52 protein-coding genes and 1 tRNA gene (2 of these 53 cut by a window edge) are annotated in these 57671 nt (G+C 40.7%); 20 read left to right on the top strand and 33 right to left on the bottom strand.

Annotated features, from left to right (window positions below; all coding sequences use genetic code 11):
* Nucleotides 1-507: the end of an MBL fold metallo-hydrolase gene (locus A9P82_RS13495; protein WP_066208663.1), read on the top strand. Its footprint begins 906 nt before the window's first position; the window shows 507 of its 1413 coding nt (coding positions 907-1413); its start codon lies beyond the left edge, outside the window; its stop codon occupies nucleotides 505-507.
* A gap of 35 nt (nucleotides 508-542) precedes the next feature.
* Here A9P82_RS13495 and A9P82_RS13490 read toward each other — a convergent pair whose 3' ends face one another.
* A complete protein-coding gene (locus tag A9P82_RS13490; RefSeq protein ID WP_066208661.1) occupies nucleotides 543-2168 on the bottom strand; it encodes an ArnT family glycosyltransferase in 1626 nt (541 codons plus the stop codon).
* 76 nt (nucleotides 2169-2244) lie between these two features.
* On the opposite strand from A9P82_RS13490, the gene A9P82_RS13485 reads away from it, so the two are divergent.
* Nucleotides 2245-2625, top strand: coding sequence for a GtrA family protein (locus A9P82_RS13485; protein WP_066208659.1), 381 nt, complete (start codon nucleotides 2245-2247; stop codon nucleotides 2623-2625).
* Between the two features lie 187 nt (nucleotides 2626-2812).
* Here A9P82_RS13485 and A9P82_RS13480 read toward each other — a convergent pair whose 3' ends face one another.
* From A9P82_RS13480 to A9P82_RS13470, 3 genes are all read right to left on the bottom strand, one after another.
* Nucleotides 2813-3583, bottom strand: coding sequence for a DUF3050 domain-containing protein (locus A9P82_RS13480; protein ID WP_066208657.1), 771 nt, complete (start codon nucleotides 3581-3583; stop codon nucleotides 2813-2815).
* Between the two features lie 92 nt (nucleotides 3584-3675).
* The gene (locus A9P82_RS13475) at nucleotides 3676-4869 is read right to left on the bottom strand and encodes a phosphoglycerate kinase (protein WP_066208656.1); all 1194 of its coding nucleotides are present in this window, start codon (nucleotides 4867-4869) and stop codon (nucleotides 3676-3678) included.
* 121 nt (nucleotides 4870-4990) lie between these two features.
* Entirely contained in the window at nucleotides 4991-5605 is a 615-nt protein-coding gene (locus tag A9P82_RS13470) for a porin family protein (RefSeq protein WP_066208654.1), read from the bottom strand.
* 120 nt (nucleotides 5606-5725) lie between these two features.
* On the opposite strand from A9P82_RS13470, the gene prfA reads away from it, so the two are divergent.
* From prfA to A9P82_RS13440, 6 genes are all read left to right on the top strand, one after another.
* Entirely contained in the window at nucleotides 5726-6787 is a 1062-nt protein-coding gene (gene prfA, locus A9P82_RS13465; RefSeq protein ID WP_066208653.1) for a peptide chain release factor 1, read from the top strand.
* 78 nt (nucleotides 6788-6865) lie between these two features.
* On the top strand, nucleotides 6866-7867 hold the full coding sequence (gene obgE, locus A9P82_RS13460; RefSeq protein ID WP_066208652.1) for a GTPase ObgE: 1002 nt from the start codon (nucleotides 6866-6868) through the stop codon (nucleotides 7865-7867).
* 119 nt (nucleotides 7868-7986) lie between these two features.
* Nucleotides 7987-8940, top strand: coding sequence for an oxygen-dependent coproporphyrinogen oxidase (hemF, locus tag A9P82_RS13455; RefSeq protein WP_066208651.1), 954 nt, complete (start codon nucleotides 7987-7989; stop codon nucleotides 8938-8940).
* 137 nt (nucleotides 8941-9077) lie between these two features.
* A complete protein-coding gene (locus A9P82_RS13450) occupies nucleotides 9078-9488 on the top strand; it encodes a VOC family protein (protein WP_066208649.1) in 411 nt (136 codons plus the stop codon).
* Between the two features lie 91 nt (nucleotides 9489-9579).
* Nucleotides 9580-10563 (top strand): porphobilinogen synthase, encoded by a 984-nt coding sequence (gene hemB / locus A9P82_RS13445; RefSeq protein ID WP_066208647.1) that lies wholly within the window; start codon nucleotides 9580-9582, stop codon nucleotides 10561-10563.
* Between the two features lie 52 nt (nucleotides 10564-10615).
* Nucleotides 10616-10699 (top strand) — tRNA-Leu (locus A9P82_RS13440).
* Between the two features lie 331 nt (nucleotides 10700-11030).
* Here A9P82_RS13440 and hemE read toward each other — a convergent pair.
* The 24 genes from hemE to A9P82_RS13320 all read right to left on the bottom strand — a co-directional run bounded on the left by hemE (nucleotide 11031) and on the right by A9P82_RS13320 (nucleotide 30257).
* On the bottom strand, nucleotides 11031-12062 hold the full coding sequence (hemE, locus tag A9P82_RS13435) for a uroporphyrinogen decarboxylase (RefSeq protein ID WP_066208645.1): 1032 nt from the start codon (nucleotides 12060-12062) through the stop codon (nucleotides 11031-11033).
* 58 nt (nucleotides 12063-12120) lie between these two features.
* Nucleotides 12121-13068 (bottom strand): lipoyl synthase, encoded by a 948-nt coding sequence (lipA, locus tag A9P82_RS13430; protein ID WP_066208644.1) that lies wholly within the window; start codon nucleotides 13066-13068, stop codon nucleotides 12121-12123.
* Nucleotides 13069-13212: 144 nt separating this feature from the next.
* Nucleotides 13213-14631, bottom strand: coding sequence for an NADH-quinone oxidoreductase subunit N (locus A9P82_RS13425; RefSeq protein WP_066208642.1), 1419 nt, complete (start codon nucleotides 14629-14631; stop codon nucleotides 13213-13215).
* Nucleotides 14632-14813: 182 nt separating this feature from the next.
* Nucleotides 14814-16226, bottom strand: a complete 1413-nt coding sequence (locus A9P82_RS13420; protein WP_066208640.1) for a complex I subunit 4 family protein — start codon at nucleotides 16224-16226, stop codon at nucleotides 14814-14816.
* Between the two features lie 73 nt (nucleotides 16227-16299).
* Entirely contained in the window at nucleotides 16300-18225 is a 1926-nt protein-coding gene (nuoL, locus tag A9P82_RS13415) for an NADH-quinone oxidoreductase subunit L (RefSeq protein ID WP_066208638.1), read from the bottom strand.
* A gap of 87 nt (nucleotides 18226-18312) precedes the next feature.
* Nucleotides 18313-18636 carry an NADH-quinone oxidoreductase subunit NuoK gene (gene nuoK, locus A9P82_RS13410; protein WP_066208636.1) on the bottom strand — a complete coding sequence of 108 codons (324 nt, stop codon included), beginning with the start codon at nucleotides 18634-18636 and terminating at the stop codon, nucleotides 18313-18315.
* A 96-nt stretch (nucleotides 18637-18732) separates the two neighbouring features.
* Entirely contained in the window at nucleotides 18733-19245 is a 513-nt protein-coding gene (locus A9P82_RS13405) for an NADH-quinone oxidoreductase subunit J family protein (protein ID WP_066208634.1), read from the bottom strand.
* Nucleotides 19246-19278: 33 nt separating this feature from the next.
* Nucleotides 19279-19842 carry an NADH-quinone oxidoreductase subunit NuoI gene (gene nuoI, locus A9P82_RS13400; protein WP_066208632.1) on the bottom strand — a complete coding sequence of 188 codons (564 nt, stop codon included), beginning with the start codon at nucleotides 19840-19842 and terminating at the stop codon, nucleotides 19279-19281.
* Nucleotide 19843: 1 nt separating this feature from the next.
* The gene (locus A9P82_RS13395) at nucleotides 19844-20182 is read right to left on the bottom strand and encodes a HepT-like ribonuclease domain-containing protein (RefSeq protein WP_066208631.1); all 339 of its coding nucleotides are present in this window, start codon (nucleotides 20180-20182) and stop codon (nucleotides 19844-19846) included.
* Entirely contained in the window at nucleotides 20169-20522 is a 354-nt protein-coding gene (locus A9P82_RS13390; protein WP_082915355.1) for a nucleotidyltransferase family protein, read from the bottom strand. The genes A9P82_RS13395 and A9P82_RS13390 overlap by 14 nt, the downstream gene beginning before the upstream one ends.
* Before the next feature lie 9 nt (nucleotides 20523-20531).
* Nucleotides 20532-21575 (bottom strand): NADH-quinone oxidoreductase subunit NuoH, encoded by a 1044-nt coding sequence (nuoH, locus tag A9P82_RS13385; protein ID WP_066208627.1) that lies wholly within the window; start codon nucleotides 21573-21575, stop codon nucleotides 20532-20534.
* Between the two features lie 27 nt (nucleotides 21576-21602).
* Nucleotides 21603-22679: a 2Fe-2S iron-sulfur cluster-binding protein gene (locus A9P82_RS13380; protein ID WP_066208625.1), complete on the bottom strand. Its 1077-nt coding sequence runs from the start codon at nucleotides 22677-22679 to the stop codon at nucleotides 21603-21605.
* A gap of 46 nt (nucleotides 22680-22725) precedes the next feature.
* The gene (locus tag A9P82_RS13375; RefSeq protein ID WP_066208623.1) at nucleotides 22726-23103 is read right to left on the bottom strand and encodes a GxxExxY protein; all 378 of its coding nucleotides are present in this window, start codon (nucleotides 23101-23103) and stop codon (nucleotides 22726-22728) included.
* A gap of 56 nt (nucleotides 23104-23159) precedes the next feature.
* Nucleotides 23160-24503 carry an NADH-quinone oxidoreductase subunit NuoF gene (gene nuoF / locus A9P82_RS13370; protein ID WP_066208622.1) on the bottom strand — a complete coding sequence of 448 codons (1344 nt, stop codon included), beginning with the start codon at nucleotides 24501-24503 and terminating at the stop codon, nucleotides 23160-23162.
* A 38-nt stretch (nucleotides 24504-24541) separates the two neighbouring features.
* Nucleotides 24542-24769, bottom strand: a complete 228-nt coding sequence (locus A9P82_RS13365; protein ID WP_066208621.1) for a hypothetical protein — start codon at nucleotides 24767-24769, stop codon at nucleotides 24542-24544.
* Nucleotides 24770-24780: 11 nt separating this feature from the next.
* Nucleotides 24781-25047 (bottom strand): DUF4160 domain-containing protein, encoded by a 267-nt coding sequence (locus A9P82_RS13360; RefSeq protein WP_066208620.1) that lies wholly within the window; start codon nucleotides 25045-25047, stop codon nucleotides 24781-24783.
* A complete protein-coding gene (locus A9P82_RS13355; protein ID WP_066208617.1) occupies nucleotides 25010-25306 on the bottom strand; it encodes a DUF2442 domain-containing protein in 297 nt (98 codons plus the stop codon). The genes A9P82_RS13360 and A9P82_RS13355 overlap by 38 nt, the downstream gene beginning before the upstream one ends.
* A gap of 12 nt (nucleotides 25307-25318) precedes the next feature.
* The gene (locus tag A9P82_RS13350) at nucleotides 25319-25825 is read right to left on the bottom strand and encodes an NADH-quinone oxidoreductase subunit NuoE family protein (RefSeq protein ID WP_066208616.1); all 507 of its coding nucleotides are present in this window, start codon (nucleotides 25823-25825) and stop codon (nucleotides 25319-25321) included.
* On the bottom strand, nucleotides 25822-26292 hold the full coding sequence (locus A9P82_RS13345; RefSeq protein ID WP_066208615.1) for a hypothetical protein: 471 nt from the start codon (nucleotides 26290-26292) through the stop codon (nucleotides 25822-25824). Before A9P82_RS13345 ends, A9P82_RS13350 begins: the two co-directional genes overlap by 4 nt.
* Nucleotides 26279-26485 carry a hypothetical protein gene (locus tag A9P82_RS13340; protein ID WP_066208613.1) on the bottom strand — a complete coding sequence of 69 codons (207 nt, stop codon included), beginning with the start codon at nucleotides 26483-26485 and terminating at the stop codon, nucleotides 26279-26281. Before A9P82_RS13340 ends, A9P82_RS13345 begins: the two co-directional genes overlap by 14 nt.
* A gap of 79 nt (nucleotides 26486-26564) precedes the next feature.
* Nucleotides 26565-27800 (bottom strand): NADH-quinone oxidoreductase subunit D, encoded by a 1236-nt coding sequence (locus A9P82_RS13335; RefSeq protein WP_066208612.1) that lies wholly within the window; start codon nucleotides 27798-27800, stop codon nucleotides 26565-26567.
* 48 nt (nucleotides 27801-27848) lie between these two features.
* Nucleotides 27849-28361: an NADH-quinone oxidoreductase subunit C gene (locus A9P82_RS13330; RefSeq protein WP_066208610.1), complete on the bottom strand. Its 513-nt coding sequence runs from the start codon at nucleotides 28359-28361 to the stop codon at nucleotides 27849-27851.
* Nucleotides 28362-28367: 6 nt separating this feature from the next.
* Nucleotides 28368-28958 (bottom strand): NADH-quinone oxidoreductase subunit B, encoded by a 591-nt coding sequence (locus tag A9P82_RS13325; protein ID WP_066208609.1) that lies wholly within the window; start codon nucleotides 28956-28958, stop codon nucleotides 28368-28370.
* Between the two features lie 237 nt (nucleotides 28959-29195).
* Nucleotides 29196-30257, bottom strand: coding sequence for an NADH:flavin oxidoreductase/NADH oxidase (locus A9P82_RS13320; RefSeq protein ID WP_066208607.1), 1062 nt, complete (start codon nucleotides 30255-30257; stop codon nucleotides 29196-29198).
* A gap of 344 nt (nucleotides 30258-30601) precedes the next feature.
* Between A9P82_RS13320 and A9P82_RS13315 the strand changes: the two genes are divergently transcribed.
* From A9P82_RS13315 to sov, 3 genes are all read left to right on the top strand, one after another.
* On the top strand, nucleotides 30602-31627 hold the full coding sequence (locus tag A9P82_RS13315) for a LacI family DNA-binding transcriptional regulator (RefSeq protein WP_066208605.1): 1026 nt from the start codon (nucleotides 30602-30604) through the stop codon (nucleotides 31625-31627).
* Nucleotides 31628-31880: 253 nt separating this feature from the next.
* The gene (gene ruvA, locus A9P82_RS13310) at nucleotides 31881-32468 is read left to right on the top strand and encodes a Holliday junction branch migration protein RuvA (protein WP_066208603.1); all 588 of its coding nucleotides are present in this window, start codon (nucleotides 31881-31883) and stop codon (nucleotides 32466-32468) included.
* Between the two features lie 154 nt (nucleotides 32469-32622).
* A complete protein-coding gene (gene sov, locus A9P82_RS13305; RefSeq protein ID WP_066208601.1) occupies nucleotides 32623-39834 on the top strand; it encodes a T9SS outer membrane translocon Sov/SprA in 7212 nt (2403 codons plus the stop codon).
* A gap of 7 nt (nucleotides 39835-39841) precedes the next feature.
* Here the strand turns inward: sov and A9P82_RS13300 are convergent, their stop codons facing one another.
* Nucleotides 39842-40396, bottom strand: coding sequence for a DNA-3-methyladenine glycosylase I (locus A9P82_RS13300; RefSeq protein ID WP_066208599.1), 555 nt, complete (start codon nucleotides 40394-40396; stop codon nucleotides 39842-39844).
* A gap of 315 nt (nucleotides 40397-40711) precedes the next feature.
* Here A9P82_RS13300 and A9P82_RS13295 point away from each other — a divergent pair, with 315 nt between their 5' ends.
* The 6 genes from A9P82_RS13295 to A9P82_RS13270 all read left to right on the top strand — a co-directional run bounded on the left by A9P82_RS13295 (nucleotide 40712) and on the right by A9P82_RS13270 (nucleotide 48572).
* Nucleotides 40712-43420, top strand: a complete 2709-nt coding sequence (locus A9P82_RS13295) for a putative LPS assembly protein LptD (RefSeq protein ID WP_066208597.1) — start codon at nucleotides 40712-40714, stop codon at nucleotides 43418-43420.
* A gap of 103 nt (nucleotides 43421-43523) precedes the next feature.
* Nucleotides 43524-44969: a circularly permuted type 2 ATP-grasp protein gene (locus tag A9P82_RS13290; RefSeq protein WP_066208596.1), complete on the top strand. Its 1446-nt coding sequence runs from the start codon at nucleotides 43524-43526 to the stop codon at nucleotides 44967-44969.
* A 117-nt stretch (nucleotides 44970-45086) separates the two neighbouring features.
* On the top strand, nucleotides 45087-46019 hold the full coding sequence (locus tag A9P82_RS13285; protein WP_082915353.1) for an alpha-E domain-containing protein: 933 nt from the start codon (nucleotides 45087-45089) through the stop codon (nucleotides 46017-46019).
* Between the two features lie 12 nt (nucleotides 46020-46031).
* Nucleotides 46032-47015 carry a transglutaminase family protein gene (locus tag A9P82_RS13280; RefSeq protein WP_066208593.1) on the top strand — a complete coding sequence of 328 codons (984 nt, stop codon included), beginning with the start codon at nucleotides 46032-46034 and terminating at the stop codon, nucleotides 47013-47015.
* 32 nt (nucleotides 47016-47047) lie between these two features.
* On the top strand, nucleotides 47048-47899 hold the full coding sequence (locus A9P82_RS13275) for a hypothetical protein (protein ID WP_066208590.1): 852 nt from the start codon (nucleotides 47048-47050) through the stop codon (nucleotides 47897-47899).
* Nucleotides 47900-47957: 58 nt separating this feature from the next.
* Nucleotides 47958-48572, top strand: a complete 615-nt coding sequence (locus A9P82_RS13270) for an L-threonylcarbamoyladenylate synthase (protein ID WP_066208588.1) — start codon at nucleotides 47958-47960, stop codon at nucleotides 48570-48572.
* Between the two features lie 30 nt (nucleotides 48573-48602).
* Here the strand turns inward: A9P82_RS13270 and A9P82_RS13265 are convergent, their stop codons facing one another.
* On the bottom strand, nucleotides 48603-49307 hold the full coding sequence (locus A9P82_RS13265; protein WP_066208586.1) for a YggS family pyridoxal phosphate-dependent enzyme: 705 nt from the start codon (nucleotides 49305-49307) through the stop codon (nucleotides 48603-48605).
* Between the two features lie 119 nt (nucleotides 49308-49426).
* Nucleotides 49427-51226, bottom strand: a complete 1800-nt coding sequence (typA, locus tag A9P82_RS13260; RefSeq protein ID WP_066208584.1) for a translational GTPase TypA — start codon at nucleotides 51224-51226, stop codon at nucleotides 49427-49429.
* A gap of 315 nt (nucleotides 51227-51541) precedes the next feature.
* Here typA and A9P82_RS13255 point away from each other — a divergent pair, with 315 nt between their 5' ends.
* Both A9P82_RS13255 and A9P82_RS13250 read left to right on the top strand, forming a co-directional pair.
* Entirely contained in the window at nucleotides 51542-52831 is a 1290-nt protein-coding gene (locus tag A9P82_RS13255) for an MBOAT family O-acyltransferase (RefSeq protein WP_197492177.1), read from the top strand.
* A 2-nt stretch (nucleotides 52832-52833) separates the two neighbouring features.
* Nucleotides 52834-53790 (top strand): hypothetical protein, encoded by a 957-nt coding sequence (locus A9P82_RS13250; protein WP_066208581.1) that lies wholly within the window; start codon nucleotides 52834-52836, stop codon nucleotides 53788-53790.
* Between the two features lie 143 nt (nucleotides 53791-53933).
* Here the strand turns inward: A9P82_RS13250 and A9P82_RS13245 are convergent, their stop codons facing one another.
* Together A9P82_RS13245 and A9P82_RS13240 are read right to left on the bottom strand one after the other, a co-directional pair.
* On the bottom strand, nucleotides 53934-56219 hold the full coding sequence (locus A9P82_RS13245) for a GH92 family glycosyl hydrolase (RefSeq protein ID WP_066208579.1): 2286 nt from the start codon (nucleotides 56217-56219) through the stop codon (nucleotides 53934-53936).
* 146 nt (nucleotides 56220-56365) lie between these two features.
* Nucleotides 56366-57034, bottom strand: a complete 669-nt coding sequence (locus A9P82_RS13240) for a metal-dependent transcriptional regulator (RefSeq protein WP_066208577.1) — start codon at nucleotides 57032-57034, stop codon at nucleotides 56366-56368.
* Nucleotides 57035-57318: 284 nt separating this feature from the next.
* Between A9P82_RS13240 and A9P82_RS13235 the strand changes: the two genes are divergently transcribed.
* Nucleotides 57319-57671 carry the 5' portion of a POTRA domain-containing protein gene (locus tag A9P82_RS13235; protein WP_066208576.1) on the top strand. 1423 nt of this gene lie beyond the right edge of the window, so only the first 353 of its 1776 coding nucleotides appear in the window; its start codon is at nucleotides 57319-57321; its stop codon lies off the right edge, out of view.

The following is a 57671-nucleotide window of genomic DNA, read 5'->3' as shown; positions in this document are numbered from 1 at the left end:
TGGGCGGGAAGCATTATTCCGTTCGATAAAAAATTATTGATTGTTGCCGAACAAGGCATGGAACGCGAAGCGATGATTCGCCTGGCGCGCGTGGGTTTCGACAAAATGCAAGGTTTTCTCAACGGCGGCTTTGAGGCATGGAAAAATGCCGACAAACCGATTGACATGATTATCAATGTAGATGCCGACGAGCTTGCAATGGACATTCCTTTTGACGAAAATATTGTGGTGCTGGATGTGCGCAAAGAAACCGAATTTGCGGACGGACATGTGAAAGATGCCGTGAATATTCCTGTAACTAATCTTACCGACCCTGTGAGCATCGCAGCCTTTGAGGATAACGATAATATTTACGTGCATTGCCAAAGCGGCTATCGCAGTACAATCGCTGCATCTCTACTAAAAAAGCAAGACATTCATAATCTGCGAAATGTTACAGGCGGCTGGGAAGCGATTAAACAACAGGAAAATATTGAAACGGAAAAATCTGTTGAAGCGTTGAATTGATTTCCATAGCCCACGATTTAAATCGTGGGCTTTTTTTATTGTAACGAAATCAAATATGTTTTCTTCAACACCTGTGCTCTTGTCTTTGCATTCAAAAATTTCAATGTCAGTTGCGTTACATGAAAATCGTTATAAGTCTTTAAAATCTTCACATTATCGTTTCGCATTTTCAAAGAATCTAATTCCGGTTGTCTTATAAATGCAACCGTTGAAGGTCGGTGTAAAAATGTTTCTGCGCTATCAAATGTTTCCAGATACGCCACAGGTTTCTTCGAACTAAAACGAAAATCGTTGGAATAATAATGCACCATACCAATTGTTGTATTTTGCATACTGTCCACATCTTTCGCAGCCTTTTCGCCGGATTGATAAGTAAGTAAAAAAGGATAGAAAAGCAAGTTCATAAACAAATACAAAATACCGGCAAAAGCATAACTGTAATAAAAAATATTACAGTTTTTGTTTTTCTTTCGCAAAACAAAAAACACAATAACTAAAAATACCGTTACAAGCAAAATATTCAACCAGGTTTTTATATCAATCAAGTATGCAAGTAAAGCAATCAACACAACCGCAATATAGAAAATAACTTGCTGAACAATGGATAAAATCTTGATTGTTTTTTCTTTTTTCAACTCCAACAAATACACCGCGCAAATCATCGAAAACTGCGGAAACAAAATGATAATGTAATGCGGCAACTGGAATTTTGATAAAGAGAAAACAATAAAAGTTACCAGCGCGCTACCAATGATTATCCAACGTTTATTACCCGAACTACTTTTCTTAAATAAAGAAAAAACCAATACAATCGACCAGGGCAAAAAAGCCCAAAGCGTTGTGTGCAGAAAAAAAGAAATATCGCCTTTACCTTTAATAGGACCTGTGTTGAAAAACCGTCCGAACTGGCTGTCCCAGAAGAAAAATTTAATGCCCGAAACGTGCGTTCTTCCAAAAACAATTTTCTCGGAATGCAAGTCAAATTGTGTGTACAGCGCATACATTTCCGGCGTGATTGCAATCAAAACCAATAACAATAATAAATACCATTTCGGGCGAATAAATTGTTTCCAATCTTTCTCAATTATCCAATACAATATAAAACCTGCAAGAATTGTAATCAATACAAATAATCCTTTCGTCATCACGGCGCAACCGGCAAACAGTGCCGCACCGAGATAATATTCCCAACTGTTGCTGTCCAGTAATCTGTAAATAAAATAAATCGCGGCAATAATCAATGCGGCTAAATACGCTTCGGCACGCACGTCGAAGTTGGCGATTACGCCGTGCAAGGCAATCGCATCAATCAAAACAGTTGCTTGTGCAATGGCTTTTCCGTAAATATTCGTTGCTAAACGAAAAGAATAGTACAAACCAATTAACCAAAAAATAAACGCAGGCAATTTATACGCAAAAGCATTGATGCCGAAAACCTTAAAACTCAATGCAGTCATCCAAAAAGGGAAATGCGGTTTGTCCAGCCAATCGTGTCCGTAAGCAAATAAATTCAACCAGTCATTTTTCTGCGCCATTGATTTTGCGACATCGGCATACAACGCGCTGTCGCCTGTGAAAACACCTGTAAACAACGCAGTTGCGTTGAGCACGATGGCAATTGCCAATAATGTTTTGAAATTTTTTGAGAGGAAATTTTGCATTGCGAAAAGTCTTTAAAGCAAAGATAACCTGCGCATAATATCGGAATAATATCTTTGTATGAATTACAGAACTCTTATGAACATATTTTTCAAATTCATCCGCTTTGGCATTGTCGGTTTTTCGGGAATGATTGTTGATTTTTCCGTTACCTGGCTGCTGAAAGAAAAACTGAAAATCAACAAATATATCGCCAACAGCTTTGGATTTGTGTGTGCCGCGTCAAGTAATTATTTGCTCAACAGAATTTGGACTTTTCAAAGCCGGCAACAAAATATCGAGAAGGAATATCTCTCGTTTTTCATTGTTTCGCTCATCGGTTTAGGCATTAACAACGGCATTATTTTTTTGCTGACGCGAAAAGGAAAAATGAATTTTTATATAGCAAAATTGATTGCTGTTGCAATTGTGATATTGTGGAATTTCACGGCGAACGATTTGATTACTTTCCGCACCTGAAACTATACAAAATATAAACCACATAGACACATAGAATGATTCTTTAGAAATAAGAATTAGAGTTTGTTTAGTATTTGGATACGCAGAAAATCATAGCATTTTCATCGAAGATGAAAATCTACTATGTCTTTAAAATCTTGTTTTGGTCGCCAATATCAAAACTATGTTACTATCTGGTTTATATTGCTTAATGCTTTGCAGTTATAAACTCGTACGCGCCGTTCCAAAGATTAATTCTTTGTTGCAATGCTTCAACTACGGCGGCTTCCGCTTCTTTCCAATATTGCTCGTTATCGCCGCAAAGATTAGCTGTCATTTGCAAAGCCAAATGGCTATGATGGTCGCCGTCCACTTCGATATGACGCTCAAGATAATATTTGAAAACAGAAATACTGCCGGGCAAATTTTGATAAATATCATTCACGATGGAATGAAACATATTCGGAATTAAATCTTCGCGCCCAAACGTAAATACCGCAGCTTGTAAATAAGTCTTTCCACTGTTGATTACCTCAAACGTTGATTGTACAAATTGCCTTGCTTCCGAAGGAACATTTGCAAATGCTTTATCAAAATCTTTTGTTGATTGTAAGATATTTGTAAACTGTTCTATTTGCAAAACAGTTGCACCGCTTTGCTGCATCGCTTCGAGATATAATTCATAATGGCTTTTTCTTTTACCCCATTCATCTACATCCGACTCCTCGCCTACTACAATTTCGTTGATTAAAAACCGCGTTTCCGCATCGCCCGTCGGAAACCAGGGAACGGATGTGCAAGTGAGATTATTCTGCAACGCTTTCAGCAGCGACATAAAATCCCAAACCGCAAAAACATGATACTGCATAAAGCCGCGTAAATCCTCAATAGTTTGAATCGCTTTATAAACTTTATGATTGATAATTTCTTCCCGCAAAGGCTCGATAGCCTTTTGGATTCTTAAGATATGTTCGTTCATTAATTTTCTTTAATTGCCACTAAGACACAAAGACTCCAAGATGCACCAAGCTTTCGTGAAACTTTGTGCCTTAGAGCCTTTGTGGCAAAAAACTATTTTATCGCCGCAATGCCCGGTAATACTTTTCCTTCAAAATATTCGAGCAACGCGCCGCCGCCTGTGGATACATAACTGATTTTATCGGCGAGGTTAAATTTGTTTACTGCAGCTACGCTGTCGCCGCCGCCCACTAAAGAAAACGCGCCGTTTTCCGTAGCTTTTGCAACCGCTTCCGCAATAGCTTTTGTACCACCTTGAAATTTTTCCATTTCAAAAACGCCCATCGGTCCGTTCCACAAAATGGTTTTGGAATTATGAATCACATTAGCAAATTCTTCCTGCGCATCTTCCGCAATATCCAAGCCAAGCCAGCCGGCAGGAATATTATTGCTCGGCGCAGCAGAAACTTCCGCATCGACAGCAAATTTATCTGCGATAATGGAATCACTCGGCAAATGAATACACACACCTTTTTCTTCTGCTTTTTTCAACAGTTCTTTTGCAGTTTCCAACCGGTCGTCTTCGCAAAGCGAATTGCCAATATTTCCGCCCAACGCTTTGAAAAAAGTATAAGCCATGCCGCCGCCGATGATGATGTCCGTTGCTTTTCCCAACAAGTTTTCGATAATCAATATTTTGTCTGAAACCTTTGCTCCACCAATGATTGCGACAAATGGCTTTTCAGATTTATGCAACACTTTTTCCGCGCTCGACACTTCAGCTTCCATTAATAAACCAAAGAATTTTTTGTCTGCAGGAAAGAAATCCGCAACAATTGCCGTAGATGCGTGCGCACGATGCGCCGTACCAAAAGCATCATTCACATACACATCGCCGTACTTGCTGAGTTTTTCTGCAAATGCTTTATCGCCTTTTTCTTCTTCGGGATAAAAACGCAGATTCTCCAGTAATAATACTTCGCCGGGCTGCAAGTCCCGCGCTTTATTTTGCGCATCTTCGCCCAAACAATCGCTTGCAAACTGAACAGGAATACCCAATAATTCGCTTATGTGTGCAACAATGTGTTTCAAAGAATATTTATCCTCAGGTCCATTTTTCGGACGACCGAGATGGCTCATCAAGATAACGCTGCCGCCGTCGGATAATATTTTTTTAATAGTAGGAATTGCTGCGCGAATGCGCGTGTCATCGGTAATTGCCAAAGTTGTTTTATCCAAAGGCACATTGAAATCCACACGGATTAATGCTTTTTCATTTGCGAATGAATGCTCGTTGAACTTGCTCATATTTTTCTTTTAAAAAATTAGATGATTAATAGAAAGGGCGGTAAAGTTAGGAGTTTTTATAAACAAAAAACCTGTAAGAACTGATTGCCCCACAGGTTTATGTTTCAAATACTTTCTCGTATCAAAAATTAATTCCAATATTAAAACCACCTCTTGAATTATGCAGAGAAGAGCCGTCCGTAGTTTTTACAGCGTTTGCCATTCCACCTTGCCCATCCAATTCAATAAAAAATTTCAATTGCTGCGACAAAGGAATTTTCACACCGATTCCGAACGCGATTCCTCCATCAACATTATAAAATAAAGGTTTCACATCCGTTTTATCGGGCGATGTTTTTGCCGATAATAAAAAACCGATATATGGACCAAAATTCAGATACCAGTTTCGCGTTCTTCCGAAATGCCAGTTCGCCATCACAGGAACGGTCACATAATCAATGTGAAAATCTTCGGGATACACATTGTCGCTCTCATCACTTAAAAAACCATTGTTCCAACCTTTTTGGTCGTACAACAATTTGCCTTTCAGGCTCCATCTGTCAGAAAAATAATAATCCGCAGAAATGCCTGCATTAAAAACCGTTCTGTCGGAATTGTTTGTGTTGCCATTTCCATCAGAAACCGTTGCTCCCCCAATGCCAATAGCAACACCGTATTCGACTTTGCCCTTGATTTGTCCAAAACTTTTACCGCAAACAAAAATGATGATTGCAAAAGCGAGTAGTTTTCTTGTCATAAATAATTAATTTTTTAGTTTCAGCAAATATAGCATTAGTTAACATCCAATTATTCATTAAATTTTTCTCGTTTTTATAATACGTGTCAATGCCGTAATTTTGCACGCTTATAAAAATTTATGTTAGACCAGTTAGAAAGCATACAGGCGAGATTTGACCAGTTGGGCATAGCACTAACCAATCCTGAAATCATCGGTAATCAAAAAGAGTTTTCCAAGCTCAGTAAAGAGTACCGCGATTTGGAAAAAATTGTGCAACCATACAAAGAATACCGGCGCGTGCTGGACGATTACGAGTTCAGCAAAGAAGGTATCAACAGCAACGATGCAGACTTACGCGAATTGGCAAAAATGGAATTACCCGAGCTGGAAGCGAAGAAAGAAGAATTGGAAAAATTGCTCACACAATTACTCATTCCCAAAGACCCGCAGGATGATAAAAACGCCATCCTCGAAATACGCGCAGGAACAGGCGGCGACGAAGCTTCTTTATTCGCAGGGAATTTGCTCGATATGTATATTCGGTATTGTGCAAAGCGCGGTTGGAAAACGGCGATTGTGAGTGAAAGCGAAGGAACCGTGGGCGGTTATAAAGAAGTGATGCTTGAGGTGCAGGGCGACGACGTTTACGGCACATTAAAATTTGAAAGTGGTGTGCATCGTGTGCAACGCGTGCCGGAAACCGAAACGCAAGGTCGTGTGCATACTTCCGCGGCAACTGTTGCCGTAATGCCCGAAGCCGAAGAAATAGATTTTGAACTGAAAGAAAGTGAAGTTAAAATGGAAACCGCACGAAGCGGCGGCGCCGGTGGGCAAAACGTGAACAAAGTAGAAACGAAGGTGTTGCTTACGCATATTCCCACAGGAACGGTTGTGATGTGCCAGACAGAAAGAACACAGCTTGGCAACCGATTAAAAGCAATGGATATGCTGCGTACGAAACTTTACGAAGAACAAGTACGCAAGCAGGAAGAAGAAATTTCGCGCCAGCGTAAAACATTGGTAAGCACCGGCGACAGAAGCGCGAAAATACGCACGTACAATTATCCGCAAGGACGTGTAACCGACCATAGAATCGGATTGACTTCGTATAATTTAAATGCAGTAATGAACGGCGATTTGGACGAATTTATCGAAGCATTACAGGTAGCGGAAAACGCCGAGAAAATGGCTAAAAGTTAATGGCATATAGTTCATGGTTCATAGTGGGCAAACCGTGAACTATGAACTATTATCTATGAACAAAAAATTTAAAAAATCTTGTCCGACAAAAACTTCATAGACTACATTCGCATCTTTTGCCACAGCGGCAAAGGCGGGCGTGGCGCTACACATTTCATGCGCACGAAATTCAATCCGAAAGCGGGACCGGACGGCGGCGACGGCGGGCGCGGTGGGCATATTATCCTGCGCGGCAATAAACAGCTTTGGACATTGCTGCATCTTCGTTATTTCAAAAACGTAGTTGCCGAAGACGGCGAAAACGGCATGAAGAATAATTGTACCGGTCGCAATGGAAAAGACATCATTATCGAAGTGCCGCTCGGAACAATTGCGCGTGATGAAGAAACCGATGAAATTGAAGCCGAAATTTTGGAAGACGGACAAGAAATCGTCTGGCTGAAAGGCGGTCGCGGCGGCTGGGGAAACCAACACTTTGCAACGCCCACCAACCAAGTTCCCGAACATTCGCAGCCCGGCGAAGAAGGGGTTGAAGGTTACAAGTTTCTTGAGCTGAAAGTATTGGCAGACGTGGGTTTGGTAGGATTTCCCAACGCAGGAAAATCGACTTTACTCTCCACAATTTCTGCAGCAAAACCCAAGATTGCAGATTATGCTTTTACCACTTTAGTTCCCAATTTAGGAATAGTCGAATACCGCGACGGACGCTCGTTTTGCATGGCAGATTTACCGGGAATTATCGAAGGCGCTGCGGAAGGCAAAGGTCTTGGTCATCGTTTTTTACGACATATCGAACGCAACTCCGCTTTGCTGTTTTTGATTCCTGCGGATAGTGCAAATCATCGGAAAGAATTTGAAATTTTATACAACGAGTTAGAACAATATAACCCAGAATTGTTACAAAAAGATATGTTGATTGCGATTTCAAAATCGGATATGCTGGACGATGAACTGAAACAGGAAATTGCAAATGAATTACCTACAAACGTTCCTCATCTTTTTATCTCATCAGTTACACAACAAGGCTTGACGGAGCTGAAAGATAAACTGTGGGCAATACTGAGCAGAAAAGTGGATTAAAAGAAATAATCAGCCTTCCGGAGCCAAGCATTGTCATCTTTCTGTAAGAAATTAAAAAACTGATGAAAATCATCATTCCAAAAATCATGTCGGAATAGCTTTGCAAAAAATCAATTGTTATGCAAACGGAAACATTATACAAAACAGCAACAAAAGAATTTCGCGGAGAATGGATTGAATTTGTTCATTCTTTGCAAAACCACATCTGTACTGCATTAGAAGCTGTTGACGGCAAAGCGAAATTTGTTGAAGATGAATGGCAGCGCAACCCCGACGGCAAAGGCGGGGGTGGAAAAACACGCGTAATTGCCAATGGAAATGTATTTGAAAAAGGCGGCGTAAATACATCGGTTGTTTATGGAAAAGTTACCGAACCGATGCGCAAGCAATTGGGTATTGACGGCGCGAAATGGTTTGCCTGCGGGTTGAGTTTGGTCATTCATCCGCTCAACCCTTTTGTACCTACAACGCATGCCAACTGGCGCTATTTTGAATTGTATGATGAGGACGATAATGTCGCCGACCGCTGGTTTGGCGGCGGTGCGGACTTAACGCCTTATTATTTGTTTGAAGAAGATGCAAAGCACTTTCATCAAACGTTGAAGAATGCAATAGAACCTTTTGGCAAAGATTTATATCCGAAATATAAAAAGCAATGCGACGAATATTTTAATAATTCGCACCGCGGATTTGAGATGCGCGGTATTGGCGGCGTGTTTTATGATTATCTGAAACCCACGCCCGATATGGATTTGGAAAGATTGTTTGCGTTCCAACAAGCGAATGGAAATTGTTTTATCGATGCGTATATTCCTATTGTTGAAAAAAGAAAAAATACGGAATGGAACACGCAGCATAAATACTGGCAGGAAATCCGCCGCGGGCGTTATGTAGAGTTCAACCTCATTCACGACAGAGGAACCATTTTCGGACTTAAAACCAATGGCAGAACAGAAAGCATTTTAATGAGCCTGCCACCAACGGTTAGATTTGATTATAATTATCAGCCTGCGCCAAATTCAGAAGAAAATAAATTGTTGGAGGCATGTAAAAACCCTGTTGATTGGGCATAAAAATAGGCTGTAAAGCAAAAGACAAAAGCCGTTTACAGCTTGGCTATGTAAGCAACTTAGAAATAATTTTTCTTAATTAAGATTGCAGGCTGCCAAGAATTAATTTTAACGATAGACTATTACAAATGATACACAAAATGAGTAATCGATTAGAAATAGAATACCGTTATCATCACTTAGGTATTCCAACTGATATTATCAGACCGCATGAAAGGTATAGCGACAATTTCAAAATGTACACATCTGACAATAACGGTGATTTTAGGGTGCAATTTCACAGATTTGAAAAAGACAGTCCTTTACACCCAATTATAAAAAACAATCCGCATATTGCGTTGCAAGTGGATAATTTGGAAGAAGCAATCAAAGGACGGGAAATTTTATTAGGACCTTACGAACCGATAGAAGGATATAAAGTAGCAATTATAAATGACGGCGGCTTGCCTGTAGAACTTATAGAAACAGACCTTAGTATAGAAGAATTGTGGGGCAAAGCCAAGTTACAAGAAGACTTGAATACTGACGGGTTAAAACACTCCGAACAATAAACGATTTATTTGAAAATCGGGATTAAATAGATTTGGATTATTGATAGACTTTAATGTAGTCTCATTATCAGACTAATAAACACAACAAATTATGTTCTTACAACATCGAAATAGAATTCTAAGAAGAAATCAATCCATCAGGGATTTAGTTACAGAAACGGTACTCACACCCAACGATTTTATGCTTCCGATTTTTATTACGGAAGGGAAAAACATCGTAGAAGAAATTCCATCCATGCCTGGCAATTTTCGCCGCTCACTGGACGAAACCGTGAAAGAGACAAAAGAGCTCTGGAAGCTTGGTATCAAAGCCGTGAACACTTATGTAAAAGTGGATGATAAGCTGAAAGACAATACCGGCAAAGAAGCGTGGAATCCTAACGGCCTGATGCAGCAAACCATCAAAGCCATTAAAGACGCCGTTCCCGAAATGATTGTGATGACAGACGTTGCCCTCGACCCTTATTCCGAATACGGACACGACGGGATTGTTGATATTAAGTCAGGTTACATTCTCAACGATGAAACCGTAGAAGCCTTAACATTGATGAGCCTTTCGCACGCCGAAGCGGGCGTTGACTTTCTCGCGCCCAGCGATATGATGGACGGACGTGTAGGTGCCTTCCGCAAGGCTTTGGAAGAAAACGGTTATACTAATGTCGGCATTATGAGTTATGCCGCGAAATATGCAAGTTGCTTTTATGGTCCTTTCCGCGATGCGCTCGACAGTGCGCCGGGCTTCGGCGATAAGAAAACATACCAGATGAATTACGCCAACCGCCGCGAAGCCATTAACGAAGCCTTGAAAGATGAAAAAGAAGGTGCAGATATGCTTATGGTAAAACCCGCAATGGCTTATCTCGACATTATCCGTGAAGTAAAAAATGCTGTTACTATTCCCGTAAGCGCGTATCAGGTAAGCGGCGAATACGCCATGATAAAAGCCGCCGCTGCAAACGGCTGGATTGACGGAGAAAAGGCAATGATAGAAAGCCTTACTTCCATTAAACGCGCGGGCGCAGATTTAATTTCTACTTATTTTGCAAAAGAGGCGGCGAAGCTGTTGAATAAATAATTTGACAAATAAAGATTTAAAATTCATTTGATGACCTTATTTTTGCAGCCGCGCGGAGGTGGCGAAATTGGTAGACGCGCTACTTTGAGGTGGTAGTGCCTGCAAGGGCTTGGGAGTTCGAATCTCCTCTTCCGCACGAGAGAGGAAACTCTCTAAATTTGACGATGGCTGCTCGATACGGAGCAGCCCTTTTTGTTTCATTTTTAATAAGTTGTGTTCAAATGCCGGATTGATTTCGGGTGTTCTTAACGAGTCTTTGAGGAAAACAATCCCTTGTTTGAACACCTGATGAATAATGGCATTTTTCTGCCGAAGTGTAGCTTTTTGATAAACAGTTTTAAAATTTACTAAGTGCGGGAGCAATCTTATCTGCTCCTTAATTTTATCGTCAGCGTCTTTTCCAAGCTGTAAATCCCACTGAAAGTATCCCCCGGAATATGGGAGTTAAGATCGGCGGATTTTCCAATTTACACCATCGAAAATTCTTTTACCGTATCTACAAATGCCCGTGCATTATCCACAGGAACATTCGGCAAAATGCCATGCCCAAGATTAGCAATATATCGTTCTTTGCCAAAATCGCGCAGCATTTGTTGTACATCTTTTTTCAGTTGCGGAATAGGCGACAATAATTTCGCAGGGTCAAAATTTCCTTGCAGCGTTACGTTATTGCCTGCAAATTCGCGCGCTTCTTTTGCAGCAATGCACCAGTCAATCCCCAAGCCATTTGCACCTGTTTGCGCCATTTCTTCCAGTGAATGCCACGCTCCCTTCGCAAAGATGATGACAGGTGCATCATCTTTTACTGCCGCCACAATCTGACGAATATATTTCAACGAAAACTCCTCAAAATCCTGCGGACTCAGTAAACCGCCCCAACTGTCGAAAATCTGCACCAAATCAGCGCCAGCTGAAATTTGCGCTTTCAAGTAAGCGATGGTCGTATCCGTAATCATTTGCAACAGGCGATGCGCAAGTTCGGGCTGCGTGTAGCAAAACACCTTAGCTTCATCGAATGTTTTAGAACCTTTTCCCTGCACCATATAGCACAGCAAAGTCCATGGTGCACCTGCAAAACCAATCAATGGAACACGATTGTTCAGCTCTTGTTTAATCAGTTTTATCGCATTAAAAACATAACCCAACTTTTCCTGCACATCAGGCACTATAAGCCTTTGCAAATCTTTTTCGGTATGAATCGGCTCTGGCAAAACAGGACCTTTGCTTTCAATCAACTGCACTTCCATACCCATTGCCTGCGGCACCACGAGAATATCGGAAAACAAAATAGCTGCGTCCACGCCGACAATATCAACAGGTTGCAATGTAATTTCGCACGTTAATTCCGGAGTTTGACATCGTTCGAAAAATGAATATTTTTCGCGCAGTTTCATATATTCTGGTAAGTAACGTCCTGCCTGCCGCATCATCCATACAGGTATGCGCTCCACGTTTTCGCCGCGAAGCGCTTTGAGAATTAAGTCGTTTTTTAAAGACATTATTATTTTAAGCTTCTCCCATGAAGAGCAGGAGAAAAGTATTTAGAGATTCAAAAAATTAAACTGCCAATGCTTTTTCTTCCAGCCATTTATTTCTGCCGAAACCTTGCAGCACGTGACGCTCGCTGTGATAGGAAGAACGTACCAACGGACCACTCTCCACATAATCAAAACCAAGTTCGTAACCGATTTCCCGTAGTTCTGCAAATTCATCAGGATGTACGAAACGGGCAACTGGCAAATGCTTTTGCGTTGGTTGCAGATATTGACCAAGCGTAACAACATCCACACCTACTCCTGCCAAATCTTTTAGAGATTCGATTACTTCGTCTTTGGTTTCGCCAAGTCCAAGCATAATGCCCGTTTTGGTGCGCACACCGCCTTCTTTCAAAATACGCAATGTATCCAGACTGCGACGATATTTTGCCTGAATACGCACTTGTTTAGTTAAACGTTCAACCGTTTCCATATTGTGGGAAACCACTTCGGGTGCGGCATCAATTACACGCTGAATATTTTCTTTCTGCGCTTTAAAATCAGGGATTAATGTTTCCAAAGTTGTATCGGGATTCAAGGCTTTTACTGCTTTAATCGTATTGTGCCAAATGATAGAACCGCCGTCTTGTAACTCATCTCTGTCCACGCTGGTAATTACAGCGTGTTTTACTTTCATCAGATAAATAGCTTCTGCTACACGCTGCGGCTCGTCCCAGTCCACAGCTTCCGGGCGACCTGTTGCGACTGCACAAAACCCGCAACTACGTGTACAAATATTTCCCAAAATCATAAAAGTAGCCGTGCCCGCGCCCCAGCATTCACCCATATTCGGGCAATTACCGCTTTCACAAATCGTATGCAGTTTATGCGTATCCACAAGATTGCGTACGTGCTTATATTCCTCGCCAATCGGCAGTTTTACACGAAGCCAATCGGGCTTCTTAACACGGGGAACTTCAACAGTATTTGTAGAGCAAGGAGTGGATTTTATATTGAGTAAATCTTCCATTTTTATAAAAATTATCTCGCAAAAATAAGACAATTTAAGGAAGCGAAAGTTAGTGGAATGTCAAGAGTTTGGCATAATAAGAAAGCTGTAAGATTTTTGAAACCCAACAGCTTTCCTATAAATCTCTAAATCCTTTTAATCAAATCAGAAATACAAATAATTCAGCACTATCTGCGGGAAAATACCAATCAGTATAATTACGATAGCAAGTGCAACCACGAGTATTTTGAACGTTTTACTTACTTCAAACTTAAACGCAGGTGTGCCGTCTTTGAAATACATCGCCTGTATTACGCGGAAATAATAATATACGCTGATTGCTGCGAATATCATTCCTACAATTGCCAGCCACATAAATCCCGCCGTTTGCATTACAGATGAAATCATGTAATACTTTGCAAAGAAACCGGCAGTTAATGGAATACCAGCCAATGACAATAAGAAAATGGTATTTGCAAATGCAAGCGCCGGCTGCGTTTTAGCCAAGCCGTTGTACCCGTCAAAAGTATAATCCTGCAATTTTGCAAGAATAGAAAATATGCCGATTGTCGCAAAGCTATAAGCAATAGCATACAACAAAATACCCTCCTGCGAAGTGGTGTTCTGCGTAAGCAAAGCAAACAACATAAAACCTGCTTGCGCAATAGAAGAATAAGCCAACATTCGTTTTACACTTTGCTGGAATACCGCTGTAATATTACCAAAAACCAATGTTGCAATAATAATAATCGCAAACACCAATTTCCAATCAACGCCAAATATTTTGTTCGCATCAACTACCGTTTGCGGTTCAAGTTCGACAAACAACCGGATAAATGCAATAAATGCTGCGGATTTTACAACCGTTGCCATGAAGGAAGTAAACACGCTTGGCGAACCATCATAAACATCCGGTGTCCAGAAATGAAACGGTGCAGCCGAAACTTTAAAACACATGGAAACCAGCAACAGCAACGCTCCCGCAACCGTTAAAAAAGACATGGAATGCGCAGCTCCGCTAAATTCGGCTTTCTCCGCCATAGCATGAATTGCAAAACTTCCTGTGCCGCCATAAATAAGCGCAATGCCCATCAGCATTAAGCCCGTGGAGAACGAACCCATTAAAAAATACTTCAGCGCGGCTTCATTGCTTTTTAAATTCAGCTTGCGCGAACCTGTGAGAATGTATAAAGGAATAGACAAAATTTCTATACCGATAAACAACATCAGCAAGTTGTTGAACGAAGTGAGAACGAATACGCCACACAATACAAAGAATATTAATGCAAAATATTCCGCCACGTAATTTCCTACGTGTTCAATTTCTTTCCCCGAAAGCAATACATAAACGAATGTACAAATAATCGCAAGCGAATTAAAATATAATCCAAACTTGTCGAACTTCAGCATATCATGCAAAGGAATCTGAAACGCAGGCTGTCCATAGGTTTCACAGATATTTGCGAGTAATAAAACAACCAATCCTACGAGCGCAACAAATTTATACGACTTTGTATTTTTTACAAATGCGCTGCAAAACATCATTACTACACCCAGAATTGCCGACAATATAATTGCGTTCATAATCTTATATCAGTTCAATTTTTTTATTCTAATTCAAAATCATATTTGAGATTGCCACGCTCGTTCCTCGCTCGCAATGACGTGCGGCGTGTTCCTCTTTCTTCTTTGTGTTTCCTTTGTGTCTTCGTATCTTTGTGGTTCAAACAAATTTTCTTAATCACTCAAATCCCACAAATCACAGTTCAGACAATTGCCTTTATATCTTTTACCAACTCCAAAATCGGATGCGGATAAACACCTAAAACAATAATGATGATTGCAATCACGATTAAAGTAAAGTTTGTATTTACCGATGCTTCCGTTGTATTTTGTGTGTGCGAAGAAACCTCGCCGTAAAATATTTTTGCCATTGCGCCGAGCGAATAAACCGCCACCAGAATAATGCTGATGCCCGCAATCACAGCCGCCCAAATATTGTAACGGAACAATCCGTTGAACATCAAAAACTCGCCGATGAACGCATTGGTCAAAGGCAATGCCACATTTGCCAAAGTCATTACCATAAACAAAATTGCCAATACAGGCGCTTTTGTTGCAAGTCCGCCAAGCTCGCTGAATTTGCGCGTTCCTGTTTGTTGTTCAATTGCATTTGCTACAATCCACAAACCAATCACGTTGATACCATGATTGAACATTTGCAACAGCACGCCTTGTAAACCTATTTCCTGCAAAGAAAAAATTGCCGCGCACATCAAACCGATATGTGCAATGGATGAATAAGCAATTAATCTTTTTATATCGTCTTGTTTAATGGCAATCAGCGAAGCATATAAAATTCCGATGATAGAAAAAATAATAATGATATGGTTGAAATGTTTTACTGCATCTGGAAATAAAGGCAATACAAAACGAATCACAGCATACAATCCCATTTTTACCATCACGCCGCTGAGTATCGCGGTTACAGGCGTTGGCGATTGTTCATACGCATCGGGCTGCCATGTGTGTAAAGGAAATATTGGCATCTTAATCGCAAACGCAATGAAGAATAACCAGAACGCCACATTTTGTTCTGCAGCAGATAATTTTATATGGTAGAAAGAACTTAACGCAAAACTGTGTTCGGGATTTTTGAAATACAAATACAAAATGCCAACAAGCATGATAACCGAACCGAGAAATGTATAAACGAAAAATTTAAACGTAGACTGAATTCTTTTGTTGCCGCCGTATTGCGATGAAAGAAAATAGGCAGGAATCAAAGCGAGTTCCCAAAAGAAATAAAACAACAAAACATCCGAAGATAAAAATACGCCCATCAAACCCGCTTGCATCAACAACATTAATCCATAAAAATTATTAGGCTTTGCATAATGATTGTCGAGTGAAGATGAAAAAACAAAAGGAAACGCAAGCGCAGTCAATAACACAAGCATCTTTGCCATGCCATCCAATGATAAAGAAAAACTGCTGCCTAATTGCGGCAACCATTGCGCTTCAAAGCCGTGCGTTTTGCTGCAAGAGATCGCGCCAAGCGTTATGAAAAAAGTAACCGCCGAAGCAAGCAATGAAAAAACTTTTACCGCTTTATCATTTGAAATAAAGAAAGAAATTAATCCCGCAATTACGGGAATAAGGATAAGTAAAACTATCATATCAAATTTTAAAATCTCTTTACAAAACTATTATTGTCTCTGTGTACCCCTGTGTTTTCTGTGATAAAAATTCCTACTTAAAAATCAATCCAAGAAAATGCAGCACATACGCCTGATTCCAGAATATCACAAACAGCACCACAAGCGAACCCACCATCATCAAAATATATCCGCCCACTTGCCCGCTTTGCACCAGACGCAGTTTGCGCGATGAATACTGAATGAATTTTCCGACACCGTTTACAATGCCATCAATAAATGATTTATCAAAATTTTTAAAGAACGATGCCAAAGCCAGCAACGGCGAAACGATGATTGCATTATACAATTCATCCACATACCATTTGTTTTCCAAAACCTTTGCAAGCCCTGTTGTTTCCGTGTTTTTGTTTTCGTATTTAGAAAATTTCGTCCATGCCCAAATGATAGAGCCGAGAATCAAAACAGTGGAAATAACCATTAATAAAATTTCAGTCGAATGTTCAACTTCGTTCAAATGCTGCAATGGTTTCGACGCCGTAAAAATCGGCGCTAAGAATTTGCCGAGCAAATGTGCATCGGGAGCAAACACATCTGGAATACCGAAAAAACCTGCAACCACAGCGAGTATTGCCAAAACAATCAAAGGAATAGTCATTGCGCTTGGGCTTTCATGCAAATGATGTTCCTGTTCGTGTGTACCTCTGAACTTTCCAAGAAAAGTCATCGCATAAATACGGAACATATAAAATGCTGTGAGCAACGCGCCGAACAATCCGAAATAATATAACACGGGATTGCTTGCATAAGCCGCGCTCAATATTTCATCTTTGGAAAAGAAGCCCGAAAACGGCGGCACGCCTGCAATTGCGAAGCAAGCCAGCAAAAATGTAATGTGCGTAATCGGCATAAATTTTTTCAGTCCGCCCATTTTTCTTGAGTCTTGTTCGCCGCCCATCGCGTGAATTACAGAACCTGCGCCCAAGAATAACAATGCTTTAAAGAAAGCGTGAGTCATCACATGGAAAATCGCGCCTGTGTATGCGCCAACACCAAGCCCCAAAAACATATAGCCCAATTGGCTCACGGTTGAATAAGCCAATACTTTTTTAATATCATTTTGCTGAACCGCAATCGTCGCTGCAAACACAGCCGTTGCTACACCGATGATAGCAATTATTTGATTTGTGCAAGGAGCTAAAACATATAACAAGTTGCTGCGAACAATCATGTAGATACCAGCCGTAACCATTGTTGCCGCGTGTATCAATGCGGAAACAGGCGTGGGACCTGCCATTGCATCGGGCAACCAAGTGTATAAAGGAATTTGCGCACTCTTTCCTGTTGCACCTACAAACAATAATAATGTAATCGCCGTAATTTCTTTAGGCGTGAATTTTGCAAGTGATGCTTGTGTAAAAACTTCGCTGTAAGTCAATGTTCCGAGCTTGGATAAAATCCAGAACAAAGCAATCAAAAATCCTAAATCGCCGATGCGGTTCATCACAAAGGCTTTCTTTGCCGCATAAGTATAATTGGTATTTTTAAACCAATAACCAATCAGTAAATAAGAACACAGACCAACGCCTTCCCAACCGATGAACATGATTAAATAATTCGCGCCCATTACGAGCAACAACATGGAAAACACGAACAAGTTGAGATAAGAAAAATATCTTGCGAAATGCGGCGCAGTTTCATCGTGCATATACGACGTTGAATACAAATGAATGAGAAAACCGACACCTGTAATAATCAATAAAAACAAAGAAGATAATTGGTCAATCTGAAACGCAAAAGGAATTTTGAAACCCGCAACATTGATAAAATCGAAATAAGCTGCAACGCCCGAATTGCCTGCCTTCACATCGAAAAACAACACAAGGCTTACAATAAATGATAACAACAACGCGCCGCAACCAACAAATCCTACGGCAGCTTTGCTCAGTTGTTTGCGCAACAATCCGTTAATCAAAAATCCTACAAGCGGAAATAAAGGTACTAAGTATGCTAAGTTCATAAGCCCCTGTCCCCTAAAGGGGAATTTTTTAATTACGATTTATAAATATTTTCTGCCCAACTCTAACTCCCCTTTAGGGGACGAGGGCTAATTCTTCAGTCTGTTCAAAAAATTAATATCCACCGAATGCGTATTTCTGTACATCATCACAATAATAGCCAAGCCCACGCTTACTTCCGCCGCCGCAACTACCATTACGAAAAACACAAAAAGCTGTCCGTCAATGCCCGCTAAAGGATTATTCGGCAAAGCCGCGTGTGTTTTGGAAAACGCTACAAGTAACAAATTTGCCGCATTCAGCATCAGCTCAATGCACATAAAAATAATGATTGCATTGCGGCGAATCAATACACCCAATACGCCGATACAAAACAGCGTTACAGCTAAAGCGATATAATATTGAATAGGCATCTTCTCAATGAATAATTAATAATGAACAATTAATAATTTAATCCCATTTGTAAATCCTGCTAATCTTTCAAATCCTATAAATCATGGTTCGGAAGACTAATCTTTCTTTCCAATCACAACCGCGCCGACCATTGCGCTTAAAAATAATACACTGCAAATTTCAAACGGCAACGCATACTGCGTAAACAACACGCTTCCCAGATTTTTAATCAACCCGATATTTCCTGTATTATAGGTTGCCGTTACTTTTTGTTTTCCTAATTGTTCCGTGTAAGTTCTCACAACAGAAATCAAAATCCACAACAACATTCCTGCGGAAACAACGCCTGCCAATTTCATCCATAAATTCCCTCTCGGTTCTGTATTTGAGTTCAGATTCATTAGCATAAGAACGAATAAGAACAACACCATAATCGCGCCTGCATATACAATGATATTTACAATCGCGAGGAACTGTGCGTTCAACAAAATATAATGTCCCGAAATAGTAAAGAAAGTTGCCACCAGCCACAATACGCTGTGGACAGGATTTTTGCTCACGATGACCATGATGGCGCAGAAAATCGTCAGCACACTAAGAATCGCAAAAAGTATCGTATTAATTCCCATTATTTAGTTTTCAAATTTTCTTAAACGAAATATTTAGTCGTGAAATGAATTTGCTGTTGTAGGTTTGTTTTTGCCCAACGCCTTTTCGTAATCTTCTTTTTCCGTATTCGGGTTCGGTATCAGCAAATCATCTTTTGCATACACGAATTTCTTGCGCGCATAATCCGCAGGCGTAAAGGTTTCACTTAAATAAATCGCATCTTTCGGACAAGCCTCTTCACACAATCCGCAGAAGATGCAACGCAGCATATTGATTTCATATTTTGCCGCATATTTTTCTTCACGATACAGATTTTCTTCGCCGTCCAGTCTTTCAGCAGCTTCCATCGTAATCGCTTCCGCAGGGCAAGCCAATGCACACAATCCGCAAGCCGTGCATCTTTCACGTCCTTCTTCGTCGCGGTTCAGCACGTGCAACCCCCTGAACACAGGACTGAACGGGCGTTCCACTTCAGGAAAAGAATACGTCGCTTTTTTCTTGACAAAATGTTTTGCGGTAATTGCCATGCCTTTCAAAATCGCAGGCAAGTAAAGGCTTTCCGCAAAAGTCATCGGGCTTCTGTTTACATTTTCCGCTCTGTTCGTTAAACTCTGCATATCAAATTTCTTTTAAAATATTTTCTATAGCCGGCTCAAGAGTTGGAATATTTTGCTGAACAATTTTCCAAACAACCGTCCAATCAATTCCATTATAATGATGGATATACAAATGTCTTGTATCAATCATTTTTCGCCATTCTATTTTGTCATATTTTTCTATTATTGTATTGCTCAAATTGTTCGCAGCTTCTCCAATTATTTCAATATGCTTTTGTATTGCATACTTCAATAAGTCATCTCTGTAAAAATCATCCTCGGTTTTATGCTGCGTATATTTCAAGATAAAATTTACCGAATCCAGAATATGTTCTAACCTTTCTTTATCATTGTTTTTCATAAAGCAAAAATTTTTCTTTATTAATCCGCTTTATAAAATTCCAATTACTGGTATGTTCAGGTTTTTCAACGTTGGTAATTACATCCACGTTGTTTTGAAATTTTTTTTGTAAATCTCCCGACCAACCTAAAATACTCCAATCTATTTTTTGGGTTTTGTCTAAATCTATCAATAAATCTACATCACTCTCATTTGCCGCTTCATTGCGCGCATAACTGCCGAACAAAAATACCTTTTTCACAGGCTTATCTTTAAAATAATCCTGCACGGTTTCTTTTATTTGTTCAATAGTTAATACCATTTTATTTACAATTTGGGCGTGCTTCCATAATTCAGTCATTATCAAATTTTATTTATGCAACCACAAAATTACCACAGCCGTAATCAACATATTTGCCAAAGCCAAAGGCAATAATTTTTTCCAACCCAAATTCATCAATTGGTCGTAACGGAAACGCGGAATTGTCCAACGCACCCACATAAACAAAAAGATGAAGAATACCACTTTTGCCATCAACACAATAATACCAATCAACGCTGAAAAATTCGCAGAATGATTGGCAGGATTAAAGAATGGTAAATCATATCCGCCGAAATACATCGTTGCCATTACAGCGCTTGAGATGAACATATTCACATATTCCGCGAACAAATAAAATCCCATTTTCATGGAAGAATATTCCTGATGATAACCCATGTTCAATTCGTTTTCCGCTTCCGACAAATCGAACGGCGTGCGGTTACATTCCGCAAACGCGCATACAAGAAATATTATAAATCCCAACGGCTGATACACCACATTCCACACATGACCAACCTGTTGTTCAACAATAGTTTTCAAACTCAAAGAACCTGTAAGCATCAGCAACGCAATCAACGACATTCCCATTGCCAATTCGTAACTGATTGCCTGCGACGCGCCGCGCAAAGCAGCCATCAAAGAAAATTTATTGTTCGATGCCCAGCCGCCAATCATAATACCGTAAACACCCAAACTTACTACACCAAACACATATAAAATTCCAATGTTTACGTCGGCAATTTGCAGAGGCACAATTCTTTTTCCAATTTCCAAATGATTGCCCCAAGGAATTACGGCACTTGTAATCAACGCAGCAGTCATTGCCATTGCAGGACCTAAAATGAAAAGCCATTTGTTCGCAGAGTTCGGCGTAATTTCTTCTTTAAAAATTAATTTCGCGCCGTCTGCTAAAGGTTGCAGCAAACCGAAAGGACCCGCGCGATTCGGACCAAGCCTGTCCTGAAAAAACGCCGCCACCTTGCGTTCCGCCCAAGTGGAATACAAAGCGATTCCTAAACTCGCAAGTACAACGACTACGACTAAAATTAATTTTTCAATAATCAACGCCCAATCAATAGCTAATAAAGTCATCTGAATATCTTAAAAATTATTGCTTCTTTATTGTTTAAAATCCGTCGAATGTGCAGGACCTTCAATCAAACTCAAATCCCTGTTTTTCTCATTAACCTTGCTCACATCATGAATATCGAGGAACAAACGTGGCTTCTTACCAATCACTTCGTCAATCGTTTCTTTCGGTATTACTTCATCAAAATATTTATTCTGATTAATGACTGAATGGCGACTGATTTCTGCAACGCCTTCAATTGTCCAATCGCTCGTCTTCTTTTTATCAAAACGGCATTCATTGCAAATCCAGTCTTCCACTTCGCCCCATTGGTCTTTGCGTGCCGTTACGCGGAAAACCTCATCGCCACGATTCCAAATCGTAACTTTTCCGCTGCAAGTAGGACAATCACGATGCGCATACAAAGGCTTCAAAAACCACACACGATTTTTGAAACGGAATGTTCTATCCGTGAGCGCGCCTACGGGACAAACATCAATAATATTTCCGATAAATTCATTGTCCAGCGCTTCGTCTAAATAAGATGCAATTTGCGCATGGTCGCCTCTGTCCACAACACCGTGTTCGCGTTTCTTCGTCAGTTGGTCGGCGGTCATCACGCAGCGATAGCAAAGAATACAACGCGTCATGTGCAACTGGATTTTATCGCCGAGATTATGCTTCGGAAAAGTACGGCGCTGAAACTCGTAACGGGTTTGTTGCTTCCCGTTATCATAACCCAAGTCCTGCAATTTACATTCGCCTGCTTGGTCACAAATCGGGCAATCCAAAGGATGATTGAGTAACAAAAATTCCACTACGCCGGCACGAGCATCTTTCACTCTGTCGGAAGTAATGTTTTTTACTTCCATGCCATCCATCACGGTTGTACGGCAGCTTGCCACGAGCTTCGGCATCGGGCGCGGGTCTTTTTCAGAACCTTTGCTTACTTCCACCAAACAGGTGCGGCACTTACCGCCGCTGCCTTTCAGCTTGCTGTAATAGCACATCGTAGGCGGTGCAACATCGCCGCCAATCTTGCGCGCCGCTTCCAATATCGTAGTTCCCGCAGGAACTTCTACGGTAATATTGTCTATTGTTACTTTAAATTGTGGTACGTCAGCCATGTTTATAAATTTTCACGCCAAGATACAAAGAAGCAAAGGCGCAATTTTATAATCCGTTTACTATTCTATGAAATCCGTCTTTCAATAAATCCACATTAAAATTAATAAGTAATCCTAATTTATAATTCGTCAATTTCAAATAAGTAATCACTTGTTTATAGTGAACTTTAGCCAATTCTTCAACGGACTTTAATTCAACAATTACCTTATTTTCTACTATCAAATCTGCCCGAAATCCAACTTCCATTTTTATTTCTTCATGAATAACAGGAATTGGTTTTTGTCTTTCAATATACAAACTTTTCTTCGCTAATTCATAACTCAAAATTTCTTCATACACACTCTCAAACATTCCGGGACCATAGTTGCGATGCAATTCCAAAGAAGTTTCAAAAACAATTTTTGCTATTTCATTTTCTGTCATAACTACAATTATTTTTTTATTGCGTCTTTGCTCCCCTGCGTCCTTGTGTGAAAAACCTACGCTACGACTTCCAACGGGTCTGCGTAATGCGCTATTCCATAATTACGTACTTGCGATTCTTCGGGATTCAGCACGTGCCATTCAAACTCATCCCTGAAATGACGAATCGCCGCCGCAACGGGCCAAGCCGCCGCATCGCCGAGCGGACAAATCGTATTGCCTTCAATTCTGCGCTGAATATCCCACAACAAATCTATATCGCTTAACTTGCCTTGTCCCTTTTCTATCTTGTATAAAATTTTCTCCATCCAGCCCGTTCCTTCGCGGCAAGGCGAACATTGCCCGCAACTTTCGTGGCGGTAAAAACGAGCTAATGTGTAAGTATGTTTTACTACGCATTGGTCTTCGTCCAACACAATGAAACCGCCCGAACCCAACATCGTTCCTGTCTGAAAACCGCCGTCGGAAAGGCTCTCGTAATTCATCAATCTCGTTTCGCCTTTTGCTGTTTTCAACAATAAATTTGCCGGCAAGATAGGCACTGATGAACCGCCGGGAATGCAGGCTTTTAATTTCTTTCCTTTCGGAATACCGCCACACCATTCATCGCCGTAAATAAAATCTTCGACAGATAAATCGAAAGGTATTTCATAAACGCCCGGCTTATTAATATTACCGCAAGCGGAAATTAATTTTGTGCCCGTTGATTTTCCCACGCCGATTTTTCCGTATTCTTCGCCGCCTAACATTATGATAGGAGAAACCGTCGCAATAGTTTCCACGTTGTTTACCACCGTCGGACGCATCCATGCGCCTTGCACCGCAGGAAACGGCGGCTTGATGCGCGGATTGCCGCGTTTGCCTTCGAGGCTTTCAATCAACGCAGTCTCTTCTCCACAGATATAAGCGCCCGCACCGCGATGAACATATATCTCACAATCAAAACCGCTGCCTAAAATATTTTTACCGAGATAACCCGCCGCTTTTGCCTCGGCAATGGCTTGTTCGAGAATATCGGGAATCCATGAATATTCGCCGCGAATGTAGATATAGCTTGTGTTTGAGCCGAGCGCATAAGACGAAATAATCATTCCTTCAATAAACAGATGCGGCAAAAATTCCATCAAATATCTGTCCTTGAAAGTGCCGGGTTCAGATTCATCTGCATTGCACACCAAATGGCGCGGAACGCCTTCGGGCTTTGCAATGAAACTCCATTTTAATCCCGTTGGGAAACCTGCACCGCCGCGACCGCGCAAGCCGCTTTTCTTTACTTCTTCCACAATTTCCTCGGGCGACATTTTCAATGCTTTTTCCACGCTTTGATAGCCGCCGTTTTTCTTCCAAACATCGTAATAGCGAATGCCTTCTATATGTGCTTTATCTAAAAGTAATTTCATGTTTCAAAGTCAAAAGTAAAAATTCAAAAAAGATGATTTTATGCTTCCTGCTTATTTTTATATTTCTTCCACCCAACATAATAATTAACTGCACTTGTAATTATTATTGCAAAAACAGATAATGAAACAAAACGAGATTTTTCATTCCACAACAAATATGTGCCGCCTCCCCAAAGAATAAGAGCAACAATAAACCAAATCGTTTGTATTTTGGTATTGCGTTTTGAGTATTTCGCTTCAACCGGTATGTTGTTTTTGAAATTCATCGTTTTCAATTTTATTTCAATGGTTCTATTTTTATAAAATTCCCATTGCCTTTTTCGCTCAGGTTTTTCCAATTTTGCATTAATTCATTTTGATGCACGCTTGCCCACTCAACAACAAGCGACAGCGCTTTTGGCGGCAAATTTCCGACTTCAATTCCTAAATCTTCAATCCTGATTTGCGCAGAAAATTCGCCATATTCAGCATGAAAATGCGGCGGCACATGGTCGCCAAAATACATCTTAATCAGAATACCGTAAAAGCTGCTTATTACCGGCATATTCTTCAAAAGTTTTACCGATTAATTTTAAATAGAATGCATCCGGGTCCATATCAATATCCTCATTCCATTCAATTTTTTTATCGCTTGTTATCGTAAAATGTTTAAAATTATTTTCATCGTTCCAATATTGAAAAACACCTTTGCCTTTCCATGCGCTTAAATCAATCATTCCTTTTATTCCGTCTTCAAATTCGACAAGAAGATTATATCCGGGTAATGCCGTAGCCGATTTTAAATATGGAATTATATTTTTCATTATTACCATTTTTTAATCATCAATTTTTGCTATTCCTGCTTTGCATTCTTCAATCAAGGCATCCACTTTTTCTTTAGTCAAATGCTCGCGGTAAAATTTCCCCAACTGCATCATCGGTGCATAACCGCAAGCACCGAGGCATTCCGCAGGCTTCAGCGTGAACAATCCGTCTGCCGTAGTTTCGCCGGGTTTAATTCCTAATCTGTCTTCGATGTATTGAATAATGTCATCACTTCCGTTGAGCATACAAGGTCCTGTTTGGCAAACTTCCAATACATATTTGCCCACGGGCTTTGTGTTAAACATGGTGTAGAACGTTGCTACTTCATACACTTCCACAGGAAGAATGTTCAACAAACTTGCAACGTAATCCATTGTCTCAGGGCTTAACCAACCGCCAAATTCTTTCTGCGCCAAATGTAACACGGGAATCAACGCACTTTTTTGTTTCCCTTCGGGATAACGCGCAATGATTTCGTTTACCTTGTTTAATTTATCTTCTGAAAACTGAATAGTCATTTTTGATTCATTCTTTTTCTCAAAATTTTTTCTAAAACTTCTGCATCCGCCAAATCTTTCAATCTGCCGCTTGCTTTTTTATTTTGAATTAATTCGTTGATATGAATACAACGAACTTTAAAATCTTCTTCTTCATAAATGTGGCTGCCGTTGTATGCTTCCTCGAAACCAACGCCTGTTATACTTGTCAGAATATCGATTCTAAACGGCGGACGTCCAATCATTACCACATTATCTTTCTTTAAAAAATCTTCTTTTACAAATCCTATTGCCGAACCCAAAAACTCTTTTATAACATTTATAATTTTCTCTGCGTTTTTTTCCGATATTTCTACAAAGAAATCAATGTCGCTCGTTGTTCTTCCATAGCCTTCAAATATAACCACCCATCCGCCAACAAGCACATACTTTACCTCATGCTTATTGAGAAGATTGATAAAATCACTAAAGTTTTCATTCAATATCATCTCTGTCTTCGGTTAATAATGCTATTCTAAAAACAGGCTCTACTTTATCATGATTTTCATATTCCTTATTCCAAATCATTTTGCGCAATTGCTCTACGTTTCTTGCGCTATCACTCCACTTTACAGATGCGTAATATTCAATTTCATTTTCTTCAGCCTCTTCAACTGTTCCTTTCCAAATTATATTTTCCATAAAATGAATTTTAATGAAAACAATTTATTCACTCTGCTCTCAATTTGTAAATTATCACATTTGCATATTTGCACATTTCCTACGCATCCATTTCGCCCGCTATCAAATTCAGGCTGCTCATTACCAACACCGCATCGCTTATCATCGCGCCTTTTGTAATTTCGGAAAAAGCCTGATAATAAATAAAGCATGGTCTGCGGAAATGCAGTCTGTAGGGCGTTCTTCCGCCATCACTGATTAAATAAAATCCTAATTCGCCATTCGCGCCTTCCACAGCATTATACACTTCGCCCGCAGGCATTTCGGTTTCGCCCATCACGATTTTGAAATGGTAAATAAGCGCTTCCATTTTTGTATAAACATCGGCTTTCTTCGGCAAATAATAATCGGGCGCATCGGCATGAAATACTTCCGCTTCTTCGCCTTTAAACTCCTGAACCTTTTGATAAGCCTGAGAAATAATGCTGAGCGATTCCCACATTTCTTTGTTGCGCACCAAAAATCTATCGTAACAATCGCCTGTTGTACCAACAGGAATTGTGAAATTAAAATCTTCGTAACTGCTGTACGGCGTATGCACGCGCACATCGTAATCCACACCCGCAGCACGAAGATTCGGTCCTGTGAAACCGTAGTTTAACGCGCGTTCCGCAGAGATTGGACCAGCACCGATACAACGTTCCATGAAAATGCGATTGCGTGTTGCAAGATTCTCAAATTCTTTTAATGCTTTAGGATATTCTCTTAAAAACTTTTCGATTTTCTTCCAAGCCGTATCGCTGAAATTTCTTTCAAATCCGCCGATGCGACCAATGGTTGTTGTGAGGCGTGAACCGCAGATTTCTTCGTAAATTTCATAAATGAGTTCGCGGTATTGCATCACGTAAGTAAACGGTGTAAGACCGCCCGCGTCCACCACCATAATGGAATTACAAATCAAATGGTCGGCAATGCGTGCAAGTTCCATAATGATGACGCGCATATAATCCACACGCTTGGGTGTTTTGATACCGAGCAATTTCTCACAGGTCAAATGCCAGCCCATATTGTTAATCGGGCTGCTGCAATAATTCAATCTGTCGGTCAGCGGCGTGATTTGATACAAAGACCTGCGCTCTGCAATTTTTTCAAACGCGCGATGAATGTAACCAACTGTTTGCTCCGACGATACGATGCGCTCGCCGTCCACTTCCAGGATATTCTGAAACACGCCGTGTGTCGCAGGATGCGTGGGTCCGAGGTTTAACGTAGTCGTTGTTTTCTCGATAGAACCATCGGGAAGTTTTATATTGTGTTGTATGAGTTCGTCTGTCATTATTGCTTAAATAAATCAGAAGATATTATTCAATTCTTTTTCAAGGCTTTAATTATAACTCCCGCCTCTGCCAAACATTTCATCGTCCTTATCCGTGCGACTTTGGTCTTCCAATGGATATTCTTTCCGCAAGGGAAAATAATCCATTTCTTCTACATTCATAATACGCTTCAGATTCGGATGATTTACAAAATTCACTCCGTAAAAATCGTACGCTTCACGCTCCTGCCAGTTGGCAGATTCAAACAAAACCGTTGCTGTTGCAATATCCGGTTTTTCAATGCCGATAAAGCATTTGAAACGCAAACGCACATTGTCTACCAAATTGTGCAAGTGATAAACAACAGCTAATTCGCGACCTTTCTCGTTCGGATAATGAACTACGGTAACATCCGTGAGAAAACGGAATTTTAAATCCGCGTCGTCAAACAAAAATTGTAATAACGCAATATTGTTATCGGCAGGGGTTTCAAAAGTCAAGAAGCCATAAGGCTCCGAAAAATTGGAAACCTTATCTCCGAATTTCGCTATGATTTTTTCCTGAATGCTTTCGTTCGTCATAATAAATTATTGAATGCCGTAGCTTCCCATCAATGCTTTGTAGTGCTCGCTGTTTCTGCGACGCAAACTTTCCTTCCCGACCAAATCCTGAATGCGCATAAAGCCATCCAAAATTGCTTCGGGACGCGGCGGGCAGCCCGGAACATACACATCCACGGGAACAACCTGGTCAATTCCCTGCAACACAGAATAGGTATCGAAAATTCCACCCGAAGATGCACAAGCGCCCACAGCCATTACCCAACGCGGCTCCGCCATTTGCATATAAACCTGCCGAACAATCGGCGCCATTTTTTTCGCGATTGTTCCCATAACCATCAGCAAATCGCACTGGCGCGGCGTAAAAGCCATACGTTCTGCACCAAAACGCGCCAAATCGTAAGTAGCTGCTGCTGTTGCCATAAATTCGATACCACAACAAGATGTAGCAAATGGAAGAGGCCAAATGGAATTTTTTCTGCCGAGCGCGACTACGCTTTCGAGGCTTGTAGCAAAATAACCTTCGCCTTCCAACCCTGCGGGCATTTCGGCTAAGGCAATATTATCGTGTATATCGGTTTGCTTTGGATGAATATTAAATCGTACGGGACGTGCCATGTCTTACTCTTTTTGTAATGCTGCGCAAATTCACGCTTCAATAAAACCACAATTGAGGTACAAATGTAGTGCACTCTTTGAAATAATGACAATTTTTTGACCAAAAACTAACAGCAATGACATCATAGGTTTATCCGAACGTAGTCTCCGTAAGTATTACAGCCTAAATCATCATTCATATAAAATTTTTATTAACTGCAATATATAAAACGCTCACTGGGGAGCTTTGAAGAAAATTTACCATTTGCCGCGCTCATATTGCGACGCCCATTTTACTTCATATCCAAGTTCGTGCGCAGCACGCAGCGGGAAGAACGGGTCGCGAATCAGTTGCCTTGCCAAAGAAATAATATCCGCCTGTCCTGTTTCTATAATTTTATTTGCCTGCTCAACTCCGGTAATTAAACCGACCGCGCCGGTAAGAATGCCTGTTTTTCGTACGGCTTCGGCATATTCCACCTGATAGCCGGGACCCACAGGAATATTGGCACGAGGCACATTTCCGCCGCCGGAACAATCAATTAAATCTACCCCCTTGTTTTTTAATATTTGTGCCAGCGCTACGGAGTCGTCCTTATTCCAACCACCTTCCGTCCATTCGGTGGAGGACATTCTTACAAGTAAAGGATTTTCTGCCCAAACAGATTGTACATTTTCAATTACTTCAAGCAACAAACGAATACGATTTTCAAACGAGCCGCCGTACTCATCGGTACGCCTGTTGCTCAACGGCGACATAAATTCGTGCAGCAAATAACCATGTGCGGCATGAATCATAATTACTTTAAAACCTGCTTCTTTAGCACGTTGCGCGGCAGCTTTAAAATCGGCTTTCACTTTTTCGATGCCCGCCAAATCCAGTTCCAACGGCGCTTCTTCCGTTTCCAAAAAAGGAATAGCGCTTGGCGCAACGGTTTTCCATCCGTTCGGCTGGTTGGAAGCGATTTGCGCACCGCCTTCCCAAGGTCGCAGATGGCTTGCTTTTCGTCCGGCATGCGCCAATTGAACACCGGCGACAGAATCATATTCGTGAATAAAATCTACGATTTTTTTCAAGCCTTCAATGTGTTCATTTTTCCAGATGCCCAAATCCCAAGGCGTGATGCGCCCTTCGGGCGAAACGGCTGTTGCTTCAAATGTTATCAAAGCTGCACCGCCAAGTGCGTAATTGCCATAATGAACAGTATGCCAAGTAGTTGCAAAACCATCTTCTGCGGAATACTGGCACATGGGCGCAACGGCAATCCTGTTTTTCAGTTCAATGTTTTTTATTTGTAAAGGAGAAAATAAATGAGGCATATTTTATTTGATTTATGTTAGAAAAATGATTTGCTTCAACAAAATTACATCACAAACTTGTAGCAAATTTGAAGAAGCATTAACGCCCGAAACCGGGCAAGTATTCTTTCACTTTTCTTTTGCGATAAATTAACCCTCAGTTGTTTTCCTGTAACAAAAGCTAATGTATGTTTGCACCCGATTTTGATTCAAAAGACCGGGATGATTTTCATTTGTAACCTGTGAAATCATCCCGGCACTATTTTAAGTATGGTATAAGCTCATTTGAAAAATTCTTAACAAGAACATAATATTGTCGTACCTTAGTTCCCAAACATTTTTCCGTAAAAAACTGAATACCAAACGTGGATAAACAGGCGACTATAAAGGAAATTGCAAAACAACTAAACGTTTCTATCTCAACCGTGTCAAGAGCGCTTCACGACCATCCGAGTATTGGGCTGCGGACAAAAACGCGCGTGAAAGAAGTAGCGAAAGAATTGAATTATCAGCCGAATCTTGCGGCTATTCAATTTAAAATGGGAAAGACATTTACACTGGGCGTAATTATCCCCGAACTGACTGAAAACTTCTTTTCAAAAGCCATCAGCGGTATTGAAGATATGGCGCTGGAAAATAATTACACCGTACTTTTCGGTCAAAGCCATGACGATGAAGAACGCGAAAAGCAAATATTATCAACATTTAAAAACAACAGGATTGACGGCTTGCTGGTGTCATTATCCAAATCGACCAGGAATATCGACCACTTTTTGGAGTTAAAAAAATATAACCTTCCCGTGGTATTTTTCGACCGTGTACCTAAAGAAAAAGAAGATGTATATGCTGTTTCTTGTGATTTGTTCAACAGCTCTATCAAAATTGTCGATTATTTATGGGCGCGCGGGCATAGAGATATTGCATTATTAAAAGGTCCGCAAACATTGACTGCAACCAACGAGCGAATGCGCGGTTTTATGGAAGGCTTAAGCCGTAAACGAATGAAAACAGACCCATCTTTATTTTCATCGTCCGACCTTACACCGCAAAGCAGCTGGCAAGCGATGAAAGATATTCTTTCACAAAAAAACCGTCCTACGGCGGTAATTGCGTTCAACGATTATGTGGCGCTGGATGCCATGCAATACGTGAAACGCTTTACCAATTTAAAAATTAATGAAGACATTTGTTTTGTAAGCTATTCCAATCTGCCGATGCGCGTGTATTTAGACACGCCGCCGCTTGTTTCCATTGAGCAATTTCCTTACGAGCAAGGGCGAAAAGCTACCGAAATGGTTATCGATTTAATTGCGGGAAAAACACCGGAACAAAAGCAAATCGTCCTCGACGGCGAATTAATTGAATTTGAAAATCTGGAACCAGGAAAATAGAATGATTGCCACAGATGCACGAATGGAAATTCTTATTGTAACTTAACTGAACCACATAGAAACATAGATTTTTGTTTGGAAAATAAGCATCATAGTTCGTTTAGCATTTAAAGACAATCATAGCATCTTCATCTTCGATGAAAATCTTTGTGTTGCTGTATCTTCGCTTCGATTATCTATGCAAACGCTACTGTGTCTATGTGGTTTATTTTAATTAAATTCATCCGTGCATCTGTGGCATTAAAATAAAATTATGATTGCATTTCTCAAAGGCGATTTTGTCAATAAAACTCCGGCGAATGTTATTGTAAACGTACAAGGCGTTGGCTACGATGTAAATATTAGTCTGAACACTTATTCTGCCATCAGCGAGCTACAAAACGGATTGCTTTATACGCATTTGCACATTACTGAAAACGCGCAAACTTTATATGGCTTTGCCGATATGAATGAGAAGCAGCTTTTTCTGCAACTCATTTCTGTTTCAGGTGTAGGCGCATCTACTGCGCGCATGATGCTTTCGGGCATGAAGCCTGATGAAATTATCAAAGCAATTGTACAAAGTAATACACCACAACTCGAAAAAATAAAAGGCATCGGGCGCAAAACTGCCGAGCGGTTAATTGTGGAATTGAAAGATAAATTGGCAAAATTGCACGATGCAAATATTGTCGAATCTTTACCGGCATCTTCGCGCATAGAAAGCGATGCACTGGACGCACTCATGGCTTTGGGAATTGGTCGTACAATGGCAGAAAATGTGATTAAAAAAACCTTGAAATCGACGCCGGACATCGATGGACTGGAAAATCTCATCAAACTTTCCCTGAAAAATTTATAACCTCAAACGGCTTTTATACTTTAAAAGCCGTTTTTTCGTTATTAAGACTTGAGCAATAATCGGTTGCTCTGTTTAGCGTTTGTCCCAATTGAGCAAGTTATATAGACATCTTTTTCAAAAAATCAGCCTCTCTGTCTGCTTCCTTTGCAGTTGGATGTTTGTTGCTGCTCAAAACACCGATACTTCACATTTTTACCCTTATCCTATTCACGACCGGTACGGCGACGGCTTTACATGGAAAAGCCATAACCTGTTTGATTTATCTTCCGACACTTCACTCATCCGCAGGAAAATTGTGTACGATTCTGCCACACATTCTTATTTCATTATTGAGAAAATCGACAGCATCGCATATCGCCGTCCTGTACAAATTTCACAGGCAGATTTCTTAAGACTGCAAGGACAGCGAGATGAAACAAGCTATTATGATTCGCTTTCGCGCTCCATGAGTTTGCTCAACTTTAAACAGCCTCGCCCGAAGCCGCGCGTTATTTCAAGTTTTTTCAATCGAATTTTCGGCTTAACGCCCGACGGTAAAAAAATAGATGTAACGCCCACAGGAAACATCAACTTATCGCTCGGTTATCAGGGACAAAATATCAAGAATCCGACTTTGTCGGAAAAAGCGCGCAAAACGGGAAGTTTCGATATGAATGCAGGCGCGAATATGAGCATCATTGCACAAATAGGAAACAAACTTCGCTTGCCTATTTCGTACAATACCGACGGTACATTTTCTTTCAATAATCAATTCAAATTAAATTATCAGGGCGATGACGATGCTATTCTGAAATCGTTGCAGGCAGGCAATATTTCTTTTCAATCTAAAGGAACATTGATGCCGAGTATGCAAAACCTTTTTGGCTTGGAAGCGCAACTGCATTTCGGAAAATTATTTGTTACAGGTGCAGTCGGCAGCAATCGTTCACAACGTCAATCGATAACGCTGCAAGGCGGCGGCTTAGCACAAACCATTAATATTTCGCTCGGCGATTATGACGAAAACAGGAACTTTTTATTGGGAAATTATTTCAAGGATAATTACAACAAAACCATGAGTCGGCTCCCTCTGATTAACAGTCAGGTGCGCATTCTGCGGATGGAAGTTTGGGTTACGAATGTAACAGGCGCAACTACCAATGTGCGCAGCGTTGTAGGCTTGATGGACTTGGGCGAAAATCAGCCGTACAATGGCAACGTTCATTCCATGCATTCTTTAAATGGCTTGCCCGATAACGGCGCAAATGATTTGTATTCCACTTTATTGTCCAATTCACAAAGCCGCAATCCTGCGATTGTAACGAGTATACTTACTTCGCGCGGTTTGCAGGCAGTAAACGATTTTGAACAAACTTACGCGCGAAAACTGGATTCTACGGAATATTATTACAATCCGCAGGCAGGATTTATTTCGCTGAACCAACAGCTGCAGCCCGACCAGGTTTTGGCTGTTGCTTATCAATATTCATACAACGGTCGCGTGTTTCAGGTGGGCGAATTTTCGCAAGATGTGGCGCTCGACTCCACGCAAGGCGTGCAGAAAGTTTTGTTTCTCAAATTGCTGAAAGCCACTTCGCAAAGAGTAGATTTGCCCACCTGGCAATGGATGATGAAGAACGTATATTCTTTGAATGTTTCGGGATTAGATTCGAGCAATTTCGATTTGAATGTTTATTACAATCAGCCGAGCGGCGGCACCAACCGTTACCTGCCACAGACTTCGCAGGATGTGAGCGGGAAATCGATTATTTCGATTCTCGGCGCAGACCGGCTGAACAGCCACAACGACGCTTTGCCCGACGGGCAATTTGATTTTATCAGAAACTTTACAGTGCTGCCTGCTCGCGGAAGAATTATTTTTCCTGTACTTGAACCGTTCGGTAAAGATTTAGATTCTCTAGCATATAACGGCGTTTCACAGGATGTGAAAAATCAATACATTTATTATCAACTCTACGACAGTATAAAAGCCATTGCGAATACTTATGCCAATGTCAATCGCTTCGTGTTGCAGGGGACAGTCAAAGGCTCTTCGAGTTCAACTATCAGTATCGGCGGTTCAAACATTCCGCAAGGTTCTGTTACGGTAACTGCGGGCGGGCGAACATTGCTGGAAGGCGTGGATTACACTGTAGATTATATCAACGGAACAATTCAAGTGCTTAATCAATCCATTCTGGATGCGGGAACGCCCGTAAATGTACAGTTTGAAAACAATAGCAATATCAGCACGGTACAAAGAAATTTTCTGGGCGTTCGGTTGGATTATTTAGTTAATAAAAATCTGACGCTCGGCGCAACAATGGAAAAACTTTCAGAGCAACCCTACACTTTCAAAACCAATTATGGTCAAGACCCGATAAATAATACAATGTACGGCGTAGATATGAATTATCATGCCGATTGGGACCAATTGACGCGCTGGCTCAACAAGCTGCCTTTTTATTCCACCAATGCAAAAAGCAGCATCAATATTTACGGCGAAGCGGCAATGCTGAAACCCAATCATCCAAAAATAATCGGTTCGGGCAACAATGGCAGAGTGTATATTGATGACTTTGAAAGTTCCAGCAGCGAATTTGATTTGCGTTATCCATTTACGGCATGGTCTCTGGCATCAACACCTGCGGGCAACGGATTGTTTCCAGAAGCCGATTTGGTCAATAATTTAAGCTACGGAAAAAACCGCGCGTTACTGGCTTGGTACAATATTGAACCCACTTTACAAGACAGGTCGAATACATCAAATCCTTTGTATAAAAATCTGTCGCAACTCAGCGACCCGCGTGTGCGTCCCGTGTATGAGAGCGAACTTTTTCCGAACCAAAGCACTATTTCCGCGAGCCTGCAAACGACTACATTCGATTTGTCTTTTTACCCTAACCAAAGGGGTCCGTACAACTTTACCGACGACCCCGCAAACATTGACGCCAACGGGCATTTGCTCAATCCGCAAAAACGCTGGGGCGGTATTATGCGCGCATTAGACCAAACCGATTTTGAAACGCAAAACGTTGAATACATTGAGTTTTGGATGCAAGACCCTTTTATCAAAGACCCGCAAAGCAACGGCGGGAAACTGGTTTTTGATTTGGGAAATGTGAGTGAAGACGTGCTGAAAGACGGCAAGCATATGTACGAAAATGGTTTGGCTACGCCAACTTCGCCTGCGGGCGAAGACAGCTCTTCGGTTTGGGGCGTAACGCCGGCGAATCCAATTCAACTGACCAATGCGTTCAGCAATACCGCTGCGGACAGACCTTATCAGGATGTTGGTCTTGACGGTATGGACGATGACGGCGAACGGCGCAAACAGAATGCTTATCTGCAAACATTAGCTGCGAACTTTGGTACAAATTCGCCTGTATATCTCAAAGCATCACTCGACCCTTCGGCGGATAATTATCAATGGTACCGCGACCCAAGTTTCACAAGTGCGGACGGCATTTTGACAAGATACAAGCATTACAACAATCCGCAGGGAAATTCGCCTGTGGCAACTACGTCGCAATCGGCTTCAACTACTTATCCCGACAATGAAGATTTGAACGGCGATAATACCATTAACCAGACCGAACAATATTACGAATACCAAATCAATTTAAAGCCGAACATGATGCTGACTGACAAGTACGTTGCTGATGTCCGCACCATTACGCCACGCCTTCCGAACGACAGTATTACGCAGGAACATTGGTATTTGTTCCGCATTCCCATTAAAGAATTTACCAACAAAGTCGGTTCAATTGCAGACTTCAAATCCATTCGTTTTATGCGTATGTATTTGACAGGTTTCAACGACTCTACAACAATTCGCTTTGCGGAATTAGGCTTGGTGCGCAACGCATGGCGACCTTTTACTTATGTGTTGGATACATCGGGTTCGTATCAATCTTTACCCGCAGGAAGTTCAACTACACTGACCATTACTTCCGTAAACACGCAGGATAATAGCGGCAGACAACCGATTCCTTATAAAATGCCGCCGGGCGTTCAGCAATTACAATCGTTGAACGGCGGCGGAAGCGTGAGCAATGGTTCTGTGTATTTGGAAAAAGAGCAATCGATGAGTTTACAAATACAGAATCTGCAACGCAACGATTCGCGCAGCGTATTTAAAAACATGAATCTTGATATGCGCCGTTACGGGCAAATGTCGATGTTTCTTCACGCAGAATCTGTGCCGGGTCAAACGCCTGTGAATAATAATGATTTGGTCGCCGTGATAAGAATCGGACAAGATTTTCTGGACAATTATTATGAAATAAGAATTCCTTTGCAGGTAACGCAGCCGAGCGCAACAGCAACACCGGAACAAATTTGGCCCGATGCCAATCACTTAATGGTTCAGCTACAGGATTTGGTAACACTTAAACTCAACCGCAATGCAAGCGGTGCGCCTTTGAATACCATTTACCGCGAACAAATGGGAACACAAACTTATTCCGTAAAAGGAAACCCGAATCTTGCGCAGGTAACGAGTTTTTTAGTCGGCATTGAAAATGCGCAAAACAATCAGCCTTTGGATGCCGAGGTTTGGGTGGACGAATTGTCGCTTTCGCAAATGAATGAAAAAGGCGGTTGGGCGGCGCAAGGTCGCGTGGATATGCAGCTTGCAGATTTAGGTACACTCAGCGTTTCGGCGAATACATCTACCGCAGGTTTTGGTACATTGGAACAAAATGTGAATGAACGTTCGACGAATGATATGTTCCAGTTTGACGCATCGGCAAGTATCGATGCAGGAAAATTATTTCCTAAAAAAGCAGGCTTCAGCATTCCTTTTTATGCAGGTTATAACCGTACTGTTTTAACGCCGCAATACGACCCGTACAATCAGGATGTGCTGTTCAAAGAAGAACTAAAAGGCATGACTTCCGCGCAGCGCGATTCGGCGCGAAATATTGCACAGGATTTGTCCACCACCAAAACCTTCAGCTTTACCAATGTGCGTTTTGCGCAGCCATCTATGCATCCGAAAATATGGAGCCTGAGCAATTTTGATTTTTCTTATTCTTACACGCAAACCAATCAAACCAATCCTTTGATTGAAAAAAACAGCATTACACATACTTACGGCGGACTGGGCTACACATTCAACGGACAGCCGAAATATTGGCAACCGTTCAGAAGATTGTTTCACAATAAAAGTCCTTGGCTTTCATTCATCCGCGATTTTAACCTGAATCCAACGCCGTCGCTCATGAGTTTCAGAATGACATTTGACAGGCAACAAGGCATTTACACGCCGCGCGTAGTCAATCCGTTTAATGTAAATAATCAGGTGGATTCCGTTGAATCGACCTACGATAATTATTTCAACATGACGAGAAATTACAACTTGTCGTGGAATCTTACGCGCAGTCTGAACATTGATTTTACTGCCAATAATCTTTCTGTTATAGACGAACCTTATGGTCCGTTGAACACGAAAGCCAAGAAAGATTCCGTATGGCACAACTTTTTGAAAGGCGGAAGAAATACACAGTACGCGCAAGCAGCAACGTTATCGTACAGCTTGCCGTTGAATAAATTGCCATTTGCAGATTGGATAAAAGCAGATTACAGTTACTCTGCAACTTATAATTGGATTGCGGCAAATCTGCAAGCCGTGAGTTTGGGTAATGTCATTGAAAACGGCAACAGTTCTACCATTAAAGCTGATATGGATTTCAGAAAATTGTACAACAAATCGAGATTACTGAAATCAATATTGAATACAGACGCTCAACAGCAAGCCGCGAACGAACAAAAAATGTTGCCGCAACAATCGAAAAAACTAATTGATTCATTATTAAAAAGTATTCCCAAGAAAACTGATGTAATCAAGGGTTTGAAAGGCCGCGCAAAAAGATTGGCATTGATTAAATGGCGCAGACTGAAACATGAAATTCATCTTGCCATCAAAAAAGAAAAAGCCAAGCAACACATTGAGCACACAAGTGGTGCGGTAACGACTGCTGCCCGCTTGCTCACAATGGTTAAAAGCCTAAATATTTCTTATGCACTTACCAACAACAGCCGATTGCCCGGCTACATGGATAGTACGCGGGCTTTGGGCGAAGATTTAAAAACGCGGCAACCCGGCTTCGGATATATTTTCGGGAAAATGCCTACGCGGCAATGGTTAGACGAAAAAGCACGACAGCACGTAATCTCAACAGATTCATTGTTCAACGATTTGTATAGTCAAAGCTATACAAAAATGCTGACCATCAACGCAGAGCTTGAGCCTGCAAAAGATTTGAATATTCAATTGTCGATGATGAAATCGTTCAATAAAAATTACTCCGAACTGTTTAAAGACACGGCAGGCAACGGAACATTTGAGCACTTAAACCCTTACGCAGCGGGCGGTTTCACTGTTTCGTATGCATCCTTCAAATCTCTGTTCAACAAATCATCGTCCGGCAATGTGTCCAAAACATTTACACAGTTTTCAGACTATCGTCAAATTATTTCGCAAAGATTAGCATCTGCAAATCCGTATTATCGCGGCGGAACAACCGACGACGGCTACGCAAAAGGCTATGGACGTTATGCGCAGAATGTACTGATTCCCGCATTTCTTGCGGCATACACAGGAAAATCGCCTTACACCGTAAACCTGATAACTGAAAATAATGCGAGTATGAAAACCAATCCGCTTGGCAGCATTTTCCCGTTGCCCAACTGGAGCATTAGCTATGCAGGACTTTCCCGCATCGGTAATTTGTCCAATACATTTTCCAATATCACGCTGAACAATACTTACAGCGGCACGCTTGCAATGAACAGTTTTACCAGCGCGCTCAATTTCCAGGACCCGCTGATGGTGGGAATGCCCGCATTTATTGATTCCGTTTCGGGCAATTATGTGCCGTATTTTGTAATTCCGAATATTACGATTTCGGAAAGTTTTGCTCCGCTGGTCGGCATTAATGTAACGCTTGCCAATCAAAGTACGTTTTCTTTTCAGTACGGAAAAACAAGACAGCTTTCTTTGAGTTTGGTAGATTATCAGGTAAGTGAAGTGAACACTACTTCTTATGCGCTGGATTTTAGTTTGGTAAAACACAATGCAAAATTGCCTTTCTTACCCAAACCGAAAAAACAGGCAAACGGCGTAGGCAACGATTTGACTTTCGGGTTGAACCTCGCAATGAGCGACCAGTTCAATAGCAACACCACGCTCGACCAAACGAATAATTACAGCACCGGCGGGCAAAAAGTGGTTTCCATTTCTCCTTCTATAAACTATGTACTGAACAACCGCATCAACCTGAAATTTTATTTTAACCAAACGCGTACGCTCCCCTATGTATCCACAACACCGCCGATAACCACGACCAACGCTGGTTTGCAGATAACGATGTCGCTGCAATAACCGGAGATTATTTTTTCTTCGTCCACATGGGTTTTTGTTTCAGAATTTTTTGATGAACAGGACAATTTTCGGTATGCGCGCCGGGAAGAAAACCAATGCTCATCAGAAATTCATTCACAATTTCGCCGCCGGTAAACCGGAATGTTTTCTTAAACAGCTTTACCCATTCTTCTTTAGTTTTCGGATGATGGTGTTCCAGCCATTTTTCAAACGACCCGAACTCTTTTTGCAATGCGAGAATAACGTTGGCATTTTCAATAGCGGCATTTACTTTCAGCTTGTTGCGGATAATGCCGGCATCGGCTAAAAGCCTTTCCCTGTCAGCATTTGAATAAGCAGCTATTTTTTTTATATTGAAATTATTATACGCTTTGCGGAACGACTGTTCTTTTTTCAAAATCGTTTCCCAGCTCAGTCCCGCCTGGTTTATTTCCATAATCAGCCTGCCAAATAATTCATTATCGTCATGAATGGGAAAGCCGTAATAATTATCGTGATAATTTTTGTGCAAAGCCTTTTTTTCTTCGGGTTGCATGGTTTCGATATATGCACAATATGACATGAGATTTTTGTTTTTATTTCTTACAGAATACGAATGATTTTTAAAATATCTGCGTATTTACAGCTTTTAATTAAGGTGTAAAGTTCGTTTTTCTTTTGAATAATTTTATTGAACAAATTCAACGGCTGAAAACATAATGCAGGCTAACAAAAAATAATGTGAGAATACACCTCGTTAAATTTTTCCTATTTGTACATAAGCAATATTTTTGTGCTTCTTAAAAAGTATTAGTATTGTAGCTTTTCATTGATTATTCTTGCGCACGGGCATTCATAATCATAAAGTTCCGGAAACGGCTTTTTAAGCAAAATAAGCATGGTCAAATATTTCAACGCAAAAACAAGAATGGTTTTATCTGCCTGCGCAGGTTTTTTGTTTTTGTGGATTTGCCAAGCCGGGGCGCAATCCAACGCAGCCAACAACATCCGGGCACTTACCATCCTTACCATCCGCGGAGCCAAAGATTCTGTAAATACCGACACGATTCCTGCAAGCTGGGCAATGAAAATGGATAACCGCACCCCGCAGGATATTTTCATACAAAAGCACGCGCGCCCGGTAGATGAAAGTATTTTTTCTAAAGATTCGCTGGGCATGATTGTCGATTTTAAAGCCACCGATTCCGTGATTTATCACGTAAAATCCAATATGCTGTACCTGTACAAAGATGCAGATGTGAAAGACCCTGACGATGATATAACCGCAAATACAATAGAATATAATCGAAATAACAACCAGGTAAGAGCTTACGGCAACAGCGATACTTCCAACGAAATAAGCGGCAGACCGACCATTTTACAAAAAGGCAGCAAGTCCATCATGGATACTGCGGTTTACAATATAAAAACCCAGAAAGGTATTCTTAAAAACACTTTTTACAATGAAGGCGAAATTTTTGTAAAAGCCGATATTGCCAAAAAAGTGGACAGCAATTCTATTTTCATCAAAGATGCACGGTTTACCACCTGTAATCTTGAGCCGCCGCATTTCGACTTCCATGCGTGGAAAATGAAAATGATTACCGGTAAACTTGCCGTTTCCGGTCCGGCATTTCCCGAATTTGAAGGTGTGCCGATGCCTGTAATTATTCCGTTTGGTATTTACCCGCTTACAAGAGGGCGGCATTCCGGTTTGCTGCCGCCTACCTTTGAGCAAAACAGCAGCTACGGACTGGGCATTACGGGATTGGGCTACTACAAAGTAATCAATGACAACTGGGATGTAACCACCCGCGCCAACCTGTACACGTACGGCGGTTACCTTGTTACCATAAGTCCTGAATATTATAAACGGTACAAATATCGCGGTAATCTTAGCTTTTCATATCAATATACTAAAATACTGAATAGCGGCGGCGTAAGCGAACAGGAATACCAAACAGGAACAACGATGCACATCAACTGGAGCCATTCTATGGACAGTAAGGCACATCCCGGCGTAAGCTTTTCTGCCAATGTGGATGCGGGCAGCACGAAGTTCAATACCTATCTCGCCAACAATCCTTATGCGAATTTCAGCAACAACCTCACATCTTCCATTACCTATGCAAAAAACTGGGACAATGGTAAATACAATTTGTCGTTGTCTGCTACGCATAACCAAAACAGCAATACGCATCAAATAAATGTCCAGTTTCCCACACTGAACTTTTCTACAACTACCATTTATCCTTTCCAGAAAAAGGAATCTGCGGATAACTCAAAGTGGTACGACAATATTGGATTTTCGTACAACACAACCATACTAAACCAGTTGTCGTTTTTTGATACGGCAAAAAACTCTTTCCGCAGTTTACTTGACACCATGCAATGGGGCGCACAGCACTCCTTACCTATCACGCTTACGTTGCCTGCGCTCGGTCCGCTGATTTTTACGCCATCGGTAAGCTATGCCGAAAACTGGTACAGCAGAAAAGATACACTAAGTTGGGATGCGGAAAGACGTAAAGTAGATACAACCATTATGCGCGGTTTTTACACCGCACGCCAAATGAGCTTCGGCGTAACTATGAACACCCGCATTTTCGGTACGGTTAATTTTAAAAACGGCGGCGGCATTAGGCATGAAGTACGACCCTCTATCGGCTTTTCTTATACACCGGACATGAACAGTAAAAATTATAAGAATGTCCATGTGGATACTACTGAATACGAGCAAAGATATTCTGTTTATGGCATCGGCAATGTGGTATCTGCCTTTGGAGAAGGACAAAGCGGCGCTATTACTTTCAGCCTGGACAATGTGCTGATGATGCGGACACCGAATAAAAATGACACCACCGGCGACCCCGAAAATAAGTATAAAAAATTTAACCTGCTTGATGGATTCGGGCTTAGCACAAGCTACAATTTGTTGGCAGACTCTCTCAATTGGGCACCTGTTGCTATATATGCGCGAACATCGCTTTTTAACAATAAGTTGAGCGTTAATTCCAATATGACCCTCGACCAATACGAATATGGCTCACATGGCAACAGAATTAATAAGCTGCTTTGGTCACAGGGGAAAATAGGAACCATTACCAATGGAACATTGTCTTTGTCCACATCTTTCTCAAGCAAAAAAACGGACGACCGTCCCGATAGTTCACGCATAGAAATGGACCCGAATATGCCACTCGACCAGCAGGAAGAGCAACTGAATTATGTAAGAAGCAATCCCGGCGAATTTGTCGATTTCAATATCCCGTGGAATGTGCAACTTTCTTATGCCATGGGTTTTAACCGGCAGGTAAATCCCGATTACAGCGGCTTCCATAAGGTGTTCAACTCGAGCCTTAACATGAATGGCGACTTCAGTCTTTCGCCCAAATGGAAAGCCGGCGGCAGCCTGTATTACGATGTTATTAATCATCAGGTTGGGATGATGACGCTTTTTCTTTCCCGCGATATGCATTGCTGGCAAATGTCCATCAATATTACACCGATTGGTCGTTATAAATCTTTCAGTATTATTTTGAATCCTAAATCGGGCATTTTACGCGATTTGAAGATTAACAGAACAAGACAGTTCTATCAATATTAATTTTTCACAATACATACTTTTTCATTCCGTTTTAAACAAAACAGAAAACAAATTTTGTTTTTTAAATACATTATTTTATTTTTAATGAAACAACCGGGAATATATGTCAGTATCTGTTTCATTAAACGAATATAGTGTAGGCGAAAACTTATGGGACGAAATGATTGGACCCGAAGGCTTGCGCACGTGTTACCAAAAATTTGCAGGCAGCATCCAAAACATGACCCGCGAAGAAATGAGCAGCAAAGATGAACTGGCGAAAAAACTGTTCATGACGCAAGGCATCACATTTACCGTTTACAGCAACAACGAAGGCTTGGAGAAAATTTTTCCTTTTGATATTATTCCGCGCATTATACAAGCCGATGAGTGGAAAACCATTGAAGCTGGCATCAAACAACGATTGAAAGCGCTCAATATTTTTCTGAAAGATATTTATCATCAGCAATTCATTATTCACGATGGTATTATTCCCGCAAAGCTCATTTACTCCTGCCCTGTTTTTTTAAGAGAGATGGTTAATGTAAATGTGCCATTCGATATTTATTCGCACATTGCGGGCATTGATTTAATACGCGATGCAGACGGAAAGTTTTATGTACTGGAAGATAATCTGCGTACGCCGTCGGGCGTTTCATATATGCTGGAAAACCGCGCCATGACTTCGCGCATTTTTCCCGATATGATTCCCAAAAACAATGTACGGAAAGTGAATGCTTATCCCGATTTGTTGTTGCAAAATCTGCTCGCATTATCCAATTCGCAGGAAAGCTCGCCTACCGTGGTTTTACTCACGCCGGGTATTTATAATTCGGCATATTTTGAGCATACAACATTAGCAAGGTTAATGGGAATCGAATTGGTGGAAGGAAGAGACTTGGTTATCGAAAATCATTTCGTCTATATGAAAACCACCAAAGGTTTGAAAAAGGTAGATGTGATTTATCGCCGCGTGGATGATGATTTTATCGACCCGCTTACTTTTCGTCCCGACAGTATTCTTGGTGTTCCCGGCATTTACTGGTCATACAGAAAAGGTAACGTTGCCATTGTAAACGCTATGGGCAACGGTGTTGCGGACGATAAAGCCGTGTACGCTTATGTTCCCGACATGATTAAGTATTATCTAAACGAAGAACCGATTCTGAAAAATGTACCGACTTTGCGCTTGGAAATTCCCGACAACCGGAAATATGTATATGAAAATGTACACAATATGGTTATCAAAAAAACCAACGAATCGGGCGGCTACGGAATGCTGATGGGCAACAAGGCTTCGGAAGAAGAAATTAACAATTATCTCAAAGCCATTGAAGCTGACCCGCGAAGTTTTATTGCGCAACCGATTATCAATTTATCGTCCGCACCGTGTTATATCGACGGTAAAATTCAACCGCGCCGTGTAGATTTAAGACCGTTTGCTTTATATGGTCCCGATGGAATTAATATTGTTCCCGGCGGATTGACAAGAGTGGCTTTGCGCGAAGGTTCGCTTGTGGTAAATTCTTCACAAGGCGGCGGCAGCAAAGACACTTGGGTGTTGGCATAAGTTCTTACAACTGTTCGACATTACGAATGTCGAACTTGGAACAACGTTAGTCGGGATTGCAAATCCCGAACAGCAGAGAATGATTTAATTTATAATTCTTAATTACTAATTGAAAATATGTTAAGCCGAGTAGCTGAATCTGTGTTTTGGATGGCTCGATACATGGAGCGGACAAACGGATTGTTGAGAGTCCTGCGAACCAATTATATTGCTTCTCAGGACGATGTTACCAACTTCAACTGGCGCACCACGCTGCAAACTTACGGTTATCTTAAAAGCGAGGAGATAGAGGGCATCCAATTCGACTCAAGAAAAGTATTGCAGTACGTGATGCTCGACAGAGACAACGATGCGTCGCTCATCAACAACATTACGCGGGCGCGGGAAAATGCGCGCTCCGTACAGGACCATATTACCAAAGAAATGTGGCAGGCGCTGAATGGCTATTATCATCTCATCCGCGAAAAAGAAATAGAATGGCTGATAAAAAACGGCGACCCGGTTTCTGCATTGGATTTATTATTAAAACAGGCGCTTTTCCTGCACGGAACGATTGATGAAACCATGGCGCGCGACGAAGCATATAATTACCTGAATGTGGGGAGATACATCGAGCGCGGCATTATTTCCATCGATGTCCTGATAATTCGACTGAACGAAATAGGACTACATCTTTCCCAATCGGAAGAAACACCGCTTTGGCGATATTTGCTGTACTCATTATCGGGCTACGAATTATATCTGAAAAATAACAAAGGACTCTTACGTGCCGATTTGGTTATCAAACAAATTCTGCACAACCCGTATTTCGTGCATTCCATCAGTTATTGCATTCATCGAACGCTTCGGTATTTCCAACGTCTGCAACGCGAAAGCACACCGGAAAATTTTCAAAAAGTAGAATTTTTATTGGGCAAAACACAAAACGAACTGAAATACAGTTCGCAGGATTTTACCAATGAAGCATCTGTAAAAAACATACTTTTGACTACACGAAAAGATATTGTGGCTACGACACAAGCATTGAACCAATATTATTTCGGAATTTAATTTTTTAAGTATATGCCTAATTATCACGTTAAACACATTACACGTTACTCTTATGCTTCGCCTGTGATTGATTGTTCCAATCAAATTATGCTGTATCCCGTCAGCGACAATTTGCAGCAAGTGAAAGAGCATCGTATTTCCATTACGGGCAATCCTTTGATAGAAATTTTTACGGATTATTTCGGCAATAAAATCGGTATGTTCACATTGATTCAGCCGCATCACGAACTTGTAATTACATCCGAAGCAGAAGTGGAAACCTTTCCACACCATTTTCCGACAAATGAAACTTCCGCAGAAGCACAATGGGCGGAGTTGGACGAGCTGTGTAATCAATTTCCATACATCGATTTTTTACAGGCAGAATCATTTGATAATCTTTCGGAATTAGAAAATGTAATCAATCAAATATTCGACAAAAACAAAACACCTTTCGAAAATGTAAAAGCATTTTCGGAATACATTTATCAAAACTTTGAATACAAAAAAGGCATCACAAATGTAGAAACCAAAGTGAGCGAAATATGGAAGCTGAAAGCCGGCGTGTGTCAGGATTTTGCACATACGCTTTTGCTGATGCTTCGCAAAATGCGCATTCCGTCGCGCTACGTGAGCGGATATATCTGCCCGAAAAATGAGGATGATTTACGCGGCGCCGGCGCTACCCATGCATGGATTGAAGCCTATATTCCGGGTTATGGCTGGACGGGCTTTGACCCGACAAACAATTGCATCGTGAACGACCAACATATCAAGCTCGCCATCGGTAGAAACTTCAGTGATTGCACGCCCGTAAAAGGAACATACAAAGGTTGCTCCGCGCATCAACTGGATGTTTCCGTAATTATCGAAAACGGCGAGCGGAATAAAAAATCAAAGCAAGCAAAAGATGTGTTGCCTCCGGTGGTGTTTACTTCAACATCGGAAAATCCGACACAGGTAAGCCAATCCAATTCATATAGAATTTACATAGAGCAAATGCAGCAGCAACAGTAAAATGCTACATTTGTTTTTGAAATATATAAAAAATGAGAAAGATTTTTCTGTTGCTTGTATGTCTGACGGTTTTTGGGAAAAATTACGCGCAAGACTCGGTTCTACTACGCGGACCATACCAGCCCAACAGCAAGTATAAACAAAAGCTGGACAGGAAACTTGAGATGAGCGTTAGCCTGGACGTCGATAGTGCAACGCTTAAAAAAATGGAAGCAAACGGCATTTCCAATCCGATTGTTCAAAACCATAGTTTCAAGTCAGATGCCATTATCACTACAGGAAACATAATGAAAAACGATTCGTTTCCTTTAATTGCCGAAATGTCTTTAATCGGCAATAATTTGCCACAGAATCTTAAAATGATTTTATACGCTCAAGTTCATCCCGGAGAATCGCCGCATTTGGACAGTCTTGATTTATTGCCCAAAATGTCGGAAACAGATTCTGCCAAAGCAAGTCTCTTTCCGCTTTTGAAAAATATTTTTAATAATGTTCAATACCCTACAACAATTTTTCATGTAGGCGACTCCACCAAAAACACCACTGATTTTCCCATGAATATGCCCGGCGTTCAATTAACAATGCACAGCGTCAACACTTATAGGCTGCTGAAAATTGAAAACGGCATTGCCTACTTCAGCATAAATTATAACATTACAATGAATATGGTGGGAAATACAAATACTATTATGAACGGCAAAGGCGGCGGCAACGGAACAGGCTATTTCTCTTACGACATAGCAAACGGATATTACAAGCAAACCGGGAATAATATCGATATGAACGTCTCTGTAAAATTTTATAATCCGGACACCAACGAAGGCTTAAAAATGGAAATATGGGAAAACGAACATTCTCAGGATTCTATTGAAAAGATTGACTAAACACTTTTCCCAATATGCTTACGAATACCAAGAAATATTTTAATGCTTATCTTTAGGAATGTTTTTACACGTTCATCCCGATAATCCCAATCCAAGAAATATCAAAACCATTGCCGAGTGTCTGCTCGACGGCGGTATTATTATTTATCCCACCGATACCATTTATGGTTTGGGTTGCGATATTTACCAGCATAAGGCTGTGGAAAGAATTGCACAGATTAAACAAATACAATTACAAAAAATCAACATGAGTTTTATTTGTAAAGATTTGAGCAATCTCAGCCTCTATACGAAATCTATTTCGACACCTTTGTACAGAATGCTGAAACAATATCTGCCGGGACCTTATACCTTTATTTTACCTGCAAGCAAAGAAGTACCGAAGATTTTACAGACAAAAAAAAATACGATTGGCTTGCGTGTACCAAATAATAATATTTGCCACTCATTGCTGCAAGAACTGAATCATCCGATTCTTTCAACGTCGCTTCCCGGCGAAATGGTAGAGGAATATACGGACCCGGAATTGATGTACGAAAACTTTAAAAACATTGTAGATATCGTAGTCGATGGCGGCACCGGCGGCATGAAACCTTCAACAGTCGTGGACTGTACCAAAGAACCTTACGAGGTGATAAGAGAAGGATTAGGTAAATTTGAAACGGAAGAATGATTGAGTACGATCATTTTCATTAGCAACACTTTATCCCCGCTTTCCAAATACCGCCGAGCCAACTCTAACCATTGTCGCGCCTTCTTCAATCGCCAGTTCCAAATCGTTACTCATACCCATCGACAATTCGTTGGAAGCGGCGCGCAGCAGGTCCTTTGCAATTGCTTCGTTTCTTAATTCGCGCAGTAAACGGTAACTTTTTTTTACAAGCAGTTCATCTTCGCTGAACAAACCAATCGTCATTAAACCTTTTATTTTCAAGGTGCCGAGTTGATTAATCCTTTTGATTAAATCAAATGCGAGACTTGGTTCAACACCAAATTTACTTTCTTCAAAAGAGGTATTTACCTGAACAAATATGTCGATACTTTTGTCTTCGTATTGCAAACGCGTGTCTAATTTTTCCGCCAAATCAATACTGTCCACAGACTGAATACAGCTTACATATTTCAGTACTTCTTTTATCTTGTTCGTCTGCAAATGCCCGATGAAATGACGTTCGCAAGGCAAGTCTTTAATGGCATCAAATTTTTCGGTGTATTCCTGCACGCGGTTTTCGCCAATCAATGTTTCTCCTGCTTCGATTGCCATTTTTATTTTTTCGGGCGGAACGGTTTTGGTCGCTAATAGCAATCGAACTTCATCTTTGTTGCGCCCTGCTTTTTCGCAAGCGTTATCGATTCTTGTGTGAATGGATTGTAATGCGGATATGATTTGTTCTTGTTCGGATAACATTGCACGAATTTTTTCTATAAACGTGAATCGTGAGTCGTCAGTCGTGAGAACGCTCTCACGTTTCACGATTCACAACTCACGATTAATTAATCTTTAAATCCTATAAATCAAGGTTCAGATTACTGCTGCGATTTTGATTGACGCTTCCTGTCTTCTTCTGCCAACAAAACTTTGCGCAGACGAATGACTTTCGGCGTTACTTCGATACATTCATCAGCCTGAATATATTCCATACATTCTTCCAAGGTCATTTGTATTTTCGGCACGATGCGCACGGAATCATCACTGCCGCTGGCACGCATATTCGTGAGCTTTTTACCTTCCGTTGCATTTACCACAAGGTCGCCCGGCTTGATGTGTTCTGCAATAATTTGTCCTACATACACTTCATCTCCCGGGTCAACGAAGAACGAACCGCGGTCTTGCAATTTATCAATTGAATATGCCGTTGTCGGAGCCTGGTTTTTAGAAATCAATACGCCATTATTTCTTCCGGGAATCGGACCTTTCCAAGGCTTGTATTCGCTGAAACGATGCGCCATTACGGCTTCGCCGGCAGTATTGGTCAGCATTTGTGAACGCAAACCAATCAACCCGCGCGAAGGGATTTCAAATTCGATATGTTGCATTTCGCCTTTGCTTTCCATTACCTGCATTTCGCCTTTGCGTTGTGTAACCAAGTCGATTGCTTTACCGCTATATTCTTCAGGAACGTCAATTACGAGAATTTCGTAAGGCTCGTGTTTTTTGCCATCAATATCCTTTACCAAAACCTGCGGTTGTCCGACAGTCAATTCATAGCCCTCGCGACGCATGGTTTCAATCAATACGCCCAAATGCAAAATACCACGACCATATACTAAGAAACTATCCGCACTATCAGTATCTTCGATACGCAATGCAAGATTTTTTTCTGTTTCTTTGAGCAATCTGTCGCGCAGGTGGCGGGATGTTACAAATTTTCCGTCTTTACCAAAGAAAGGCGAAGTATTGATACTGAACAACATGCTCATCGTAGGTTCATCCACGCTGATGATGGGCAATGCTTCAGGATTTTCAGCATCGGCAATGGTATCGCCGATGTTGAAATCTTCCAGACCAACAACTGCACACAAATCGCCTGCAACTACTTCGGTTACTTTGCGTTTGCCCATTCCTTCAAATACATATAATTCTTTCACACGCGATTTTTTGATGCTGCCGTCAGCCTGCACCAAAGCAATCGGCATATTTTCTTTAATCGTTCCGCGCGTAACTTTCCCTACTGCAATTCTTCCCAGGAAAGAAGAATAATCCAATGAAGTGATTTGCAACTGCAAAGTACCTTCATTCACTTTCGGCTCAGGCACATATTTTAAAATGCCGTCCATCAAAGGCAAAATATCTTCTGTAGGCGTAAGACTGTCGTTGAACCAACCGTTTTTGCCGCTTCCGTAAAATGTAGGAAAATCCAATTGTTCTTCGGTTGCATCGAGGTTGAAGAATAATTCAAAAACTGCATCATGCACTTCATCGGGACGACAGTTTGGTTTATCCACCTTGTTAATAACAACAATCGGTTTTAATCCCAAAGCCAACGCTTTCTGCAACACGAAGCGTGTTTGCGGCATCGGTCCTTCAAAAGCATCAACGAGCAAAATCACACCGTCCGCCATTTTCAATACACGTTCCACTTCGCCGCCAAAGTCGGAGTGGCCGGGCGTGTCAATGACATTTATTTTTACACCGTTGTAGGTAACGGCTGCATTTTTACTGAAAATAGTAATGCCTCTTTCGCGTTCGAGGTCGTTGTTGTCCATTATCAACTCGCCTGTATCCTGATTGTCGCGGAAAACTTTGGCGGTATGTAAAATTCTGTCCACCAAGGTAGTTTTACCGTGGTCAACGTGCGCAATAATGGCAATGTTCCTGATATCCATTAAAATGATTTTAATTTAAGTGCGCAAAGGTACGAATTAATAAGCAGAAAGACGAATGAATATATGAAATGTGATGATTTGGTAATGTTTGATAATTTCAATATTTGAGATTTCGTTGAAAGGAAGATTAGATATGCGACACAATAAAATTGCCGCTTCAATTGTTAAATAATATTTTAGAGTCGAATTTGAAAACCAATGTTGTTTAACTCTATCGATTTTCTGCTGTTTTTTATTATTGTCTTTTTTCTTTATTTCTTTTTGAGAAATACGGCGAGACAGATTTTGCTTTTTGCATCAAGCTGTTTCTTTTATATGTGCTACAAGCCTGTATATATTTTAATTATTTTTCTGACTGTATCAATTGATTTTATTGCCGCAAAGAACATAGAAAAAAGCAAAAATATCCGTCAAAGAAAGATGCATCTGTGGCTTGGCATTATTAATACCTGTACTATTTTGTTTATTTTTAAGTATCATAATTTTTTGATTGATAATCTTCATTGGTTGGGTTTCAAAAGCGCATCGTACTGGAATATACTGCTGCCGATTGGTTTATCGTTTCACGTATTTCAAAGTTTGAGCTATGTGATAGAAGTTTATCGCGGCAAATTAAAAGCCGAGCATAATCTGCTTGTTTATGCGAACTATGTAATGATGTTTCCGCAATTAGTTTCGGGTCCCATTGAAAGAGCAGGCAATTTGCTGCCGCAGATAAGAAATGTGAATCATGAGATTTCTTATGAAGATTTTTCCATAGGATTTTCACGCGTTGTCTGGGGACTTTTAAAAAAGGTAGTGGTTGCAGATTCGCTGGGTATGTATGTAGATGCTGTTTACGACAATTATACACATCATTGCGGCAGTACATTGTGTTGTGCTACTATCTTTTTCGCGTTTCGTATTTACTGCGATTTTTCGGGCTATTCCGATATGGCTATCGGACTTGCACGAATGTTAGGATTCAGATTCAAAGAAAATTTTGCATTGCCCTATTTTTCAAAAAGCATTACAGATTTCTGGCGGCGGTGGCATATATCATTATCAACATGGTTGCGCGATTATATCTATTTTTCTTTAGGAGGAAATCGCAAAGGAAAATTCAAAACTTTCCGGAACCTGATGCTTACGATGCTTATTGGTGGTCTGTGGCACGGGGCATCGTGGAACTTTGTGATTTGGGGCGGATTGAACGGAATATTTCTTTGCATGGAAAAAGCAGTAGGTTTTACACGAACTGTTTTTAGAAATATATTTATGAAAGTTTTGCAAATGATATACGTTTTTATTTTAATCAGCTTTACATGGATTTTTTTCCGCGCAGCGACTTTTGAACAAGCGATAAGCATCGTCAAAAAAATATTTACAAATTTTAATTTATCGGATTTTCAAATTTTGGATAACAATGTATTTGGCGCATCGGTTGCGGCATTGATAATTTTATTGTTTACCGAAATTTTTGTACTGCGAAAATATAATTTTGAAGACCTCTTTTGTGCACGATATAGTAAAGTATTTCTGCCTGTATTTTCGATATTGTGCGTGTTTTACATTATTCTCATGGGCAATGCAAACGGCTCATTATTTATTTATTTTCAATTTTAATCATGCGGCGAATTTTATTGGCAATATTCATTTTTCTTGTTGCGTTGTTTATTATTGACAGAACATTTTATTATTTCTTCAACAAATATATTTTCGCCCACACACTTACCGGCGAAGAAGGTGCAGGTCAGGTAAATTACTTTTTGCAAAACGGACAACAATATTCTTGTGTTATTTTAGGGTCTTCGAGAGCAAAGCAACAAATTAATCCTGCGAAACTGACTGCGATTCCGGGCAGAGCTTTTAATGAAGGTACCGATGCACTCGGCGATATTAAATACAACAATGTGTTATTAGATTTATTGCTGAATAATCATGTTTGCCCGAAATATGTTATACTTCAAACCGATGCGGCATGGCTGGCGCAAAAAGAAAATTCATCGGAGCAGGAAATCAGGTTGTTTTTCCCGTATATCGGTCAAAGTAAAGTACTGGGGAATTATATTCACGGCATGACTTATCAGGAAAAACTAAAATTGTTTCTCTCAAAATCTTATCGGTTCAACGGTCGGATTTTGAATATTTTATACAATTTCAGAAATCGAAAATTGAAAGATAAAAATTATGGCTTTGCACCGTTTCAGGAAGCAATGGATTCTGTAACGGCATCAAATTATTTTCAAAAAGAAAACCATATAGATACCTCCCAAGATCTGCTTCCGATAATGCAGGACGCTTTGAAAAACATTATTGATAATTGTAAAAGACACAATATCAGATTGTTTATCGTGCTGCCTCCATATTTTAATAATGAAGTCCGCAATCTTTCTCTACTGAAAAAAACTATCAATACGTTCAATGATGCGGATATAATAGATATGTCAGATATTAGAAAATTTCCCGATTTACAAAACAGGCTCAACTGGCATGACTATCTACACTTAAACGAAACAGGAGCGAATAAATTCTCAGCTTATTTAAACGATAGTCTCGCAGTTAGATTCCGCAATATTCAATAGTATTTACTTGCCGGATATTTTATTTTAATACAGATTAAAGTGCGATGAATTGAGATATCCGCCTTTTTGTATAGATGACTTAATAAAAAGCCTGATGAAACCGTTTGTTCATCAGGCTTTTTATTATTATGACAAATGATTCTTTATTTTTTATCGCTCATATAAAACGTCAGCGTTCCGCCGTTCACAATATCATCTTGCGTAATAAAAGGCTTGTTTAATTTTTTGCCGTTCAATTCTACCTTTTTCACATACACATTTTTGTCGCTTTGGTTAATCGCCTTTACGATAAAATGTTTGCCGTCTTTCACTTCCATATCGGCTTCTTTTACCAACGGACTTCCGAGCGCATACTCAACCGAACCCGGCGCAACAGGATAAAATCCGAGCGAACTGAAAATATACCAAGCGCTCATTTGTCCTGTATCGTCGTTACCGCCCAAGCCGTCTGCGCCGTTGTGGTATTGTGATTTTAAAATCATACGAACCGTCTTTTGCGTTTTCCAAGGCTCGCTTGTCCAGTTATACAAATAAACAATATGGTGCGAAGGTTCGTTGCCGTGAACATAATTGCCTATTAAACCGTCTCGCGTAATGTCTTCCGTATGTTCAAAATATTTATCGGGCAAGTAAGTCGTGAATAATTTATCGACACGGCTGATAAACGCTTTATCGCCGCCTTCCATTTTTATCATGCCGGGAACATCTTGCGGCACGTACAAAGAATAATTCCATGAGTTGCCTTCGATAAATCCTTCTCCGAAAGTTTCCAACGGGTCGAAGTTTTTACGGAACACGCCGTCTTTATTTTTCGGGCGCATATAGTTGATAGTTGAATCGTAAACGTTCTTGTAATTCTGCGAGCGTTTGATAAATTCATCATACACTTTTTGGTCGCCTACTTTCTTTGCCAATTGCGCAATTGTCCAATCATCATAAGAATATTCCAATGTCGTCGAAACAGAATTATCACTATTCTCGTCGGGAATAAATCCGTATTGGCGATACGCCGGAATGTTATCGTAGAGCGGATTGTCGGCTGTTGCAACGCAAGCTGCCAATGCTTCTTTCGCATCAAAAGTGTTGATACCTTTTATTACGGCATCGGCAATTACGGGAACCGCATGATAGCCGGTCATGCACCAGTTTTCATTGGCATAAGAAGACCACACAGGCAACATGCCAATCGGGTTTTGCTGATAATGTGCAAGCATGGATTTTACCATGTCGTCATCTCTTTTCGGTTGCAATATCGTGAACAACGGGTGTAACGCACGGTGCGTATCCCACAAAGAAAAAGTTGTATAGTTGGTAAAGCCGTCCGCTTTGTGAATTTTTTGGTCAAGACCTTTATAGCTTCCATCAACATCCATGTAAATGGTCGGATTGATGAATGCATGATACATCGCCGTATAAAAATTCACTTTATCGCTGTCGTTGAGTGTTTGAATTTTTACTTTTTCCAATTCTTCTTCCCAAGCCGCTTGCCCTGAAAGCCTTGCCTCATCAAAGTTTTGCGCAGTTGCTTCCGCCTGCATATTATTCAAAGCACCATCGATGCTTACGGGCGAAAGTGCAAACTTGATTTGTACTTTCTCATTTTCATTTGTTGAAAAATCAAAGTATGCTCGTAAATCATGCCCTTCCATCAAAGGGAAATTTTCCTTCACATCAAACCTTCTCCAAAAGCCTGCGTATTGTTCATTTGTCGAAAAATTTTTATACCCGTAACTTTTAAACGGCTTGGAAAATACCATCGCGAAATATTCCGTTCTATTTCTCGCCCAGCCGCGCGTTTGCCTGTAACCCACGACAGTCGTGTCGTTCAACACATGAACATACGTCCATACATCTTTGCCGGGATAATTATAAATACTGTACATCAAATCCAGAATAATGTGCGCGCTGTCGCTTTTCGGGAAAGTATATTGATGAAAACCCACGCGCGTTGTGGTAGTTAATTCCGCTGTAATATTATAATCATCGAGCTTTACTTTGTAATAATTTGCTTCGGCAACTTCCGTCGAATGCGAAAAGCGGGAACGGAAACCGCTTTCGGGATTGCTTGCCGTGCCGGGATTTAACTGCAATTTTCCCACTGTCGGCATGATTAAAAAATCGCCCAAATCGGAATGTCCCGTGCCGTTGTAATGCGTATGCGAAAAGCCCACAATCGTGTTATCGGTGTATTGATAGCCCGCACAATATTTGTAAACATCAGGCACATATTTGCCATTTACTTCATATGGAATCGTATCCGTTTCGGGACTTAACTGCACCGCACCGAAAGGAACTGTCGCACCGGGAAACGTATGTCCCATACGCTCCGTACCGATGATAGGTTTTACATACTGAATCAAATTTTGCTGTTGCGCCGTTGCGACCTTGAATAAGCAGCCGCAAAGAATGAAACTAATGGTTTTTCTCATTTTTGTTTAAATATTATAATCGGATTTAATTGTTTGAAAAATGATTGTGTTCGCATTAATTGAAAATGTCTGTCGTCATGCCGAACTTGTTTCAACTTCTCATGTTTCGAGTTTTATGTTTTGCCAATGACGTGCGAAGATTTTCATTATTTACTAACCAATAAATTCTTCGTAACCTCATTGCTCAACATCAATGATTGCCTGCGCTGATTGATTTTTACCGTCATGGATTTATCAAACTCCTGAATGTCTTTTACTTCAATCGTATCGTTGATTTCGAGTTTTATTTTATCCAGATATTGCAAAAACGCAGGCGAATGATTGGCTACGCCAATCAACTGAAATGCACCAGGCTTGCGGCTTTCAGCCAATGGAAACGTTGTATCAACAGGAAGATTTCCGTCTTTGTCGGGAATCGGGTCGCCATGCGGGTCATACTTTGGAAAGTCAAGAAATCGGTCTAATTCGCTTATCAGTTTTTCTGATTGAATGTGTTCAAGTTGTTCAGCAATTTCATGAACTTCGTCCCAAGAGAAGTCTAATTTTTTTACCAGAAAAGTTTCCCACAAACGATGCTTTCTAATAACTTTTAAAGCAATTTTATTTCCTGTTGCAGAAAGCGATGCGCCGTCGATACGATTGTATTCAATCAACTTTTTATCCTGCAGCTTCTTAAGCATTTCCGTAACCGTCGCAGGATTGATGCTCAACATTTCCGCAATGGAAAGGTTTGGAATTTTTCCTTTTTCCTGCTGCGACAGCGCGTAAATTGTTTTCAGATAATTCTCCTCGGTAAGAGATAATTGAGTATTCATTGTAATGCTAAATATCGGACGATAAAGTTATTACTAAGTTTTTGGCTTGCCTAAATTTTTTGCGTGATTAAATATTGATTAAGAATTGACGTTATAGTTTGAGTGACGATTTGAAAAATAAGGAACATATTTAACCATTGAGAAGTTAAGGTAATTAAGGCTTAATTTTCTTAATGCCTTAATGGTTGGTGAAATTCCCACTTTCGCGAGAATGACGACAAAGGTTTTCAATTATTGTAATCGTGTCGAACTTTAAAGTATTATTCTTAACCTTGCAAAGACGAATGCGCTTGAAATTTTTTTATATCATTATTGTAATATTTTGCAGCACAACAATCTTTGCGCAGCAAAGTTTTCATGTAAAAATTATCCCTATTGATTCGAGCAATTCATTGTTCACAACTATTCCTTTAAACAATGATTTTTCCTCTTCACAAAAATCTTATGATTACATCAAACAATTGCCTGTAACCCTTGCTGCACGCGGGTTTATTTCAGCATCTGTTGATTCGGTCGGTAAAGACACAGCGAATGCTTTGGTATATTTATTTCTTGGGAAAAAATACAAATGGCAACATATAAAACTGCGCACAAATGATAGCCCTTTGCTGCAACAACTCGGCATTGATTCAAGCAA

It is taken from the genome of Arachidicoccus sp. BS20, assembly GCF_001659705.1.
Taxonomy (GTDB): Bacteria; Bacteroidota; Bacteroidia; order Chitinophagales; family Chitinophagaceae; genus Arachidicoccus.
This window is presented reverse-complemented; position numbering and strand designations above follow the sequence as displayed.

Excerpts from the sequence above, each read along its gene's own strand:
- A9P82_RS13270 (WP_066208588.1), top strand. The coding sequence starts at position 47,958 with ATGTTTTTACACGTTCATCCCGATAATCCCAATCCAAGAAATATCAAA.
- A9P82_RS13355 (WP_066208617.1), bottom strand. The coding sequence starts at position 25,306 with ATGAAAAATATAATTCCATATTTAAAATCGGCTACGGCATTACCCGGA.
- A9P82_RS13300 (WP_066208599.1), bottom strand. The coding sequence starts at position 40,396 with ATGTCATATTGTGCATATATCGAAACCATGCAACCCGAAGAAAAAAAG.
- A9P82_RS13290 (WP_066208596.1), top strand. The coding sequence starts at position 43,524 with ATGTCAGTATCTGTTTCATTAAACGAATATAGTGTAGGCGAAAACTTA.
- hemE (WP_066208645.1), bottom strand. The coding sequence starts at position 12,062 with ATGTCTTTAAAAAACGACTTAATTCTCAAAGCGCTTCGCGGCGAAAAC.
- nuoH (WP_066208627.1), bottom strand. The coding sequence starts at position 21,575 with ATGACTTTATTAGCTATTGATTGGGCGTTGATTATTGAAAAATTAATT.
- A9P82_RS13240 (WP_066208577.1), bottom strand. The coding sequence starts at position 57,034 with ATGAATACTCAATTATCTCTTACCGAGGAGAATTATCTGAAAACAATT.
- lipA (WP_066208644.1), bottom strand. The coding sequence starts at position 13,068 with ATGGAAGATTTACTCAATATAAAATCCACTCCTTGCTCTACAAATACT.
- A9P82_RS13255 (WP_197492177.1), top strand. The coding sequence starts at position 51,542 with ATGTGCTACAAGCCTGTATATATTTTAATTATTTTTCTGACTGTATCA.
- nuoF (WP_066208622.1), bottom strand. The coding sequence starts at position 24,503 with ATGAAATTACTTTTAGATAAAGCACATATAGAAGGCATTCGCTATTAC.
- A9P82_RS13340 (WP_066208613.1), bottom strand. The coding sequence starts at position 26,485 with ATGGAAAATATAATTTGGAAAGGAACAGTTGAAGAGGCTGAAGAAAAT.
- A9P82_RS13390 (WP_082915355.1), bottom strand. The coding sequence starts at position 20,522 with ATGACTGAATTATGGAAGCACGCCCAAATTGTAAATAAAATGGTATTA.
- A9P82_RS13280 (WP_066208593.1), top strand. The coding sequence starts at position 46,032 with ATGCCTAATTATCACGTTAAACACATTACACGTTACTCTTATGCTTCG.
- hemB (WP_066208647.1), top strand. The coding sequence starts at position 9,580 with ATGTTCTTACAACATCGAAATAGAATTCTAAGAAGAAATCAATCCATC.
- A9P82_RS13360 (WP_066208620.1), bottom strand. The coding sequence starts at position 25,047 with ATGCCGGTAATAAGCAGCTTTTACGGTATTCTGATTAAGATGTATTTT.
- nuoI (WP_066208632.1), bottom strand. The coding sequence starts at position 19,842 with ATGCAGAGTTTAACGAACAGAGCGGAAAATGTAAACAGAAGCCCGATG.
- A9P82_RS13330 (WP_066208610.1), bottom strand. The coding sequence starts at position 28,361 with ATGACGAACGAAAGCATTCAGGAAAAAATCATAGCGAAATTCGGAGAT.
- A9P82_RS13375 (WP_066208623.1), bottom strand. The coding sequence starts at position 23,103 with ATGACAGAAAATGAAATAGCAAAAATTGTTTTTGAAACTTCTTTGGAA.
- A9P82_RS13470 (WP_066208654.1), bottom strand. The coding sequence starts at position 5,605 with ATGACAAGAAAACTACTCGCTTTTGCAATCATCATTTTTGTTTGCGGT.
- A9P82_RS13485 (WP_066208659.1), top strand. The coding sequence starts at position 2,245 with ATGAACATATTTTTCAAATTCATCCGCTTTGGCATTGTCGGTTTTTCG.
- A9P82_RS13420 (WP_066208640.1), bottom strand. The coding sequence starts at position 16,226 with ATGATAGTTTTACTTATCCTTATTCCCGTAATTGCGGGATTAATTTCT.
- A9P82_RS13405 (WP_066208634.1), bottom strand. The coding sequence starts at position 19,245 with ATGGGAATTAATACGATACTTTTTGCGATTCTTAGTGTGCTGACGATT.
- nuoL (WP_066208638.1), bottom strand. The coding sequence starts at position 18,225 with ATGAACTTAGCATACTTAGTACCTTTATTTCCGCTTGTAGGATTTTTG.
- A9P82_RS13285 (WP_082915353.1), top strand. The coding sequence starts at position 45,087 with ATGTTAAGCCGAGTAGCTGAATCTGTGTTTTGGATGGCTCGATACATG.
- nuoK (WP_066208636.1), bottom strand. The coding sequence starts at position 18,636 with ATGCCTATTCAATATTATATCGCTTTAGCTGTAACGCTGTTTTGTATC.
- A9P82_RS13490 (WP_066208661.1), bottom strand. The coding sequence starts at position 2,168 with ATGCAAAATTTCCTCTCAAAAAATTTCAAAACATTATTGGCAATTGCC.
- ruvA (WP_066208603.1), top strand. The coding sequence starts at position 31,881 with ATGATTGCATTTCTCAAAGGCGATTTTGTCAATAAAACTCCGGCGAAT.
- A9P82_RS13275 (WP_066208590.1), top strand. The coding sequence starts at position 47,048 with ATGAGAAAGATTTTTCTGTTGCTTGTATGTCTGACGGTTTTTGGGAAA.
- A9P82_RS13475 (WP_066208656.1), bottom strand. The coding sequence starts at position 4,869 with ATGAGCAAGTTCAACGAGCATTCATTCGCAAATGAAAAAGCATTAATC.
- A9P82_RS13345 (WP_066208615.1), bottom strand. The coding sequence starts at position 26,292 with ATGATATTGAATGAAAACTTTAGTGATTTTATCAATCTTCTCAATAAG.
- hemF (WP_066208651.1), top strand. The coding sequence starts at position 7,987 with ATGCAAACGGAAACATTATACAAAACAGCAACAAAAGAATTTCGCGGA.
- A9P82_RS13480 (WP_066208657.1), bottom strand. The coding sequence starts at position 3,583 with ATGAACGAACATATCTTAAGAATCCAAAAGGCTATCGAGCCTTTGCGG.
- A9P82_RS13325 (WP_066208609.1), bottom strand. The coding sequence starts at position 28,958 with ATGGCACGTCCCGTACGATTTAATATTCATCCAAAGCAAACCGATATA.
- A9P82_RS13395 (WP_066208631.1), bottom strand. The coding sequence starts at position 20,182 with ATGAAAAACAATGATAAAGAAAGGTTAGAACATATTCTGGATTCGGTA.
- prfA (WP_066208653.1), top strand. The coding sequence starts at position 5,726 with ATGTTAGACCAGTTAGAAAGCATACAGGCGAGATTTGACCAGTTGGGC.
- A9P82_RS13380 (WP_066208625.1), bottom strand. The coding sequence starts at position 22,679 with ATGGCTGACGTACCACAATTTAAAGTAACAATAGACAATATTACCGTA.
- A9P82_RS13320 (WP_066208607.1), bottom strand. The coding sequence starts at position 30,257 with ATGCCTCATTTATTTTCTCCTTTACAAATAAAAAACATTGAACTGAAA.
- typA (WP_066208584.1), bottom strand. The coding sequence starts at position 51,226 with ATGGATATCAGGAACATTGCCATTATTGCGCACGTTGACCACGGTAAA.
- sov (WP_066208601.1), top strand. The coding sequence starts at position 32,623 with ATGTTTGTTGCTGCTCAAAACACCGATACTTCACATTTTTACCCTTAT.
- A9P82_RS13245 (WP_066208579.1), bottom strand. The coding sequence starts at position 56,219 with ATGAGAAAAACCATTAGTTTCATTCTTTGCGGCTGCTTATTCAAGGTC.
- A9P82_RS13365 (WP_066208621.1), bottom strand. The coding sequence starts at position 24,769 with ATGAATTTCAAAAACAACATACCGGTTGAAGCGAAATACTCAAAACGC.
- A9P82_RS13295 (WP_066208597.1), top strand. The coding sequence starts at position 40,712 with ATGGTCAAATATTTCAACGCAAAAACAAGAATGGTTTTATCTGCCTGC.
- A9P82_RS13350 (WP_066208616.1), bottom strand. The coding sequence starts at position 25,825 with ATGACTATTCAGTTTTCAGAAGATAAATTAAACAAGGTAAACGAAATC.
- A9P82_RS13250 (WP_066208581.1), top strand. The coding sequence starts at position 52,834 with ATGCGGCGAATTTTATTGGCAATATTCATTTTTCTTGTTGCGTTGTTT.
- A9P82_RS13450 (WP_066208649.1), top strand. The coding sequence starts at position 9,078 with ATGAGTAATCGATTAGAAATAGAATACCGTTATCATCACTTAGGTATT.
- A9P82_RS13425 (WP_066208642.1), bottom strand. The coding sequence starts at position 14,631 with ATGAACGCAATTATATTGTCGGCAATTCTGGGTGTAGTAATGATGTTT.
- A9P82_RS13335 (WP_066208612.1), bottom strand. The coding sequence starts at position 27,800 with ATGACAGACGAACTCATACAACACAATATAAAACTTCCCGATGGTTCT.
- A9P82_RS13265 (WP_066208586.1), bottom strand. The coding sequence starts at position 49,307 with ATGTTATCCGAACAAGAACAAATCATATCCGCATTACAATCCATTCAC.